Source organism: Achromobacter sp. Root170 (assembly GCF_001428165.1).
In the GTDB taxonomy this organism is placed as follows: domain Bacteria; phylum Pseudomonadota; class Gammaproteobacteria; order Burkholderiales; family Burkholderiaceae_B; genus Achromobacter; species Achromobacter mucicolens.
This window is the reverse complement of the sequence record NZ_LMHN01000001.1, coordinates 591,308-645,898: the sequence shown is the minus strand read 5'-3', so window position 1 is coordinate 645,898 and position 54,591 is coordinate 591,308. Positions and strand designations below refer to the sequence as shown.

The 54,591-nt window shown below is 66.4% G+C and carries 60 protein-coding genes (2 of these 60 only partly in view); 20 read left to right on the top strand and 40 right to left on the bottom strand.

The features are described 5' to 3' along the window. The 3 genes from ASD87_RS02935 to xsc form a co-directional block, all read right to left on the bottom strand. Nucleotides 1–1,517, bottom strand: partial view of an ABC transporter substrate-binding protein gene (locus tag ASD87_RS02935; protein ID WP_056316918.1) — the 5' portion only. It extends 61 nt beyond the left edge of the window; only the first 1,517 of its 1,578 coding nucleotides appear in the window; it begins with the start codon at nt 1,515–1,517; its stop codon lies off the left edge, out of view. A 124-nt stretch (nt 1,518–1,641) separates the two neighbouring features. Then, on the bottom strand, nt 1,642–2,562 hold the full coding sequence (locus tag ASD87_RS02930) for a bifunctional enoyl-CoA hydratase/phosphate acetyltransferase (RefSeq protein ID WP_056316916.1): 921 nt from the start codon (nt 2,560–2,562) through the stop codon (nt 1,642–1,644). A gap of 100 nt (nt 2,563–2,662) precedes the next feature. Continuing rightward, on the bottom strand, nt 2,663–4,474 hold the full coding sequence (gene xsc, locus ASD87_RS02925; RefSeq protein WP_056316914.1) for a sulfoacetaldehyde acetyltransferase: 1,812 nt from the start codon (nt 4,472–4,474) through the stop codon (nt 2,663–2,665). 161 nt (nt 4,475–4,635) lie between these two features. Between xsc and ASD87_RS02920 the strand changes: the two genes are divergently transcribed. After that, entirely contained in the window at nt 4,636–5,394 is a 759-nt protein-coding gene (locus ASD87_RS02920; RefSeq protein WP_056316911.1) for an IclR family transcriptional regulator, read from the top strand. Between the two features lie 10 nt (nt 5,395–5,404). Here the strand turns inward: ASD87_RS02920 and ASD87_RS02915 are convergent, their stop codons facing one another. Beyond that, nucleotides 5,405–5,923 carry a hypothetical protein gene (locus ASD87_RS02915; RefSeq protein ID WP_056316908.1) on the bottom strand — a complete coding sequence of 173 codons (519 nt, stop codon included), beginning with the start codon at nt 5,921–5,923 and terminating at the stop codon, nt 5,405–5,407. A 144-nt stretch (nt 5,924–6,067) separates the two neighbouring features. Between ASD87_RS02915 and dbpA the strand changes: the two genes are divergently transcribed. The 5 genes from dbpA to ASD87_RS02895 all read left to right on the top strand — a co-directional run bounded on the left by dbpA (nt 6,068) and on the right by ASD87_RS02895 (nt 10,585). Further along, nucleotides 6,068–7,456, top strand: coding sequence for an ATP-dependent RNA helicase DbpA (dbpA, locus tag ASD87_RS02910; protein WP_056316905.1), 1,389 nt, complete (start codon nt 6,068–6,070; stop codon nt 7,454–7,456). 189 nt (nt 7,457–7,645) lie between these two features. After that, a complete protein-coding gene (locus tag ASD87_RS02905; protein WP_056316902.1) occupies nt 7,646–8,053 on the top strand; it encodes a DoxX family protein in 408 nt (135 codons plus the stop codon). A 307-nt stretch (nt 8,054–8,360) separates the two neighbouring features. Further along, nucleotides 8,361–8,498: a hypothetical protein gene (locus ASD87_RS27075; protein WP_162256750.1), complete on the top strand. Its 138-nt coding sequence runs from the start codon at nt 8,361–8,363 to the stop codon at nt 8,496–8,498. A 31-nt stretch (nt 8,499–8,529) separates the two neighbouring features. Next, nucleotides 8,530–9,972, top strand: coding sequence for a YXWGXW repeat-containing protein (locus tag ASD87_RS02900; protein ID WP_056316900.1), 1,443 nt, complete (start codon nt 8,530–8,532; stop codon nt 9,970–9,972). Nucleotides 9,973–10,048: 76 nt separating this feature from the next. After that, nucleotides 10,049–10,585 (top strand): peroxiredoxin, encoded by a 537-nt coding sequence (locus tag ASD87_RS02895; protein ID WP_056316897.1) that lies wholly within the window; start codon nt 10,049–10,051, stop codon nt 10,583–10,585. Nucleotides 10,586–10,662: 77 nt separating this feature from the next. Here ASD87_RS02895 and ASD87_RS02890 read toward each other — a convergent pair whose 3' ends face one another. Beyond that, complete coding sequence (locus ASD87_RS02890) at nt 10,663–12,111, bottom strand: CoA transferase (RefSeq protein WP_056316894.1); 1,449 nt, start codon at nt 12,109–12,111, stop codon at nt 10,663–10,665. 308 nt (nt 12,112–12,419) lie between these two features. Here ASD87_RS02890 and phrB point away from each other — a divergent pair, with 308 nt between their 5' ends. Beyond that, on the top strand, nt 12,420–13,838 hold the full coding sequence (gene phrB, locus ASD87_RS02885) for a deoxyribodipyrimidine photo-lyase (RefSeq protein ID WP_056316892.1): 1,419 nt from the start codon (nt 12,420–12,422) through the stop codon (nt 13,836–13,838). Between the two features lie 92 nt (nt 13,839–13,930). Continuing rightward, on the top strand, nt 13,931–15,601 hold the full coding sequence (locus ASD87_RS02880) for a PAS domain-containing methyl-accepting chemotaxis protein (RefSeq protein ID WP_056316890.1): 1,671 nt from the start codon (nt 13,931–13,933) through the stop codon (nt 15,599–15,601). Here the strand turns inward: ASD87_RS02880 and ASD87_RS02875 are convergent. Then, nucleotides 15,564–15,896, bottom strand: a complete 333-nt coding sequence (locus ASD87_RS02875; protein WP_082586181.1) for a tetratricopeptide repeat protein — start codon at nt 15,894–15,896, stop codon at nt 15,564–15,566. The two genes, ASD87_RS02880 and ASD87_RS02875, sit on opposite strands and share 38 nt — an antisense overlap. A 158-nt stretch (nt 15,897–16,054) precedes the next feature. Here ASD87_RS02875 and ASD87_RS02870 point away from each other — a divergent pair, with 158 nt between their 5' ends. Further along, complete coding sequence (locus ASD87_RS02870; protein ID WP_056316888.1) at nt 16,055–16,546, top strand: glutathione peroxidase; 492 nt, start codon at nt 16,055–16,057, stop codon at nt 16,544–16,546. Here the strand turns inward: ASD87_RS02870 and ASD87_RS02865 are convergent. Continuing rightward, a complete protein-coding gene (locus ASD87_RS02865; RefSeq protein WP_056318685.1) occupies nt 16,543–17,010 on the bottom strand; it encodes an Lrp/AsnC family transcriptional regulator in 468 nt (155 codons plus the stop codon). The two genes, ASD87_RS02870 and ASD87_RS02865, sit on opposite strands and share 4 nt — an antisense overlap. Nucleotides 17,011–17,132: 122 nt before the next feature. On the opposite strand from ASD87_RS02865, the gene ASD87_RS02860 reads away from it, so the two are divergent. The 6 genes from ASD87_RS02860 (at nt 17,133) to ASD87_RS02835 (ending at nt 21,296) form a co-directional block, all read left to right on the top strand. After that, nucleotides 17,133–18,038, top strand: a complete 906-nt coding sequence (locus ASD87_RS02860) for a DMT family transporter (RefSeq protein ID WP_056316885.1) — start codon at nt 17,133–17,135, stop codon at nt 18,036–18,038. Between the two features lie 140 nt (nt 18,039–18,178). After that, nucleotides 18,179–18,880 carry a glutathione S-transferase N-terminal domain-containing protein gene (locus ASD87_RS02855; RefSeq protein WP_056316884.1) on the top strand — a complete coding sequence of 234 codons (702 nt, stop codon included), beginning with the start codon at nt 18,179–18,181 and terminating at the stop codon, nt 18,878–18,880. 17 nt (nt 18,881–18,897) lie between these two features. Next, a complete protein-coding gene (locus ASD87_RS02850; RefSeq protein ID WP_056316881.1) occupies nt 18,898–19,362 on the top strand; it encodes a GNAT family N-acetyltransferase in 465 nt (154 codons plus the stop codon). 36 nt (nt 19,363–19,398) lie between these two features. Beyond that, nucleotides 19,399–19,674 (top strand): lipoate protein ligase C-terminal domain-containing protein, encoded by a 276-nt coding sequence (locus ASD87_RS26830; RefSeq protein ID WP_056318682.1) that lies wholly within the window; start codon nt 19,399–19,401, stop codon nt 19,672–19,674. Next, the gene (locus ASD87_RS02840) at nt 19,671–20,447 is read left to right on the top strand and encodes a biotin/lipoate A/B protein ligase family protein (protein WP_056316878.1); all 777 of its coding nucleotides are present in this window, start codon (nt 19,671–19,673) and stop codon (nt 20,445–20,447) included. The genes ASD87_RS26830 and ASD87_RS02840 overlap by 4 nt, the downstream gene beginning before the upstream one ends. 30 nt (nt 20,448–20,477) lie before the next feature. Continuing rightward, complete coding sequence (locus ASD87_RS02835; RefSeq protein WP_056316876.1) at nt 20,478–21,296, top strand: RsiV family protein; 819 nt, start codon at nt 20,478–20,480, stop codon at nt 21,294–21,296. A 135-nt stretch (nt 21,297–21,431) separates the two neighbouring features. Here ASD87_RS02835 and ASD87_RS02830 read toward each other — a convergent pair whose 3' ends face one another. The 11 genes from ASD87_RS02830 to mltG all read right to left on the bottom strand — a co-directional run bounded on the left by ASD87_RS02830 (nt 21,432) and on the right by mltG (nt 31,695). Next, nucleotides 21,432–22,721 carry a Glu/Leu/Phe/Val dehydrogenase gene (locus ASD87_RS02830; RefSeq protein ID WP_056316875.1) on the bottom strand — a complete coding sequence of 430 codons (1,290 nt, stop codon included), beginning with the start codon at nt 22,719–22,721 and terminating at the stop codon, nt 21,432–21,434. A 314-nt stretch (nt 22,722–23,035) separates the two neighbouring features. After that, nucleotides 23,036–23,983, bottom strand: coding sequence for a formimidoylglutamase (hutG, locus tag ASD87_RS02825; protein ID WP_056316872.1), 948 nt, complete (start codon nt 23,981–23,983; stop codon nt 23,036–23,038). Continuing rightward, nucleotides 23,980–24,768: an amino acid ABC transporter ATP-binding protein gene (locus ASD87_RS02820; protein ID WP_056316871.1), complete on the bottom strand. Its 789-nt coding sequence runs from the start codon at nt 24,766–24,768 to the stop codon at nt 23,980–23,982. Before ASD87_RS02820 ends, hutG begins: the two co-directional genes overlap by 4 nt. Beyond that, nucleotides 24,765–25,433 carry an amino acid ABC transporter permease gene (locus tag ASD87_RS02815; protein ID WP_056316867.1) on the bottom strand — a complete coding sequence of 223 codons (669 nt, stop codon included), beginning with the start codon at nt 25,431–25,433 and terminating at the stop codon, nt 24,765–24,767. Before ASD87_RS02815 ends, ASD87_RS02820 begins: the two co-directional genes overlap by 4 nt. Continuing rightward, a complete protein-coding gene (locus ASD87_RS02810; RefSeq protein WP_056316864.1) occupies nt 25,430–26,173 on the bottom strand; it encodes a transporter substrate-binding domain-containing protein in 744 nt (247 codons plus the stop codon). Before ASD87_RS02810 ends, ASD87_RS02815 begins: the two co-directional genes overlap by 4 nt. A gap of 55 nt (nt 26,174–26,228) precedes the next feature. After that, entirely contained in the window at nt 26,229–26,969 is a 741-nt protein-coding gene (locus ASD87_RS02805; RefSeq protein WP_056316863.1) for an IclR family transcriptional regulator, read from the bottom strand. Nucleotides 26,970–27,173: 204 nt separating this feature from the next. Next, a complete protein-coding gene (locus tag ASD87_RS02800; RefSeq protein WP_056316860.1) occupies nt 27,174–28,055 on the bottom strand; it encodes an ankyrin repeat domain-containing protein in 882 nt (293 codons plus the stop codon). 39 nt (nt 28,056–28,094) lie between these two features. Next, entirely contained in the window at nt 28,095–28,865 is a 771-nt protein-coding gene (locus ASD87_RS02795) for a TatD family hydrolase (protein WP_056316856.1), read from the bottom strand. Between the two features lie 66 nt (nt 28,866–28,931). Continuing rightward, a complete protein-coding gene (gene holB, locus ASD87_RS02790) occupies nt 28,932–29,981 on the bottom strand; it encodes a DNA polymerase III subunit delta' (RefSeq protein WP_056316853.1) in 1,050 nt (349 codons plus the stop codon). Then, a complete protein-coding gene (gene tmk, locus ASD87_RS02785; protein WP_056316851.1) occupies nt 29,978–30,601 on the bottom strand; it encodes a dTMP kinase in 624 nt (207 codons plus the stop codon). Before tmk ends, holB begins: the two co-directional genes overlap by 4 nt. Beyond that, on the bottom strand, nt 30,598–31,695 hold the full coding sequence (gene mltG / locus ASD87_RS02780) for an endolytic transglycosylase MltG (RefSeq protein WP_369818493.1): 1,098 nt from the start codon (nt 31,693–31,695) through the stop codon (nt 30,598–30,600). Before mltG ends, tmk begins: the two co-directional genes overlap by 4 nt. Before the next feature lie 160 nt (nt 31,696–31,855). Here mltG and ASD87_RS02775 point away from each other — a divergent pair, with 160 nt between their 5' ends. Further along, on the top strand, nt 31,856–32,854 hold the full coding sequence (locus ASD87_RS02775) for a folate-binding protein YgfZ (protein ID WP_056316845.1): 999 nt from the start codon (nt 31,856–31,858) through the stop codon (nt 32,852–32,854). Nucleotides 32,855–32,908: 54 nt separating this feature from the next. On the opposite strand, the gene ASD87_RS02770 is transcribed toward ASD87_RS02775, so the two are convergent. From ASD87_RS02770 to ASD87_RS02740, 7 genes are all read right to left on the bottom strand, one after another. Continuing rightward, on the bottom strand, nt 32,909–33,598 hold the full coding sequence (locus ASD87_RS02770; protein WP_056316842.1) for a VIT family protein: 690 nt from the start codon (nt 33,596–33,598) through the stop codon (nt 32,909–32,911). Between the two features lie 74 nt (nt 33,599–33,672). Next, nucleotides 33,673–34,041, bottom strand: coding sequence for a PaaI family thioesterase (locus ASD87_RS02765; RefSeq protein ID WP_081101074.1), 369 nt, complete (start codon nt 34,039–34,041; stop codon nt 33,673–33,675). A 70-nt stretch (nt 34,042–34,111) separates the two neighbouring features. Then, nucleotides 34,112–35,002, bottom strand: coding sequence for a 3-hydroxyisobutyrate dehydrogenase (gene mmsB, locus ASD87_RS02760; RefSeq protein WP_056316836.1), 891 nt, complete (start codon nt 35,000–35,002; stop codon nt 34,112–34,114). Between the two features lie 89 nt (nt 35,003–35,091). Then, on the bottom strand, nt 35,092–36,267 hold the full coding sequence (locus tag ASD87_RS02755) for an enoyl-CoA hydratase/isomerase family protein (protein WP_056316833.1): 1,176 nt from the start codon (nt 36,265–36,267) through the stop codon (nt 35,092–35,094). Further along, nucleotides 36,264–37,418 (bottom strand): acyl-CoA dehydrogenase family protein, encoded by a 1,155-nt coding sequence (locus ASD87_RS02750; protein WP_056316831.1) that lies wholly within the window; start codon nt 37,416–37,418, stop codon nt 36,264–36,266. Before ASD87_RS02750 ends, ASD87_RS02755 begins: the two co-directional genes overlap by 4 nt. Before the next feature lie 248 nt (nt 37,419–37,666). Further along, nucleotides 37,667–38,014, bottom strand: a complete 348-nt coding sequence (locus ASD87_RS02745; RefSeq protein ID WP_056316828.1) for an RnfH family protein — start codon at nt 38,012–38,014, stop codon at nt 37,667–37,669. Then, nucleotides 38,004–38,438 carry a type II toxin-antitoxin system RatA family toxin gene (locus ASD87_RS02740; RefSeq protein WP_056316825.1) on the bottom strand — a complete coding sequence of 145 codons (435 nt, stop codon included), beginning with the start codon at nt 38,436–38,438 and terminating at the stop codon, nt 38,004–38,006. The genes ASD87_RS02745 and ASD87_RS02740 overlap by 11 nt, the downstream gene beginning before the upstream one ends. A 248-nt stretch (nt 38,439–38,686) precedes the next feature. On the opposite strand from ASD87_RS02740, the gene smpB reads away from it, so the two are divergent. Continuing rightward, complete coding sequence (gene smpB / locus ASD87_RS02735; RefSeq protein ID WP_056316820.1) at nt 38,687–39,160, top strand: SsrA-binding protein SmpB; 474 nt, start codon at nt 38,687–38,689, stop codon at nt 39,158–39,160. 1 nt (nt 39,161) lies between these two features. Here smpB and ASD87_RS02730 read toward each other — a convergent pair whose 3' ends face one another. From ASD87_RS02730 to ASD87_RS02720, 3 genes are all read right to left on the bottom strand, one after another. Beyond that, on the bottom strand, nt 39,162–40,349 hold the full coding sequence (locus ASD87_RS02730) for a GGDEF domain-containing protein (protein WP_056316817.1): 1,188 nt from the start codon (nt 40,347–40,349) through the stop codon (nt 39,162–39,164). 25 nt (nt 40,350–40,374) lie between these two features. Continuing rightward, nucleotides 40,375–41,301 (bottom strand): SPFH domain-containing protein, encoded by a 927-nt coding sequence (locus ASD87_RS02725; protein WP_056318680.1) that lies wholly within the window; start codon nt 41,299–41,301, stop codon nt 40,375–40,377. Between the two features lie 95 nt (nt 41,302–41,396). After that, a complete protein-coding gene (locus ASD87_RS02720; RefSeq protein WP_056316815.1) occupies nt 41,397–41,828 on the bottom strand; it encodes an NfeD family protein in 432 nt (143 codons plus the stop codon). Between the two features lie 169 nt (nt 41,829–41,997). Here ASD87_RS02720 and ASD87_RS02715 point away from each other — a divergent pair, with 169 nt between their 5' ends. Together ASD87_RS02715 and ASD87_RS02710 are read left to right on the top strand one after the other, a co-directional pair. Beyond that, nucleotides 41,998–42,738: a glutamine amidotransferase gene (locus tag ASD87_RS02715; protein ID WP_056316812.1), complete on the top strand. Its 741-nt coding sequence runs from the start codon at nt 41,998–42,000 to the stop codon at nt 42,736–42,738. Between the two features lie 152 nt (nt 42,739–42,890). Beyond that, nucleotides 42,891–43,736 (top strand): bifunctional transcriptional activator/DNA repair enzyme AdaA, encoded by an 846-nt coding sequence (locus ASD87_RS02710; RefSeq protein WP_056316807.1) that lies wholly within the window; start codon nt 42,891–42,893, stop codon nt 43,734–43,736. An 81-nt stretch (nt 43,737–43,817) separates the two neighbouring features. Here the strand turns inward: ASD87_RS02710 and ppsA are convergent, their stop codons facing one another. Further along, nucleotides 43,818–46,184, bottom strand: a complete 2,367-nt coding sequence (gene ppsA, locus ASD87_RS02705) for a phosphoenolpyruvate synthase (RefSeq protein ID WP_056316805.1) — start codon at nt 46,182–46,184, stop codon at nt 43,818–43,820. 214 nt (nt 46,185–46,398) lie between these two features. Here ppsA and ASD87_RS02700 point away from each other — a divergent pair, with 214 nt between their 5' ends. Further along, a complete protein-coding gene (locus ASD87_RS02700; protein ID WP_056316802.1) occupies nt 46,399–47,226 on the top strand; it encodes a pyruvate, water dikinase regulatory protein in 828 nt (275 codons plus the stop codon). A gap of 72 nt (nt 47,227–47,298) precedes the next feature. On the opposite strand, the gene ASD87_RS02695 is transcribed toward ASD87_RS02700, so the two are convergent. From ASD87_RS02695 to ASD87_RS02645, 11 genes are all read right to left on the bottom strand, one after another. After that, a complete protein-coding gene (locus tag ASD87_RS02695; RefSeq protein ID WP_056316799.1) occupies nt 47,299–47,778 on the bottom strand; it encodes a DUF2846 domain-containing protein in 480 nt (159 codons plus the stop codon). Nucleotides 47,779–47,800: 22 nt separating this feature from the next. Continuing rightward, nucleotides 47,801–48,280 carry a DUF2846 domain-containing protein gene (locus ASD87_RS02690; RefSeq protein WP_056316797.1) on the bottom strand — a complete coding sequence of 160 codons (480 nt, stop codon included), beginning with the start codon at nt 48,278–48,280 and terminating at the stop codon, nt 47,801–47,803. After that, entirely contained in the window at nt 48,277–48,609 is a 333-nt protein-coding gene (locus ASD87_RS02685; RefSeq protein ID WP_226849033.1) for a hypothetical protein, read from the bottom strand. The genes ASD87_RS02690 and ASD87_RS02685 overlap by 4 nt, the downstream gene beginning before the upstream one ends. Before the next feature lie 166 nt (nt 48,610–48,775). Beyond that, nucleotides 48,776–49,243, bottom strand: coding sequence for a DUF2846 domain-containing protein (locus ASD87_RS02680; protein WP_056316795.1), 468 nt, complete (start codon nt 49,241–49,243; stop codon nt 48,776–48,778). A gap of 125 nt (nt 49,244–49,368) precedes the next feature. Beyond that, nucleotides 49,369–50,157 carry an RNA methyltransferase gene (locus ASD87_RS02675; RefSeq protein WP_056316793.1) on the bottom strand — a complete coding sequence of 263 codons (789 nt, stop codon included), beginning with the start codon at nt 50,155–50,157 and terminating at the stop codon, nt 49,369–49,371. After that, entirely contained in the window at nt 50,154–50,762 is a 609-nt protein-coding gene (rnhB, locus tag ASD87_RS02670; protein ID WP_056316790.1) for a ribonuclease HII, read from the bottom strand. The genes ASD87_RS02675 and rnhB overlap by 4 nt, the downstream gene beginning before the upstream one ends. After that, entirely contained in the window at nt 50,749–51,945 is a 1,197-nt protein-coding gene (gene lpxB, locus ASD87_RS02665) for a lipid-A-disaccharide synthase (RefSeq protein WP_056316787.1), read from the bottom strand. Before lpxB ends, rnhB begins: the two co-directional genes overlap by 14 nt. Then, complete coding sequence (gene lpxA, locus ASD87_RS02660) at nt 51,942–52,736, bottom strand: acyl-ACP--UDP-N-acetylglucosamine O-acyltransferase (protein ID WP_056316784.1); 795 nt, start codon at nt 52,734–52,736, stop codon at nt 51,942–51,944. Before lpxA ends, lpxB begins: the two co-directional genes overlap by 4 nt. Beyond that, the gene (fabZ, locus tag ASD87_RS02655; RefSeq protein WP_006385190.1) at nt 52,737–53,192 is read right to left on the bottom strand and encodes a 3-hydroxyacyl-ACP dehydratase FabZ; all 456 of its coding nucleotides are present in this window, start codon (nt 53,190–53,192) and stop codon (nt 52,737–52,739) included. Between the two features lie 67 nt (nt 53,193–53,259). Next, a complete protein-coding gene (gene lpxD / locus ASD87_RS02650) occupies nt 53,260–54,357 on the bottom strand; it encodes a UDP-3-O-(3-hydroxymyristoyl)glucosamine N-acyltransferase (protein WP_056316781.1) in 1,098 nt (365 codons plus the stop codon). Nucleotides 54,358–54,375: 18 nt separating this feature from the next. Then, nucleotides 54,376–54,591: the 3' portion of an OmpH family outer membrane protein gene (locus ASD87_RS02645; protein WP_056316777.1), read on the bottom strand. It continues 345 nt past the right edge of the window; only the last 216 of its 561 coding nucleotides appear in the window; its start codon lies beyond the right edge, outside the window; it ends in the stop codon at nt 54,376–54,378.

Here is a 54,591-nt window from a genome sequence, read left to right as displayed (position 1 = left end):
TGCACCTTCTTGGACGAGAGCGTGTGGTACGGAATGACGGTCAGGAAGTCGATGGGCACGTCCTCGGTGACCAGGCGCTGGAAATCCGCGTAGAGCGCGCGACGCTTGTCCGCGTCGGTCTCGGTGCCCGCCTGCTCCAACAGCGCATCGACCTTCGGATTCTTGTAGGACTGCGTGTTGGTCCAGATGATGTCGCGGATGTTGGACGACATGTACGTGCGGTGCACGCCGATGACCGGATCGCCCCAGTTGAAGACGATGTCGGTGGTCATGTCGAAATCCTTGCCGGCGATGCGCTTGGCCCACGTCGGAAAGTCCGGCGACGCGCGCACCTGCACGTTGATGCCCACCTTCTTCAACTGGCTGCGCAGGTACTCGGCGACGTTCTTGCCCTGCACGTCGCTGCCCGGCATGTAGTCCACCGTGAGCGTCATGCGCTCGCCCTTGCCGTCCTTCTTGAACCCGGCCTCGTCCAGCAGCTGTTCGGCGCGCTTCAAGTCCAGCGGATACTTCTTCACGTCGTCGCTGGCAAAGGGGCTGGTGCCCACGATCGGGCCATGCGCCGGCGCGGCAAAGCCCGCATTCAGCGCCTTCGTGATGAAGCCCTTGTCTGTCGCGTAGGCGATGGCCTGGCGCACCCGCACGTCGTCCAGCGGCTTGCGCGCCGTGTTGAACGCCAGCCAGCTGAGCGCGCCGATGCCCTCATAGCCCTTGCTCGTCATGACGATGGACGGATTGTCCTTGGCGCGCCGCAGGATGGTCGGCTCGGTCATGAACGGCAGCGCGCCGATGTCGCCGCGCTCCAGCCCGATCAGCAGATTGGTGGCGTCGGGGTTGATCTTGACCACCACGCGGTCCAGCAGCGGCTTGCCCTTCAAGAAGAACTTATCGAACCGTTCCAGCACGATCTCCTGTCCCGGCTTGAACTCCTTGAAGACGAACGGGCCCGAGCCCACCACGTTCGCCGAGTTGCGCGGATGGTTCTTCAGGTCCTGGCCGTCGCCGTAGATGTGCTTGGGCAGCACCGGCATCAGCGCTGGCGACAGCGCCAGCAGGATTGCCGGATGCGGCTTGCTCATGCGCAGCACAGCGGTGCGCGCGTCCGGCGTGTCCACGCTTTCGACGGGCGCGAACATCGTCTGGAAGGGATGGTTCTGCTTGACCGCCATGATCGAGAACGCCACGTCCTCGGACGTCACGGGTTTGCCGTCATGAAAGACCGCGTCGCCGCGCAGGTGCAGGGTCAGCGACTTGCCGTCCGGCGCCAGTTCCCACGACTCAGCCAGGTAGGGTTGCGGCTTCCAGTCGGCGTCGTAGCGCAGCGGGCTGGCAAAGAGCTGTGCGCTGGGCAGGGCGGTGGCCGTTCCCGACTGGACCGCGCCGTTCAGGTGCCGCGGCACCTGCGTGGATCCGATGACCAGCGTGCCGCCGGCCTTGGGCGCGTCAGCCGCTCTAGCGCCCCCCGCCATTGCAAACACCGACAGAATCGTGGCCAGGCCTAGTCTTGCGCTGCGCATGTGCTACCCCTTTGATGTTGTGGCATGAACCATTCATGGATGGCTTGCGGTCTAGCGTAGTCATCCCCCGGATGCACGCTTAGTACCAAACCGCCAGACTTGGTGGTGCCAGGCTTGCCCGCGGTCACCGGCCGATGGCGTGCGCGTGCAGCGCCGCGACGGCGCAACTGTTCACCCGCGCTTCCATCGAATCGGACCGGCTCGTCAACAGCACCGGCACCCGCGTGCCCAGCACCAGGCCCGCCGCGCCGGCGCCCGCCAGCCACGTGAGCTCCTTGTAGAGCATGTTGCCGGCCTCGATGTCGGGCACCAGCAGAATGTCGGCGTCGCCCGCCACGCGCGACACGATGCCTTTCTGGTCGGCCGCTTCGCGCGAGATGGCGTTGTCGAAGGCCAGCGGCCCATCGATGTCGCCGCCCCGGATCTGCTGGCGGTCCGCCATCTTGGACAGCGCGGCCGCATCCAGCGTGGCCGGCATCGCCGGGTTGACCGATTCGGTGGCGCACAGCACCGCAACCTTGGGCCGTTCCACGCCGAGGGCGCGCGCCAGATCAATGGCGTTCTGCGCGATGTCCGCCTTTTCCTGCAAGGTGGGCGCGATGTTGACCGCCGCGTCGGTCAGGATCAGCAGCTTCGGGTAGGCCGCCACCGCCATCACGAACGCGTGGCTGATGCGCCGGCCCGTGCGCAGGCCCGATTCGCGCGTCACCACCGCCGACATGAAGTGATCGGTGTGCAGGCTGCCCTTCATCAGCATGCGGACCGCGCCGTCACGCGCCAGCGCCGCGGCCGCGCGTGCGGCCGCAAGCTCATCGTCTGGCGTGTCGACGATTTCCATGGAACCCGCGCGTATGCCTTCCTGCGCCATCAGCGTGGCCATGCGGTCCGCGGGCCCGACCAGCACGGGCTCGATGTAGCCTGCCTCGCTCGCCTCTACGGCGGCGCGCAGGCTGACGGGGCACAGCGGATACGCCACCGCGGTGCGCAGCCGCCCCGCCGCCAGCGCGGCAACGCGCAGCGGCTCGAACAAACGGTCGAATGCCATGTCTTCGCTCCTGCCGCGGCCGCGCGTGCGGCGGCCGGGTGATTGACCGGCGCGGGGCCAGGCCGTGACGGCCAGCCCCTGCCCGCGCCGGGCGCGCCGGTCAGCGTCCCACCGGCTCGATCGACAGCGGCACCTCGCCGGCCTGGAACGGCTGGTTCACGTACTTGCGGTACTTGTCCAGGAACCGCACCGGCTGCTTGAGCGCATCCCGGCGGAACGGATCGCCCAGCTCCTGGCTGACCATCATTTCCAGCACGGTGGTCTTGCCTTCAAGCTGCGCCTGGCACGCGGCCTGCAGCGCGGCGCCGACCTGGTCGGCGTGTTCCACGCGGATGCCTTCGGCCCCCATGGCGCGCGCCAATTCCGAGAAGTTGGGATTGCGCAGGTTGCTGCCCACGAAGCGGCGCCCATAGAAGTCGACCTGGTTCTTTTTCTCGGCGCCCCACTGGCCGTTGTGGAACACGACCGCGGTCACCGGGATCTGCTCGCGCACGCAGGTCAGCAATTCCTGGAAGCTCATGCACCAGGCGCCGTCGCCCACATACGCCACCGCCGGGCGGTCGGGCCGGCCAAGCTTGGCGCCGATCAAGGCCGGCAGCGCGTAGCCGCAGTTGCCGAAGCTCATGGCTGCCAGCATGGAGTTGGGCTCGTCGAAACGCAGGTAGCTGTTGGACACCGAGCAGATGTTGCCGATATCGGTGGAGACCATCACGTGCTTGGGCATCGCGCGTTCAAGCTCGCGCAGCATGCGGCGCGGGTGCATGCGCCCGCCGCCCTGTTCGATGATGTCCAGGCTCCAGTCGTCGCGCTCGTGCGACCAGCTGTCCAGTTCCTGTTCCCACTCGGCCTTCTGGGCAGAGATCTCGCTGGCGCGCTGATCCTTGGTGCGCACGCAGGCCACGTCGCGACCCTGCAGCTTGGCCGTCAGCGCGGCGGCGGCCGGCTTGGCGTCGCCGCAGATGCCCACGGACACCGGACGCACCAGGCCCAGCATGCGATGGTCGGCGTCGACCTGGATGATGCGGGCATTCTGCGGCCAGTATTCCAGCCCGTGTTGCGGCAGCGTGCCGAAGGGCCCGAGCCGGGTGCCCAGCGCCAGCACCACGTCCGCCTGCGACAGAAGCTTCATGCCGGCCTTGGCGCCCTGGTAGCCCAGCGGGCCGCACCACAGCGGATGGCTGGCCGGGAACGCGTCGTTGTGCAGATAGCTGGTCACCACCGGCGCGCCCAAGAGCTCGGCCAGCGCCACGCATTCCGCCTGTCCGTCCGAGAACAACACGCCGCCGCCCGCCACGATGACCGGGAACTTGGCCTCGGCCAGCAGGCGCGCCGCGGCCTCCAGGTCCTCTTCGGAGCCCGGCCCGCGCCGGATGCGGCGCGGCTCGGGGATGGCAACGTCGATCTCGCCGTAGAAATAGTCGCGCGGAATGTTCAGCTGCGCGGGGCCGCGTTCGGCCATCGCATTGTCGAACGCCTTGGCCGTGAACTCGGCCATGCGATCCGGGCGGTTCACGTGCGCCTGGTACTTCGTGATGCGCGAGAAGATCGGCAACTGCTCGGTCTCCTGGAAGCCGCCCAGTCCCATGCCCGACGTGCCGGTCTCGGGCGTGATCGCCACCACCGGGCTGTGCGCCCAATAGGCCGCCGCCACGCCCGTCACGAAGTTGGTGATGCCGGGGCCGTTTTGTGCAATGCACACGCCGTGCCGGCCGGTCACGCGGGAATAGCCGTCGGCCATGTGCGCCGCGCCCTGTTCGTGCACCGTCGGCACGAAGCGGATGCCGGCCGCGGGAAACAGGTCCAGCGCGTCCATGAAGGCCGAACCGACGATGCCGAAAACATCCTTGACGCCCTGCGCGACCAGCGTTTCGACAAACGCTTCGCTGGGGGTCATGTGTTGCTTGCTGCTCATGGTCTCTCTCCTGGCATGCCGGCGCTCGTCCGATTGCTAGTTGGCCGGTGTGATCCGATACTGCGCCAGAAATCCCTCCCTTCCCACCCCCGTGCGTTCCATTTTCTGCATTTTCTGTGCGACGATGGGCAGCCGACCGCCAATTCTTCAATTATTGAAAGATGAAAGACGAATCCTCCGCCGCCCTGCGCGCGCTGACGCTGCTGGAACAGGTTGCCCGTTCGTCCCAGCCCGTCTCGCTGGCCGAACTGACCGAGGCCACCGGCCTGCCCAAACCGTCCGTCCTGCGCATCCTGTCGCGCCTGGTCGACGCCGGCATGCTGCTGCGCGAACCGGCCGGCAAAAGCTACGTCAGCGGCCCGCGTCTTGGGGCGCTGGCGCGCGACACCTTGCTCAATTCACCGCTACGCGGCGAGCGCCACCGCATCCTGGATAGCCTGGTCGACGAAATCGGCGAGACCTGCAACTGCACCATGCTCGACGGCGACGAGGTCATTTACCTGGATCGGGTGGAAACCGCCTGGCCGCTGCGCGTCAACCTGCAATCGGGCTCGCGCGTGCCGCTGCATTGTTCGGCAAGCGGCAAGCTGTTCCTGGCATACATGCGCCGCGAAACCCGCCAGCGCATGCTGGCGGCGGCCCAGTTGCCGCGCTATACGCCGAACACGCTCTGCGACGCGGCGGCGCTGGAAGAAGAACTGCGGACCATCAAGAAAGAAGGCGCCAGTTTCGACCGCGAGGAATTCCTGCTGGGCATCGTCTGCATGGCGGTGCCCATCCTGCATGGATCGCGCGCCATTGCGGCGGTGGCGCTGCATGCGCCGGTGGCAAGGTTGTCGATCGACGGCGCGCGGGCGTGGCTGCCGCGCATGCAGGAAGCGGCCCGGGCGTTGGCGGGAACGTACGAAGCGTCCGCCTAGTCCGGACGATTCATGCGTCCGGGTCGTTCCTGGCCGCGCCGGCCTGCGTCCGCTCCTGGCGGCGGTTTCTCGCGCCTTCGATCTTAGCCAGCAGCGGCTGCTTTTTCTGAATGACGATTTCCAGATACCGGTCGCGCGGCAGGACGAGCCGCACCACGGTCGGCAGCGCCTCGTAGGCGCGCTCCAGCACGTCCTTGACCATGGCGTCGTCCTTGAGCTTTTCGGCCGAGACGCTGAGCAAGCCGTCGACCGTCACGCGCTCGATGGTCTGCCAATGCTGGTCCACCAGCGCGCTGCCCTTTTCGGCGGTCGCGCCCGCCAGTTCGCGGCCCTTTTCCGCGGTGGCCCCGGCCAGCTCGCGGCCTTTCACCGCCGTGGCGCCCGCCAGCGCCAGGCCCTTGGCCCGCGCATTCGCGGCGGCATCGCCCAGCTGGGCTTTTGAATTTTCCAGCGCCCCGGCCGTGCGGCTGGTCAGCGCGCGCGCCTTGACAGCCGCGCCTTCGGACAGCGCCTTGAACTTGTCGAACATGATCCACCCTGACGTCAGTTGGCGTTGATGATCGGGACAGGCCCGCCCCGCAGCCGGCCAACCCGTCGGTAGATCATACCGACTCAGGCTTTACACTACGCCCAACTCAGCTTTTCTCCGATCCCTGACCGGATCCGCCCCCCCGTGACCGACACCGCCTTCTCCACCCTTCCCCTCCTTCCCCCGCTGCTCGAGAACCTGAAAACCCTGGGTTTCGAACAGATGACGCCGATCCAGGCGCAGGCGCTGCCGCTCATCCTGGACCGGCGCGACGTGATCGCCCAGGCCAAGACCGGCAGCGGCAAGACGGCGGCGTTCGGGCTGGGCGTGCTTCAGAACCTGGACGTGAATCGCCTGGTTCCGCAAGGTCTGGTGGTCTGCCCCACCCGCGAACTGGCCGACCAGGTCGCGCAAGAACTGCGGCGTCTGGCGCGCCTGATTCCCAACGTGAAGATCCTGACGCTGTGCGGCGGCGCCGCGGCGCGGCCGCAGGCCGAGTCGCTGGCCCGCGGCACGCACCTTGTGGTCGGCACGCCCGGCCGCATCCAGGACCACCTGGAACGCGGCAGCCTGGATCTGTCGGGCCTGAACACGCTGGTCCTGGACGAAGCGGACCGGATGGTGGACATGGGCTTTTATGACGACATCGTCGCCATTGCCTCGCACTGCCCCGCCAAGCGCCAGACGCTGCTGTTTTCGGCCACCTATCCCGACAACATCCGCAAGCTCAGCGCGCGTTTCCTGCGCAATCCCGCCGAGGTCAAGGTCGAGGCGCAACACGACGCCAGCCGCATCGAGCAGATCTTCTACGAGATCGACGAAGGCGAACGCCTGGACGCAGTGGCCAAGCTGCTGGCGCATTTCCGTCCCGCCTCCACGCTGGCCTTCTGCAACACCAAGATCCGCAGCCATGATCTGGTGGAACGCCTGCAAGCCGAAGGCATCAGCGCCCAGGCGCTCAATGGCGACCTGGAACAGCGCGAGCGCGACGAAATCCTGATCCAGTTTGCCAACCAGAGCTGCGCCGTGCTGGTGGCCACCGATGTGGCCGCGCGCGGGCTGGACATCCAGAACCTGGGCGCCGTCATCAACGTGGACGTCACCAAGGACACCGAGGTCCACGTTCACCGCATCGGCCGTAGCGGCCGGGGCGACCAGAAGGGCCTGGCGCTCAGCCTGTGTTCGCCCGAGGAAATGCGCTGGGCCACCCTGATCGAGCAATACCAGGGCTCGCCGCTGAAATGGGGCGACCTCAAATCGCTGCGCCCCAAGGCCGACCGCCCGTTGCGCGCGCCCATGATCACGCTGAGCATCCAGGGCGGCAAGAAGGACAAGCTGCGTCCTGGCGACCTGCTGGGCGCGCTGACCGGCGACGGCGGCCTGACGTTCGAGCAGGTCGGCAAGATCAACATCACCGAATTCACGTCGTATGTGGCGCTGGACCGCCAGATCGCCAAGCAGGCGTTCTCCCGGATTTCCAACAGCAACATCAAGGGCCGCCGGTTCCGGATGCGCTTCCTGGAAGAATTCTGATCCGGCATGGCGGGCGGCAGTCACGCGCGGCAAAAGCTTGTGGGTTTCACACGGGCTTTGCCATAATGGCGCCGCCCGCACGCCGGTATGCTGGTTTTTTCGAAAGGCGCGGCGGGCGCGGAACCAAAGGCAAGCAGTGAGCTCCAACCTGCCCACTGTCCCCCTTAACCATCACAAGAGAAACTCACCATGATCAAGTCCGATGACACCGGCAAGCTGATCCTGCGCCTGACCCTCGGTATCCTGATTCTGCTCCACGGCCTGTTCAAGCTGACCGGCGGCGGCGTCGGCGGCATCAGCGGCATGCTGTCCTCGCATGGCCTGCCCGGCTTCCTGGCCTACGGCGTGTACATTGGCGAAATCGTCGCTCCCGTCCTGCTGATCATCGGCGTCTACACCCGTCTGGCCGGTCTGATCATCGCCATCAACATGGTCGTCGCCATCCTGCTCGCCCACAGCGGCAGTATTGCCAGCATGACCAACAACGGCGGCTGGGCACTGGAACTGCAAGGCATGTACCTGTTCACTGGCCTGGCGATCGCGTTCATGGGCGCTGGCCGTTTCAGCCTGGCTGGCACCGGCGGCCGCTGGAACTGACCGGCTGCCCCAGTCCGCCGCGCCACGCGGCGGACATGCAAGGCAACATCACAAGGGACCGCGCATTCGCGGTCCCTTTCTTTTTGCGACGACTATGACGCGTTTACGGGGACATTGATACGAACGTCATCGACCGTCACGCAGGCGCAAACATCCGTCACGCGAAAGCTGTTTCGGAACCATTACAGTCCCCGAACTTGGTCCCGCCGGCATGGCCTAATTTGCATGCGCGCAGTGAAGGCGTATTTCGCGCCTTGCGCCAGGCGGGAGCCGGATGATGAAAAAGACTTTGTTGTTGATGGTAGCGATGACAAGCGCCTTGAGCGGCTGTGTGGTCGTCCCGGCGCGGCCGGCTTACTACCGGCCCGCGCCGGTCTACGCCACGCCGCACTATTACTACTACCCGGCGTACCCCGCCCCGCATTATTACTATCGCGGCTATTGAACATCGGATCTGCTGCGCCAAGGACATTCTCATGAGCCCTTCCTTCCAGATTGCCCGGTTGCGGCCGCTGGCCACCGCGGCACTGCTGGCAGTTACCGCCGCCCCCGCGCTGGCCGCCGCGCAGAACGTCTACTCCACGCAGCAGGTGGCGGTTCCGTCTGCGTATCAACAACCCGCATACGACGAGGGCGATCCCGCCAACGCCAATCTTGCGCTGGTTGACCGCAGTCCCGAGCCGCCGCCACCCCTGCCGGTCTACGTGCAGCCGCCTGCCCCCGCGGACGGCTATCTGTGGGTGCCCGGCTACTGGAGCCTCAACCGTTACGGCTTTTTCTGGGTGCCCGGCGCCTGGGTGCTGGCGCCGTATCAGGGCGCCCTCTGGACGCCCGGTTACTGGGGCTTTTCCAATGGCGTTTACCTCTGGAACCCGGGCTACTGGGGGCCGCACGTGGGTTTCTACGGCGGCATCAACTACGGCTTCGGCTATACGGGCCTGGGTTATGTGGGCGGTTACTGGAAGCGCGACCGCTTCTACTACAACCGGTCAGTCACGAACGTGAACATCACCCGCGTGACCAACGTCTACAACCGCAACATCGTCGTCAACAACGTGGACAACCGCCGGGTCAGCTACCACGGCGGGCCGCAAGGCGTGCGCCGCAATGCCGACCCGCGCGAGCTGGCCGCGCGCAATGACCGCCACGCGGGCCCCACCGACGCGCAGCGTGCCTACGTGCGCGATGCGGGCGGCAACCGCGCCCAGTTCTATGAGCACAACAAAGGCAAGCCGCCCCAGGCGTATGTGGATCACCCGAACAACGGCAGGCCTGGCCGGGACGCCCGCCCGCAGGGCAACAACCCGTCCGCGCCGCAGGATCGCCAGCAGCAGGTCCGCGACCAGCAGGCGCGCGATCAGTTGAGAAACGATCAGCAGCGCCAACAGCAGGCTCGCGAACAGCAACGCCGTGACCAGCAGTTGCGCGACCGGCAGCAGAACGACGCGCAAGCCCAGCAGCAATTGCGCCAGCAGCAGATGCGTGACCAGCAGGCGCGCCAGCAGCAGCAACGCGATCAGCAGAACCAGCAGGACTTGCGCGAACGCCGTCAACAAGATCAACAGGCCCGCCAGCAGCGGGAGCGCGACGACCAGGCGCGCCAAATGGCGCGTGACCGTCAGGAGCACGAACAACAGGCGCGCCAGAACCGGCAACAACAGCAACGCGACCAGCAGGCGCAACAGGTCCGTCAGCAGCAGCAGCAGCAGCAGCAGCAGCAGCAGCAGCAACGGCAACAGCGCGATCAGCAACAGCAACGCGACCAGCAGGCGCAGCAGGCCCGCCAACAGCAGCAACAGCAACAACAGCAACAGCAACAGCAACAACAGCAGCAGCGGGAACAGCAGCAGTCACGCCAGCAACAGCAACGCGACCAGCCGCGCGGCAACAATGGCCGCGGCGGGCCTGACGGCGGTTGAACTGGACCCGTGCGCGCCCCGCCGCTACAGTAGACAGCTTGCCGCGGCGTTTCCGCGGCTCCAACGGGAGACACACATGAAGCGCCTTGCCCCCTGGTTCCTCGTATGCGGCCTGATGGCCGGCACGCCGGCCCTCGCCGCGCTGCCGGTGGGCGCCGCCGCGCCGGACTTCAGCGTGCCGGCCTCGCTGGGCGGCAACGAATACACCTTCAAGCTGAAGGAAGCGCTAAAGCAAGGTCCGGTGGTGCTGTATTTCTTCCCGGCGGCATTCACGCAGGGATGCACCATCGAAGCCCACAACTTCGCCGAGGCCACGGACGAATACAAATCGCTGGGCGCCACGGTCATCGGCGTCTCGACCGACAACATCGACACGCTCAAGAAGTTTTCCGTCAGCGAGTGCCGCAACAAATTCGCCGTCGCGGCCGATGGCGACGGCAAAGTCATGAAGGCGTACGACGCCGTCCACGACAAGCGGCCGGAATATGCGCAGCGCGTGTCCTACGTGATCTCACCCGAAGGCAAGATCCTGTACGAATACACGAACATGAGCCCCGAGTCGCACGTGGCAAACACGATGCGTGCGCTGCGGGAATGGAAGGCCAGGCAGTAACGCCCTGGTGAAATACCAGCGTTCACAATAAGGCGCGGTCGTAAACGTACTGCTTTACGAACCGCGCCTGCCGAAGATCAGTTGAACGGCCAGACCGTCGGGTGCGTGCCGGGCGGACTGGACGGCCGGATCCAGCGCGCCGGGGTCTCCGAGAAGCGCGCCGCATGGCGCACCGCGACCAGCTCGCCAAAACCTGATGGCGACGTCTCCATCAGGCCGTCAAAGCCCGGCATGGGACAGTCCAGCCCGCCGTCCACCCGCCCCAATCCGCGCAGCCAGTGCGCGGTTTGAGCGAGCGACACGCGCACGTGCCAGCTGCCGCCTTCGGTTGCCTGGCGCGCCAGCGCCACCTGCGCGCCAAACGCCATCAGGTAACCCGACGCGTGATCCAGGATCTGCATCGGCAACGCCTTGGGCGCCTCTTGACCGGCAGCCAGTGCTTCCGCGTGGTTAAAGCCCGTGGCCGTCTGCACCAGGGAATCGAACCCGCGCCGGTTCGCCCACGGACCCGTCGTGCCGTACGCGGACAAAGACACATACACAATGCCCGGACGGATGCGTGCCGCGTCCTGCGGACCGAATCCCAGTGCGGACATGCCGCCAGGCCGATAGCCCTGCACAAAGATATGCGCGCTGCGCAGCAGGTTGCCGAGCGCGATGCGGCCATCTGCCGTGTCCAGGTCCGCCAGCACGGACAGCTTGCCGCGGCTGGTGTCGATGATGTTGTCGATATTGGGCAGTTGCGGGCTGTTGACCAGCATGACGTCGGCGCCATAGGCGGCCAGCGCACGGCCGCACACCGGCCCGGCGATGATGCGCGTCAGGTCCAGCACGCGGATGTCCTGCAGCGGACGCGCATTCTGCGCGTACTTCGGCAGCGGACGCGGATCGGCTTCACCGATGCGTTCGATGGTCAGCAGCGGTTGCGCGGCGACAGCCTGCCCCTGCGGATGGCGGTCCCATTCCTCGAACGAGCGCATTGCAGACACGACCATGCCGGCATCGGCCGCCACCTGCTCGAATTCCAGCGCCTTCCAGCGGCTCAGTGCGCGTTCCACGGCTTCGCGCGTGGCGCCGTCGCCGGTCGGGCAGCCCAGCAAGGCCAGCGCCCCGTCACGGTGATGCGCGAAGTTGGCATGAATCCGCACCCAGCCGCCATCGCCGCAGCGATAGACGCCGGTGATGGGATCCCAAGGATTGGGCGTGACGCCATTGATGGTGTAGTGGCTGCGGCACTCCTGCGCCGCATGCAGCATGTCCACGCTGACCTGCTGCCGGGCGCCGCCCCGCAGGTGCCAGACCTCCGCGGCAGCCAGGGCCGCGGCAGCCATGCTGGTCTGCGCCGCCGTGCCGACGGCAAATGAGGAAGGGACGACAGGGTCTGCGCCGGTCAGCACGACGTGCTCAAGCGACGCGTCCGGTAAATCGACCGAACGCCAGAGCTTCTGCAAGACATCGCGGGACGTTTTGCCGGCGGGTGTACGTCCCTTCAGAAAGGACGGGCGGAGGTCCATCAGATTTCCCATAGCGTTTGCCTGCTTTAGTCGTTTTATTTGCATTACATGGCGGCGTCCTGCCGGGCGTCAATACGCGCCACGCGCCAGCGTGTTTCATGGTTTGACGGCCAATGCCGGGCGTTTTGGCGTTCGGGGGCCGTCTGGCCCCTGCCCCTGCCAACCAGCCGCCGCGACGGGTTGCAGTGCAACACCGGTCACATCTCCTCGTAGTTTTTACATCGTCTTCCAGGCGCTTTCGCCCCGGGCCGCGCGCGTGCTCGGGATAGAATCGCAGCCTCGCCGGCGCGCCGCCCGGCCCCTGTCCCTGGAGCTTCCCCATGAACACGCTGCTCTGGCTGCGCACCGACCTGCGCATGCACGACAACGCCGCGCTGGCCGCGGCGGCCGAGGCCGGCACGGTCACCGCGCTTTTCCTGGCCGCGCCCGGACAATGGCGCCAGCATGGCGACGCCCCGGCCAAGGTGGATTTCTGGCTGCGCAACCTGCGCGAGCTGTCCCAAGACCTGGGACAGGCCGGCATTCCGCTCAAGCTGCTGACCGTTGACGACTGGCGCGACGCACCGCGGGCCGTGGCCGCGTTCTGCCAGGAACACGCCATCGAAGCGGTCCACGTCAACGCCGAGTGGGGCGTCAACGAACGCCGCCGGGACGATGCCGTCGCGGCCGCGCTGGCCGGCATCGGCATCGAGTGGACGGTGCACCACGGCGCGACGCTGCTGCGCCCCGGCACCGTGCTGACCGGCAAGGGCGATTGCTATCGCGTCTACACGCCCTATGCACGCACCTGCCGCGAGCGCCTGCGCAGCGCGCCGGTGCGGCCCATTCCCGCGCCTCGCGCCCAGACGCCGCCGCGCTGGAAGTCCGATCCGCTGCCGGAATCGTTCGACGGGTTCGACGCGCCCAGCGACGCCGTCCGGGCGCTCTGGCCCGCCGGTGAAGCTGCCGCCAGCGACCGGCTGGCCGCCTTTGCCGACGAGGCGATCTTCGCCTACAAGGACGAGCGCGATTTCCCCTCGCTGCCCGCCACCAGTTGCCTGTCGCCTTACTTTGCCGCGGGCGTCCTGTCTCCCGGCCAGGCCCTGCGCGCCGCGCTGGCGGCCAACCAGGGCGAGATCGACAGCGGCAAGGCCGGCGCCGCCACGTGGATCAACGAACTGCTGTGGCGCGAGTTCTACCTGCACCTGCTGGCGGCCTACCCCGCCCTGTCCATGCACCAGCCCATGAAGCCGGAGACGGCGGCCGTGCCCTGGCGCGACGCGCCCGACGACCTGGCAGCCTGGCAGCAGGGCAAGACCGGCATCCCCATCGTGGACGCCGCCATGCGCCAGTTGCAGGCGCTGGGCTGGATGCACAACCGGCTGCGCATGGTGACGGCGATGTTCCTGTCCAAGAACCTGCTCATCGACTGGCGCCTGGGCGAGGCCTGGTTCATGTCGCAGCTTGTGGACGGCGACCTGGCCGCCAACAACGGCGGCTGGCAATGGAGCGCCTCCACGGGCGCCGACGCGGTGCCCTACTTCCGCGTCTTCAATCCGCTGTCGCAGTCCCGCAAATTCGACCCGCGCGGCGTGTTTTTGCGCGAATGGCTGCCTGAATTGGCGCATCTGGACGACAAGGCCATCCACGATCCGAATCCCATGGAACGAGCCGCCGCGGGCTATCCGGAACCGATCGTGGATCTGGCGCAAAGCCGGCTGCGGGCGCTTGAAGCCTTTGGCAACCTGCCCGCCGCGTAAGCGCGTCGACCTGTGGCGGCGTTGACGTACATCAACGCCGCCGCCGCGCCAGTCCCCGATGATGCCCTCGCCCATCACAGGACGAGCGACGCATGCGCAACAACCAGCCGGTCAACGACACGGAATACGTACTCCGCGACGAGCAATACCTGATCTCCCGCACGGACTCGCGCGGCCGGATCATCTACGCCAATCCGGCGTTTGTTCACGCAAGCGGCTTTTCTCGCGAGGAACTGGTCGGCGCGCCGCACAACATCGTGCGCCATCCCGACATGCCGTCGGCCGCCTTCGAAGACCTCTGGGGCACCATCCAGCGCGGCGAATCGTGGACAGGCATGGTCAAGAACCGCCGCAAGGACGGCGGCTTCTATTGGGTGCTGGCCAACGTCACGCCCATCGTGGAACGCGGCACCACCGTCTGTTATGCCTCGGTACGGGTCAAGCCGACCCGCCAGCAGATCGAAACGGCCGAAGCCGTTTATGCCACCCTGCGTCTGGGCACGGCGCGCGGCATCCGGCTGTGCGGCGGCCAGGTCAAACCGGCCGGGGTGCGCGGCGTCCTGGCGCGGCTCAAACTCTGGCGCCTGACCGGCGTGCGTTCGCGCCTCTTGGCGTGGGCGGTGCTGTCCGCCTCGCTGTTCATCGGCGCGGCCGGCGCGGCCATCTACGGCATGCACGACCGCCTGAGCAGCAGCGCCCTGGCCGCGGCCGTGGCGCTGACCGCGGGCGGCGTCGCACTGATCTTCGCGTCGGGCTGGGGCTTTGCGCGCGCAATCGCCGGGCTGCTGGGCGCGGCCACCGACTTCACGCGCCAGATCGCCGCGGGCAACCTGAGCACACCGCTGCCCGGCGCCCTGACCGGGGACGAGATCGGCGAGCTGAAGTTTTCCCTGGAAGTCATGCGCAAAAGCCTGGTCAGCATCACGCGCGACGTGCACGGCGGCATCGAGAACGCCCTGCAGTCGGCCGCCGACATCGCGCAAGGCAACGCGGACCTCTCGGCCCACACCGGGCGCCAGGCGGCGTCGCTGGAACAGGCGGCGGCCAGCATGGCGCAATTGGCTGTCACCGTGAAGCAAAATGCCGCCAACGCGCAGGATGCCGACGCCATGGCAAACCAGGCCAGCGACCTCGCCCGGCGTGGCGGCAATGTGGTCGACGAGGCCGCGCACGCTATGCAAGGCATCGTCCAAAGCTCATCGCGCATTGCCGAGGTCGTGGGCATCATCGACGGCATTGCCTTCCAGACCAACATCCTTGCGCTCAATGCCGCCGTCGAAGCCGCGCGCGCCGGCGAGGCCGGCAAGGGATTCGCGGTGGTGGCCAGCGAAGTGCGCGGCCTTGCCCAGAAAAGCGCCACCGCCGCCCGCGAGATCAAGGCGTTGATCGAAAGCTCGGACGCGCGGGTCGGCGAAGGCGTGCGGAATGTCGAGCGGGCTGGCGCCAGCATGCGCGATATCGTGGAATCGGTGCAAAAGGTCACGCGCATCATCAACGAGATCGCCGCCACCTCGACCGACCAGCACGCGGGCATCGACACGGTCAGCCGCACGATCTCTGAAACCGACAGCGCCGCACAGGGCAACGCCGCGCGCGTCGAACAGGCCGCCAAGGCGGTTGCCAACCTGCGCACGGATGGCGCCCGCCTGCGTCACGCCATCGAGGTCTTCCGCGTGGCCAGCGCACCGGCTCCGGCCGCAGCACTGCCAGGGAACCCCGAAAGACTCAGGCGCCCGCGGACGCTTCCTTGTCCAGGCGCTTGATGAACACCTGCAATTCCTTGACGACCTGCTGATCTCCCCGCGCCTGGGCCGCCGCCAGCCCGGACTCCCAGGCGGCGCGGGCGCTGGGCTTGTCATTCAGCCCGAGGCAGGCCTTGCCCAGCCATTTCCAGGCAACCGAATAAGTGGGATCGAAAGCCAGCGCCGCGCGCAGATGGGTGCAGGCCTCGGCAAAGCGTTCCTGTTCCGCGTAGGCCTTGCCAAGCGAAAACCGCAGCAGCAGATTGTCGGTGCCCTTGGCCAGCATCGCCTCCAGTCGCTCGATCATTCCTTCCATGCGGCCCCTCCTTTCCAGCGTCTTCGGTAAACCCGCATCATAGGCCGGGCCCTGCCGCGGCGCCGCAAAGCCCCCACGCGCGTCTGCGGCGCTACACTCCAAAGTCTGCCTCAACGCCCGCGCCGACGCGCGGACGACGCCCGATTCCAGGAGCCCGCATGAGCACAATCCATGATTTCTCCGCCCGTGCCATCGACGGCACGGAACAGTCCCTAGAGACATACCGCGGCCGCGTGCTGCTGGTGGTGAACGTTGCCTCCAAATGCGGGTTCACGCCGCAGTATGCCGGTCTGGAAGAGCTTTACCGCGCGTTCCACGACGACGGCCTGACCGTGCTCGGTTTTCCGTGCGACCAGTTCGGCCACCAGGAGCCCGGCGACGAGGCCGAGATCCGCAATTTCTGCAGCACCCAGTACGACATCACCTTTCCGCTCTTTGCCAAGATCGATGTCAACGGCCCGAACGCCCACCCGCTGTACCAATGGCTCAAGGGCGAAAAGCCGGGCGTCTTCGGCACCGAAGGCATCAAGTGGAACTTCACCAAGTTCCTGGTCGGGCGCGACGGCCGCGTGATCAAGCGCTACGCGCCCACCGACACGCCGGCCAGCCTGCGCGACGACATCACCGCGGCCCTGTCCGCCCCCGTCTAACGCAGCGGCGGCAGCCGCCGGCGCACCGTGTGCGACTTGACGATGGCGGTGTTGGTCTCGGCAAATTCGGTCACCCGCTCCAGGATGCCGTCCAGGTGCGTGATGGACCGGAGCACCATGCGGGCGATGAAGCAATCATCGCCCGTTACCTTGTCGCACTCCACGAATTCCGGGATCTGCTGGATCAGGCCCTCGACATGGCGCAACTGCCCGGGCAATGGACGGATGCGCACAACGGCCTCCAGCGAATAACCCAGCGCCACCGGATCCACGTCCAGCGTGTATGCGCGAATTACGCCGGATTCCTCGAGCCGCCGCATGCGATCGGCGACGCTGGGCGCCGACATGCCCACCTGCCGCGCCAGGTCGGCCGTGGTGGTGCGCGCATTGGCAGACAGCATCTCCACGAGACGGCGGTCGATCCCATCCAAAACCGGACTTTCATTTTTTAGGTCGTTCTGCATAAATTCCACCCAAAGCAAGGTTGAATCGCGAAAGTGCCACGGCAACATCATATAAGCGGATGAAACCGCCTGGGATAATTTCTCCATCGAATTCCTGGCCAGATGGCCTTTGGAGAACCACCATGATCCCCTCGACCGAACGCACGGGCCTCGCGCAGATGGCGGCCGCAATGACCCTGTCGGGCACGCTCGGCGTCTTCGTTCTGGAGTCCGGGCAAAGCGCCTGGAACGTCGTATTCTTTCGCTGCGTGTTCGGCGCCCTGTCGCTCTTTCTGTACTGCTGGGCGCGCGGCTTGCTCAAGCCGGGACTTTTTACCCCGAAAACGCTGGCCCTGGCGCTGGCCGCCGGCGCCGCGCTGGTGCTGAACTGGGTGCTGCTGTTCTCGGCCTATCGGCTGGCGTCCATTTCGCTGGCCACCGCGGTCTACAACGTGCAGCCGTTCTTCCTGATCGGGCTGGGCGTGCTGTTCCTGGGCGAGCGCCCCTCGCGCGGCAAGGTGGCGTGGTCCCTCGTGGCGTTCGCCGGGCTGCTGCTGGTGCTGCGTCTGAGCGATGGCGGCGCGGCGGGCGGCGGCGCCTATCTGACGGGTCTGATGCTGGGCCTGGGCGCGGCCGCGTTGTACGGCATCACCGCCATCATCGTAAAGCGCCTGAAGGGCATCCCCCCGCAGGTGCTGGCGCTGGTGCAGGTGACGCTGGGCGCGGTGATGCTGCTGCCGATGGCCGACTTCAATGCCCTGCCCGCCCAGCCTGTGCAATGGGGATACCTGGTGGCGCTGGGTCTCATCCACACGTGCCTCATGTACATCCTGATGTACTCGGCCATCCAGAAGCTGCCCACCACGTCCACCGCGGCGCTCAGCTTCATCTATCCCGCCGTCGCCATCCTGCTCGACTTCGTAGTCTACGGCCACCGCATGGACGCCTCGCAGATCGCGGGCGTGGCGCTGATCTTCCTGGCCGCCGCCGCAGTCAGCCTGAACTGGACGTGGCGGTTGCCGCGCAGCCCGCGTCCGGGCGCGGTCTGAGCCCAGGACGCCCCGGGGCCCTGCGCGGAAACCCGCATCCGGCCCCCGGTTATTCAGGCATCCGTCCGGTGTGCGCCGCTATCATGGCCCTTCCATCCGCGGGCGCTTGCCCGCGGCGCCATGACTCACAGGACACCCCCATGATCGATCTCTATTACTGGACGACCCCCAACGGCCACAAGATCACACTGTTCCTCGAAGAAACTGGCCTGCCCTACAAGATCCACCCGGTCAACATCGGCCGCGGCGACCAATTCAAGCCCGAATTCCTGGCCATCGCGCCCAACAACCGCATCCCCGCCATCGTGGACCACGCGCCCGCCGACGGCGGTGCGCCGATCTCGTTGTTTGAATCCGGCGCCATCCTGCAATACCTGGCCGAGAAGACCGGCAAGTTCCTGCCCGCCGACGTGCGCGGGCGCACCGAAGTGTCGCAGTGGCTCTTCTGGCAGATGGGCGGCCTGGGCCCCATGGCCGGCCAGAACCACCACTTTTCCGGCTACGCGCAGGAACGCATCACCTACGCGATCGAGCGCTACGTCAAGGAAACCAATCGCCTGTATGGCGTGCTGAACAAGCGCCTGGCCGACCGCGAGTTCGTCGCGGGCGACTATTCCATCGCGGACATGGCGGCCTATCCGTGGATCGTGCCGCACGCCAAGCAAAGCCAGGACCTGAACGAATTTCCGCACCTCAAGCGCTGGTTCGAAGCCATCCGCGCGCGCCCGGCGACGCAACGCGCCTACGCGCTGGCCGACACCATCAACACCGCCCCGTCGGTCAGCGACGAAGCCTCACGCCGCATCCTGTTCGGCCAGACCGCCCAGAACGTCGCCCGCTGACCGCGAAGGAGCACGCCATGACTGCCCCGCAACGCGTTTTTCGCCGCGCACGCGCGGCCGATCTGCCCGCCATCGTGGCCATGCTGGCCGATGACGACCTGGGCGCAGGCCGCGAGGACGCCTCGGTCCCGCTGAACCCGCGCTACCTTGCCGCCTTCGAGGCCATCGAGCAGGATTCCAACCAATTCCTCGCCGTGGTTGAGCAGGATTCACAACTGGCGGGCTGTTTGCAGTTATCGTTCATACCCGGCCTGTCGCGGCGGGGTATGTGGCGGGGCCAGATCGAAAGCGTGCGCATCGCCTCGGCGTTTCGCGGCGCGGGACTGGGCCACGCCATGTTCGAATGGGCCATCGAACAATGCCGGATCCAGGGCTGCGAACTGGTCCAGCTCACCACCGACCGCGCGCGTCCCGATGCGCGCCGGTTCTATGAAAGCCTGGGTTTCAAGGCCAGCCATGACGGCATGAAGCTCAGCCTGTAACGTCTGATTCTGATTTGAAAGGAGCGCCCAATGCCTTTGCATGGCGAATACAAAGTCCCCGGCGGCAAGCTGGTCGTCGCGGATCTGGAAGTGCGCGATGGCCGCCTGGCCGACGTACGCATCAGCGGCGACTTTTTCCTTGAACCGCCCGAGGCGCTGGAAGCCATCAACCGCGGCCTGAACGGCATGCCCGCGGACGCCGGCGAACTGGAGCTGGCGGTTGCCGTGCAATCGGCCCTGCCGGCCGACGCCGAAATGTTCGGATTCTCGGCCGAAGCCATTGCCGTGGTGCTGCGGAGGGCGCTGGCATGAGCCGCACCGACTGGAACGATTACGACTGGCAGCTGATCCACGAAGGCCCGCAGCCGCCCGCGCTGCACATGGCGCTGGACGCCGTCATCACCGACGAAGTCGGCGCCGGCCAGCGCCCGCCCACCCTGCGCATCTGGGAATGGTCCGCGCCGGCCGTCGTGATCGGCCGCTTTCAATCCCTGAAGAACGAAGTCGATCCGGACGGCGCCAAGCGCCACGGCATCGAAGTGGTGCGCCGCGTGAGCGGCGGCGGCGCGATGTTCATCGAGCCGGGCAACTCCATTACGTATTCGCTGAGCGCGCCGCAGGCGCTGGTCCACGGCATGAGCTTCCAGGAGTCGTATTCCTTCCTGGACGCCTGGGTGCTGACCGCGCTGCAGGGCCTGGGCATCAAGGCCTGGTATCAGCCGCTCAATGACATCGCCTCCGACATCGGCAAGATCGGCGGCGCCGCGCAGGCTCGCCGCGCCGGCGCCGTGCTGCATCACGTCACCATGTCCTACGATATCGACGCCGACAAGATGGTCGAGGTCCTGCGCATCGGGCGCGAGAAGCTTTCCGACAAGGGCACCACCAGCGCCAAGAAGCGCGTCGATCCGCTGCGCACGCAGACCGGGCTGGCACGCGAGGTCATCATCGACCGCATGGTGGAAACTTTTGCCGGGCTGCATCGTCTGACCCCGGGTAGCGTGGGCACGGAAACGTTGGCGCGCGCGCAGGCGCAGGCGGACGAAAAATTCTCCCGCGCCGACTGGACAGGCGTCGTGCCCTGACGGCGCCTTGCGTTTTCTGGAGGTAATTGCATGAATCGCAGCTTCACGCCGGCTGGCGCGATACGCGGTCTGATCCTGGGCGCCGCCCTGCTGGCCTTGGCCGGCTGCGGCAGCACGCCCCCCTCGAACATCACCCTGGCAACGCCCGATGCCTCGTCTTCGGCCACGCCGGAAAAGCTGGGCGACCTGTCCACCGAACGCATCAAATGGGCGGCCAGCAAGCCGGGCTGCGAAGGCGACTGCCCGCGCATCGAAATCGACAGTGTGGCGTTTCCGGGCATCCCGAAACTGACCGCGCTGGTGGACCACGTGCTTGCCTACATGACCGGCACCGACGCCAATCGCCGCGGCCCCTACGAGACGCTGTCGGAATACACGCAGTATTTCTGGTCCACGGCGCGCCCGCGTGATGCGACCTACTTCAAGGCCAGCGTGAAGGACACGGTGGGCGACATCGTCGCCGTCGAACTGCACACGGAACAGTACCTGACCGGCGCCGCGCACGGCATTCCGGCCACCCAGTACCTGAACTGGGAACGCAGCCGCGGCCGCGTCATGAGCCTGGACGAAGCACTGATCCCGGGACGCCGCGCCGAATACGTCGCCGCGTTGCAGCGCGCGCATGCGAAATGGCTGACGGGCAACCCCGACGCCAAGCGCGACCCGGCGGCCTACAACAAGATGTGGCCCTTCCAGGAAAGCGACAACTTCGCGATCACGCGCGATGGCATCGTGGTCAAGTACGACGCCTACTCGATCTCGCCGTATTCGCACGGCGAGCCGGAGCTGACGATTTCGTACCAGGATCTGCGCGGCATCCTGAAGCCGGAATTGCTGCCGGCATCGTGAAGCCTCGGCCAGCCCGGGTCTTGACGTAAAAATGCCGGGCATCTGCCCGGCATTTTTCATCACCACAAATAGGAATCGCCCCTTGCGGAGCGATTCCGGCATGGCGCCCGCGAAGGCGCCATGCCGGTTCAGTCTTTACGGGTACAGGCCACGCACCTGGCGGGCCTGCAGGATGCGCGTGCAAGCAACGATGAACGCGGCGGTACGCAGCGTCACCTTGTGCTCGCGCGACACCTGCGCCACCGACGCGTAGGCTTCGCGCATCAGGCGCTCGAGGCGCTGGTTGATCTCTTCTTCGCTCCAGAAGAAGCTGGAGAAGTCCTGCACCCACTCGAAGTAGCTGACCGTCACGCCGCCGGCGTTGGCCAGCACGTCGGGCACCACGTACACGCCGTTCTCGGCAAGGATGTCGTCCGCTTCCGGCGTGGTCGGGCCGTTGGCGCCTTCCACGACGATCTTGGCGCGCACCTTGGCGGCGTTGTCGACCGTGATCTGGCTTTCCAGGGCTGCCGGGATCAGGAACTCGGTTTCCAGCGTCCAGAACTCGTTCTTGTCCAGCGCCTGGCCACCCGAGAAGCCGCCCACGCCGCCGGTTTGCGACACGTGCGACAGCAGCTTGTGCACGTCCAGGCCGGCCGGGTTGTGAACGGTGCCGGTGTGGTCCTGCGCGGCGATGACCTTGGCGCCGGCCTCGTGGAACAGGCGGGCGGCGGTGCCGCCCACGTTGCCAAAGCCTTGCACGACAACGCGTGCGCCGGCCACATCGATGTTCCTGTCACGCGCGGCTTCGCACGCCACGACGAACACGCCGCGGCCCGTGGCTTCGACGCGGCCCAGGCTGCCGCCCAGCGCGATCGGCTTGCCCGTGACCACGCCCGTGGCGGTGGCGCCTTCGTTCATGGAGTACGTGTCCATCATCCAGGCCATCGTCTGGGCGTTGGTATTCACGTCAGGCGCGGGAATGTCCTTGGACGGTCCGATGATGACGCCGATCTCGCTGGTGTAGCGGCGGGTCATGCGTTCGAGTTCCGACGCGGAGAGCTTGCGCGGATCGACACGGATGCCGCCCTTGGCGCCGCCGTACGGCAGGTTGACCGCGGCGTTCTTGACCGACATCCAGGCCGCCAGCGCCATCACTTCGGACAGCGTGACGTCCTGGTGGAAACGCACCCCACCCTTGCCCGGACCGCGCGACACGTTGTGCTGCACGCGGTAGCCCTCGAAGTGGGCGATGGTGCCGTTATCCAGTTCGATCGGCACATCAACGATCAGCGAGCGCTTCGGACGCTTCAGCGTCTCGACCCACCGGCTCAGGGAACCGAGGTACGGCGTGACCCGGTCGACTTGTTGCAGGTAATTACCCCAGGGGCCGAGGTCCTCGGCATTCAGATAAGACGGCAAGGCATGGGTGGGAGTTTGAGACATGAGCATGCTCTCCTGACAAAGTTGCGCCATTTTATCCACGAAACTAATACCGTCCCTATTTAAAGTCTAAATTTTTTAAATAGGGACGTATAGATGTTGCGGATACCGAACGGGTCGCAGGCGGGGCCGGAAGCTGCACCTATCCTAAGCCGCGAAACCGGGCGCGTCCAGCCTGCGCGGGACGCCACGGCCGATAAAAAAGGGCGGCCCTCGCAAAGAGGATCCGCCCTGCATCTGCCCCGGTGTCTGACACCCTGGTGAGACGGTCTACAGCCTGCACCATCGCAACAAGGGTGTCAGACACCGCTTCCGAATCACGCCGACAACAACTGCCAGGCCAAACGCGCCGCCGCGCGCGCGCCGTGACCGTCGACGTCGAACTTGGGGTTGAATTCCGCCAGGTCGGCCAGCCGCAGCTTGCCGCTGGCTTTGACACGCAAAACGATCTCCTCGACCACCGCCATCGGCACCCCGTAAGGCGCAGGCGCGGACACCCCCGGCATCACACCTGCGGGCAGCACGTCCAGGTCGATCGTCAGATACACGTGCTGCGCCTTGGCCAGCAACCCATCCACGTCGGCCAGCCGCGCCTCCAGATGACGCTCCTGCATGTCCCGGTCCTCGACCCACCCGGCGCCGATTTCCGCGGCGCGGGCGTAGAGCGCAGGCGTATTGGCCAACCGCGAGACGCCCAGGCAGGCGTATTGCAGTTCGCGCCCGCGCGCCTCGCTGTCTGCCGCAATCTGGTCGAACGGCGTCCCAGAACTGCCGGGACGGCCCGTACGCAGATCGAAGTGCGCGTCCAGATTCAGCACCAGCACGGCGCCGGCGTCGCCGCGCGCGTCCAGCCAGCGGGCCAACCCCTGGAAACTGCCCCAGGCAATTTCATGCCCGCCGCCCAGCACGACAGGCCGGGCGCCCCGGCCCATCAGTTCGGCCAGACGCAAGCCCAGGCGCTCCTGTGCGTCCTCCAGCTTGTCGCCGTGGCATTCGACGTCGCCGGCATCCAGCAGGCGCGTCAGACCGTGCGCCGGCAGGCCCGCCAGGTACTTGCGGATACCGGCCGGCCCCGCAGCGGCGCCCACGCGCCCCTGGTTGCGCGCCACGCCCGCATCGCAGGCAAAGCCCAGCAGCACGGCTTCGCCCATTTCGCCCTGCCCCGCTTCGGGCTCGACGATATGCGCCAGCCGGCGGGTGTCGCCCTGCTCGGCGCTGTCGTCGCGCGCCTTCCACACGCTCTTGTCCAGTTGCGATGCGTTCATGCTGCCGCCCCCGGACTCGCGCTCAGCACCGCCTGCAGGAACTCGCGGGTGCGGGCCTCGCGTGGCTGGGTGAAGATCACGTCCGGCGGACCGGACTCCAGGATCACGCCGCCGTCCATTACGGCCACCACATCGGCCACGTCGCGGGCAAAGCCCATTTCGTGGGTCACGACCATCATGGTCATGCCTTCGCGGGCCAAGAGCTTCATGACCTGCAGCACTTCGCCCACCAATTCCGGGTCCAGCGCCGAGGTCGGCTCGTCAAACAGCATGACCTGCGGCTGCATGGCAAGCGCCCGCGCGATGGCCACGCGTTGCTTCTGGCCGCCCGACAGGCTGGCGGGCATGGCCGCCATTTTCTGCGACAGGCCCACCTTGTTGAGAAGGTCCGCGGCCAGCCCATTGGCCTCTTCGCGGCCCATGCCGAGCAGCGTGCGCGGGCCGACCGTCACGTTGTCCAGCACCGACAGGTGCGGGAACAGATTGAAGCCCTGGAACACCATGCCCACCTGCGTGCGCAACGCGTTCAGCTCGGCCTCCGGCAACAGCGCGCCGTTGTCCTGCAGTGTCTGGCCGCAGATGTCCACGGTGCCGCGCTGCGCCACTTCAAGGCCGTTGCAGCAACGCAGCAAGGTGCTCTTGCCCGACCCGCTGGGTCCGATGACCACGACCACTTGCGACTTCAGCACATCGAAATCGATGCCGCGCAGGACGGCGTGATCGCCGTAGGATTTATGCAGGCCGCGGATGCGGATCATTTCCTGCCCTTCGATGACGAGGCTCATTGCACCATTCCTCCAGCGCGCAGGTGATGTTCGATCTTGCGCAAAATCACCATGGCGATCGTGGTCAGGGCCAGATAGATCAATGCCACCACCAGGTAGGTTTCCAGCGAGCGGTAAGACACGCTGATGATCTTCTGCCCTTCGTGCATCAGATCGTGAATGGTCAACAGCGACACCAGCGCGGAGTTCTTGATCAGCGCGATGAACTCGTTGCCCAGCGGCGGGATCATGCGCACCACTGCCTGCGGCAGGATGATGATGCGCATGGCCTGGCCGGACGACATGCCCAGCGAACGCGCCGCCTCCGTCTGGCCGCGATCCACCGACTGGATCGCGCCCCGCACGATTTCCGACACGTAGGCCCCGGAGTACATGCCCAGGCCCAGCACGCCGCAGGCGAACGCCGGCAGCGTCACGCCGAACTGAGGCAGCCCGAAGAACCAGATGAAAAGCTGCACCAGCAGCGGCGTGCCCCGAAAGAACAGCAGATAGGTGCTGCACAGGTGATAAATGACGCGGCGCTGCGGGTTGAGCCTGCCGATACCGACCAGCAGTCCCATCACGCAGCCCAGCAGCAAGGCGCCGGCGGTCACCTCGATGGTGACCACCGCGCCCCGCAAGAGCGCGTCGAAGTCGGCGAAGACGGGAGAAAAATCCAGGTTCATTTCGCGGGCGCCTCGAACCACTTGTTGACGATGGCCTGGTAGCTGCCATCAGCCTTCAACTTCTGCAGCGCGGCGTTCAGGTCGCGCGTGAGCTCAGGCTTGTTCTTGGGCACGGCGATGCCGTAGTCCTCGGTCGTGATCTGCTCGTTTAGCACGGTCAGGCCATTGGTGCTTTGCGCGAACAGCTTGGCGGCGGGCTTGCCCGTCACCGCGGCATCGGCGCGGCCGATCTGCACCAGGTTGAACATCTCCTGGTTCTTTTCGACTTCCACGCGCTGGACCTTGGGGAAATGCTCCTTCAGGTAGTTCACCGATTTCGTGCCGACCTGCACCGACACCTTGCGGCCTTCCAGATCCTTGAGCGTCTTGATGGGACCGTCGGCCTTGGTCAGGACCACCAGACCGCCCGCGTAGTACGGGTCGGTGAAGTCGACGACCTTGCTGCGCTCGGGCGTGATGTAGATGGCGGACACCGCGATGTCGGCGCGGCCGGCTTGCAGCGCGGGAATCAGGCCCTTGAAGTCGATGTCGATCCACTCGACCTTCTTGCCCATCGCACCGGCCAGCGCCTCGACCAGTTCGATGTCAAAGCCGGTGCGCTTGCCGTCCTTGACGAATTCCATCGGCGGGAAGGTGGCGTCGGTGACGGCGCGGATCGTTTCCTGGGCGTGCGCGGCGCCGGCGGCGCAGGCGAGGCTCAGGGACAGAGCGGCGGACAGCAGAGTGCGGCGATTCATCATGGTGGGTCCTATGGAAGTGGGTACGACGGGAGGTAAGAGGGTGTGCAATGCAGCGTCAGGCTGCCTTCAGGCGTTCGGAGATGCGGCGGGCGGCTGCCAAGGTCATGTCGATCAGCGCGTCGGGATGCTGCGCGGCGCGGGTGGACGGCGCCATCAGAGTGATCGAGGCCACGGCCTGGTTCGGCCGCTGGAAGATCGGCACGCTGACGCCCCAGACGCCGGCGTCGACTTCGCTGTCGGTCACGGCATAGCCCTGGTCGCGAATGGCCTCTAGCTCGCCCGCCAGCCGGTCGGCATCCACGGCGGCCTCGTTGGCCAGGTAGGCAAGCGCTGCCTGCAGCCGGGCCTGCGGCATGAACGCCAGCAGCGACTTGGCCGACGCGCCCCGCGCCAGCGGCAGTCCGCGGCCCTTGGTGAACGAGCAGCGCAGCGGATGCTGGCTTTCCACCATGTCCAGGCACACAGCCTGGTCCTTCACGGCGACGAGCAGTCCGATGGTTTCGCCAGACGATGCGGCAAGCGCAGCCATGTCGGGCTGCGCCTCATGAATCAGGAAAGACGACTGGTCAAAGCCCCACGCAAGCTGCACGCACAGCGGCCCGGGTCCGTACTCGCCGTCGTGTTCGGCGACAAAACCCCAGCGCTTGAGGAGCGCAATCTGCCGGTACAGCGTGCTTTGCGCCAGGCCCGTCTTGTCGGCCAGCGCGGCAATGCTGAGCGGGCCGTCGTGCCGGGCCAAGGTGGCCAGCACATACAGGACGCGATCCGCGCCCGCCCCGACAGATGTTTCCGACATAACGACTCAACTCCCAGCAATATGGACGCGAGATTATCAATTTGTGGCGGTTTAGCTTCTATTTTTTCCCACCCAATGAGAATCACAAGGGAAAACCCCGAATGCCGGGCGCAAAAAAACCCGCCGGGAGGCGGGTTTGGTGCATTGGCGGCGTCTGTGGCGGTTGGGTCAGACCGCGGGGCAGATCACGGACAAGACCGAGGATCAGGGCGCGGGCGGCTTCTCGTAATCCGACAGTCCGACGCCGGAGACACCCTTCACACCGCCGCCAGATGCCGGCGCGGCGGCGGCCGGCGCGGGTGCCGGGACCGGCGCAGGCGCCTCGGCGGGTTGCCCCGTGCCCGTGACAGCGGCGCCCGCCTCCTGCGGCGCCCCTTGCGCCGACGCGCGGCGTTTGCGCTTGGCGTCCGCTTCCTTCTGAGCCATGGCCGTCAGCTCGGCGGCCAGCGACTCCGACTTGCCCGTGGCCGCCCACGCGGCAGCATCCTGCCCCTTCGTGTCCTGCGTGGTGACGTCGGCCCCGGCCCGGATCAGCAATTCGACCATGGGTTTGCGGCCAGACAGCGCCGCCATCATGAGTGGCGTCTCGCCATTGGGCGCCGGCGCGTTGACCATCGCCTTGTTCGCGAGCAGCAGTCGCGCCATTTCCATCTGCCCCTTGGAGGCGGCGTAATGCAGCGGCGTCCATCCCAGGCGGTTGACCTGCGCGCCACGCGCGATCAGCTTCTTGGCGCGCTCGGTCTGGCCGGCGATGGCCAAGTACATCAGCGGCGTTTCGCCCGCCGGGTTCTCGGCGTTGACGTCGGTGCGCTTGTCCGCGGCGAGCACGTCAAACACCTTCCAGGCGTTGTCCACGACCGCGCGCATGATGGCCGGCTGGCCGTTCTTGTAGCGCACGTTGGGATCCGACCCCTGCGCCAGCAGGTCGCGGATGTCGTCGGGGTAATCGTTGGCGACGTAGACCCACCAGTCGCCCGGATTGGCCGCCTGCACGGTCGGCGCGGCCAGACCGATGGCCAGCGCAAGCAGGCCGGCGCGGCTGCACGTCAGAAGGGCTTTGTGGGCGGAGGCAATGCGGATGGCCATGGCAGTCCTAGGATGCAGATTCAAGAAAATCGGGTCGACCTATTTCTTCACCTTGCTGAAAAGCTTGAAGAAATTGTCGGTGGAAGCGCGGGCGACCTCGGCTGCCGTGATGCCGCGCAGGTCCGCGATCTTTTCGGCCACATGGATCACCTTGGACGGATCGTTGAGCTTGCCGCGAAACGGCACCGGGGCCAGGTAGGGCGAATCGGTTTCGATCAGCAGCCGGTCCAGCGGGACCTTGGCGGCCACTTCATGCACGATCTGCGCATTCTTGAACGTCACGATGCCCGACAGCGAAATGTAGAAGTTCTGGTCCAGCGCGGCCTGCGCCACTTCCCACGTCTCGGTGAAGCAGTGCATCACGCCGCCCGCCTCGGCCGCCTTTTCCTCGCGCAGCATGCGCACGGTGTCCTCGGCGGATGAACGCGTATGCACGATGAGCGGCAGGCCGGCGTCGCGCGCGGCGCGGATATGGCGGCGGAAACGTTCGCGCTGCCAGTCCAGCGGTTCGGACAGCCGGTAGTAGTCCAGCCCGGTTTCGCCGATGGCCACGACCTTGGGATGCTCGGCCAGCCGCACCAATTCCTCGGGCGTCGGGTCCGGCGTGTCCTCGTAGTCGGGATGCACCCCTACCGAGGCCCACAGGCGGGGCTGCGGCTCGACCAGCGACATCAGCCCGGGCCATTCCGGCATGTTGACGCTGACGACGAGCGCGTGCGTGACCTGATTGGCCGTCATGCGGTCAAGAATGGCCGGCAGATCGTTGGCAAGCTCGGGGAAATTCAGATGACAGTGGGAATCGACGTACATGGTGAGTCTGGTGTTGCGAACCGCGGCGCGTCGCGAAGCGAAGCAAAGCGCCGCCGGATCAAGGACTTACGCCTGGCAGGATAGCACCACGCGCTGCAAGGTGGCGTGGGCGAACAGCTTGGCGTTCAAGGGGTGGGTGGCCAGCGCGCGCTGGCGCGTCAGCCAGCGGGCGGCCTCGGCCACGCGGGCAGGATGCATGCGGGCGGCCACCTGCGCCACACCGGCCGCCAGCGACGGAAAATAGCGCACCGGCGCGCCGGCGCTGGCAAGCATCAGATCCGTGTACAGCCGTTGCAGGGCATCGATCCATTCCGGCGCGGCCACTTTCTCCAGCGCTTCGGCCAGCGTGCCCACGTCGGGCGTCTGCCCCTTGGCCAGCGGGTTGACCAGCTGGCCAAGCCACGCCGGACAGGCGGATTCGCCGGATTGCGCCAGGCGCAGCGCCGCCAGCGGCGCGCCCCCCGCCGCGGCCAGCCATTCGCGCGCGGGCTCGACGTTCTGGTCCCGCAGCCACTGCAACGCCGTGTCCGCATCGGGCGCGGGCAGCGGCAAGCGGCGGCAGCGCGACACCAGCGTGGGCAGCAACCGGTCCGGCGCGTCCGCGACCAGCAGGAATACCGTATGGGGAGGCGGTTCCTCCAGCACCTTGAGCAAGGCGTTGGACGACACGACATTGAGCGCATGGGCCGGGTACAGCAACGCCACGCGCCAGCCGCCGCGGTGCGTGGCGGTGTTGAACCAGGACTCCAGCGAACGGATCTGGTCGATGCGGATTTCCTTGGACGGCGCGCGCTTGGCGGCGCCTGTCGCCGGCTCGGCGTCTTCGGCCTGTTCGGCGGCGTCCGCGCCCTCTTCCACGGCCACTGCCTCGGGGCGGATGCGGCGCAGGTCGGGATGGTTGCCGCTGGCGAACCACGCGCAGGCGGCGCAGTGGCCGCAGGCCAGCCCGTTTTCAGGCGTTTCGCACAACAGGCTGGCCGCCGCTGCGATGGCGAAATCAAGCTTGCCGATGCCAGCCAGCCCATGCACCAGCCAGGCATGCGCAAAGCGGTCGCGATTGCCCAGCCAGGCGCGGGCCGTGTCCATCTGCCAGGGGTGAAACTGGGGCGCGCTCATGCGGGAACGGCCAACAGCTCGCGCAGGCCGGCTTCCAGGTCGGCGCGGATCTCAGGGATGGCGCGCGTCGAATCGACGACGCGGATACGGTCCGGATCGGCCTTTGCGCGGGCATGGTAGGCCTCGCGGGTGCGCTCGAAGAACGCCGCGCCCTCGCGCTCGAAGCGATCGGGTTCGCGCGCGTCTGCCAGGCGCGCCCGGGCGACTTCCAGCGGCACGTCAAAGAGCCAGGTGCGGTCCGGCCGGCCGGCATGCATCCAGGCTTCCAGAACCGCCACGCGCTCGGCGCCCAGGCCCCGGCCGCCGCCCTGGTAGGCGTAGCTGGCGTCGGTATAGCGGTCGCAGACGACCCATGCGCCGCGCGCCAGCGCAGGCTCGATCACCTGGCGCGAATGTTCGCAACGCGCCGCGAACATCAGCAGGGTTTCCGTATCCAGCCCCATCGGATCGTTCAGGACCAACGCGCGCAGCTTCTCGCCCAGCGGCGTGCCGCCGGGCTCGCGGGTGGACACGACCTCAAGACCCTGCGCGCGCAGGAAATCCGCGATCCAGACGGTGTGCGTGCTCTTGCCCGCGCCGTCCACGCCCTCCAGCGTAATGAAACGTCCGCGTGAGGTCATTGATCTTGTCCTTGTGCTGATTCGGGTTCGGGCGCTGCCGGGGCCGCCGGCGCGGGGGTGGGCGCGGGCGTGGGGGTGGGCGTGGGGTTGGACCGCTGACCAAGAATGTAGCGGGCCACGTTGCGGTTGTGTTCGGACAGGTTGGCCGAGAACTCGCTGGTGCCGTTGCCCCGGGACACGAAATAAAGAAACTTGTGCTGCTCGGGCTGCACGGCGGCCATCAAGGCCGCCCGGCCGGGTGCGGCAATCGGCGTGGGCGGCAGGCCCGGCCGCGTGTAGGTGTTCCAGGGCGTGTCGGTCTGCAGGTCGCGCTTGCGGATGCGGCCCTGGTAGGCCTCGCCCATGCCGTAGATCACGGTCGGATCGGTCTGCAGCAGCATCCCGATCTTCAGCCGGTTGGTGAACACGCCCGACACGCGCCGGCGCTCCGGGCCGTGGCCGGTTTCCTTTTCGATGATGGAGGCGAGCACCAGTGCTTCATAGGGCGTGGACACCGCCACGTCCGATTGGCGCTTGTCCCAGGTGTCGTTCAGGATGCGCTGCCCTTCCTGGTAGGCGCGGCGCAGCAGGTCGAAATCCGTGCTGCCGGGCGTGAAGACGTAGGTATCCGGAAAGAACAGGCCTTCCGGGTGTTTGATGGTCGATCCCAGCCGCTCCATCAGTTCTTCGTCGCTGACATCGCCCAGCGTCTGCTTGACGTCGGGGTTCTCGCGCAGTGCCTGGCGGATCTGGCGATAGGTCCAGCCTTCAAGAAAGGTGATCTGGCGCTGCGTCATGTCGCCGCGGGCCAGGCGTTCGAGCAGCAGCCAGGGCGTGTCGCCATTGAGCGCCTGGTAGCCGCCCGCCTTCATCAGCTTGTCGCGCTCGGACAGGCGCGCCATCCACACGAAACCCGGCTCCCACATCGGCACGCCGGCGGCCTTGAGCGCGCGCGCGACGGTGCGCGGGCTGCTGCCCGGATCCACCACAAAGTCGATCTTGTCGGACGACAGCGTCATCGGGCGGTGCATCCAGGTATAGGCGGCGCCCACCGCGCCGCCCACGGCCAGGACGATGAGCAACAGGAACCACAGGACGAAATTTCGGAGTCGCATCTTCATAAGTGTCGGAAGTTTAATGGATCGCGGGCCGCAGCCGTGACACAACCGGGGCCGGATCGCGCGGCGCGCCCCTTTGCGCATCGGGGACATGCCCGGGCCGGCCAGGGAACACGGCTATCATCAGCACTTTGATGACGCGATAACTCCCGCCGCCATGCACGCCTATTACGCTTCGATTCCTGTCCGCGCCGAAGGTTGCGCGCAATGCGCTCCGCTGGAAGATCTGGCGGTCTTCACCGCTTCGGGCGCCGACGCCCTGTCCTTCCTGCACGGCCAGCTCACGCAGGACGTCACGGGCCTGCCCCAAGACGCCGCGCGATTGGCCGGCTATTGCACCGCCAAGGGCCGCCTGCTGGCCACGATGGTCATGTGGCGCGGCGCCGGCGATACCGACGACGCCCCCCAGTTCTACGGCATGGTTCGCCAGGACCTGTCCCAAGCACTGATCAAGCGCCTGTCCATGTTCGTCCTGCGGGCCAAGGCCAAGCTGGCCGCCGCGCCCCTGCACGTGGCCGGCGTGCAGGCCACCCCGGAACAGGCTGCCGCGCTGGAAGCCGTGACGGGCGCCTTGCCGCGCGCCACGTGGCAGCGCGCCGACCTGCCGTCCGGCACCTGGATCGTCGCGCCGTCGGCCGACGACCGCCTGCGCTGGTGGTGGATTGCCTCTGACGAGCAGCTGGCACAGTCCGCCGCGCTGACTCAGACCCTGGGACTGGCCTCGGCGCAGCAATGGCAGGCGGCTGACCTGGCGGCTGGCATCCCCTGGATTGCCGCGGCCACGCAGGACGTCTTCATTCCGCAGACAGTCAACCTGGACCTGATCCAGGGGGTCAGCTTCACCAAGGGCTGTTATCCCGGGCAGGAAGTGGTGGCGCGCAGCCACTACCGGGGCACCGTCAAGCGGCGCATGGCCTTCGGCACTGTTGCCGACGCCAGCCTGCAGGGCCCGACGCTGACGGGGGTGGACGTGTTCGATGCCACGCAACCGGGCGAGGCCATTGGCCGCGTGGTGCAAGCCGCCAGCGATGCCGGCGTGGTGTCGGTGCTTTTCGAAACCACCCTGGCCGCATTGCCCGAGGGCGATCTGCGTCTGGCCAGCGCCGACGGTCCGCGCATCGCGCCCGCCCCGCTGCCCTACGCCATCAATCCCTGACCCTGCCGCGCCCGTGCGCGCCAATTCCGGCGCGCACGAATCTGGCGTTCGTCTTCAGACCGCCACGCCGAACAGCGCACCCACGCCCGCCGTCACCGCCATGGCCGCCGCGCCAAGCACCGTGACGCGCAGCGCGGCGGGCAGCTTGGGCGCGCCCCCCGCCTTTGCTGCCATGGTGCCCAGCGCCGCCAGGCAACAGACCGATGCGCCGATCACCCACCCGATCAGGGGCGGTCCGGGCGACACCGCCGCCACGGCGAGCGGCACGGCGGCCCCGCCGGCAAACGACGCCGCCGACGCCAACGCCGCCTGGACCGGGCGCGCGCGGTTGTGCAGCGAAATGCCCAGCTCGTCGCGGGCGTGCGCATCCAGCGCATCATGGCTGGTGAGCTGGCGCGCCACCTGCTCGGCCAAGTCGCGGGTCAGCCCGCGATCGACGTAGATGTCGACCAGTTCCGCCAGTTCCTCGCCGGAGTTGCGCTTGAGCGAGCGCTGTTCAAGCCGCAGGTCGGCGGCTTCGGTGTCGGCTTGGGTGCGCACGGACACGTACTCGCCCGCTGCCATCGACAGCGCGCCGGCCACCAGGCCGGCCAGTCCGGAAGTGAGAATGGCGCCGTGCGAGGCTTGGGCAGCCGCGACGCCGGTGATGAGGCTGGCCGTGGAGACGATACCGTCGTTGGCGCCCAGCACTGCGGCGCGCAGCCAGTTGCTGCGGAAAATTCTGTGGTGTTCTTTTGCTGGCATTGCCGGAAAACCCATGCAACGCGTGACGGGCGCCGGGCATGCGAGGCGATGGCCCCGGCATGCCCCGGCAGCGTTCATCGCGGCGTCACGCGCACCGCGGTGAGCAAGCCTATCACGCACAGCGTGGCTTGTTCTCCGTCGTGCGCAAACATCTCCACCTGGCAGACCGAAAGACGCTTGCCCGGCTTGACCACGCGGCCGGTCGCGACGAACCGGTCACCTTTGGCGGGCGCCAGGAAGTTCATCTTGAATTCGGACGTCAGTACATCCTCGCCCGGTCCGAAGAGCGTGTAGGCTGCATAGCCGCCCGCGCTGTCCGCAATGGTGGTGGAAATGCCGGCGTGCAGAAAGCCGTTCTGCTGGCAGAGGTCCTGCCGGTACGGCAGGACGATGTCCACCCTGCCCGGCTCGACGCTATGCAGCCGCGCGCCCAGCAGCGCCATGATGCTCTGCTGATCGAAGCTGGCCTGGACCCGCGCGGCCGGGTCTTCCGAGGCGTTGACGTGCGCCACGTCAGTCCTGCTCGCGCTTGACCAGATTGACGATGCTGGAAAAGTCCAGCTTGCCCGAACCGCCCGCGCTGTGCAGCGAATACAGGTTGCGCGCCAGTTCGCCCAACGGAATGGACGCGCGCGCCGACAGGGCGGCCTCGGCGGCCAGTCCCAGGTCCTTGAGCATCAGGTCCACGCCGAACCCGCCGGCATAGCCCTTGGAGGCCGGCGCATGCTCCATCACGCCCGGCCACGGGTTGTAGAGTTCGGTCGCCCAGTTGCGGCCCGAGCTCTTGGCGATGATGTCCGACAGCACCTTCGGATCCAGGCCGTTCGCCACGCCCAGCGCCAGCGCTTCGGACGTGCCGGCCATCAGGATGCCCAGCAGCATGTTGTTGCAGATCTTCGCGACCTGTCCCGCCCCGGCCGGGCCCGCGTGAAAGATGTTCTTGCCCATCTTTTCCAGCACAGGCCGCGCGCGCTCCAGCGAAGCGGCCGCGCCGCCCACGATGAAGGTCAGCGTGCCCGCGGCCGCGCCACCCGTACCGCCCGACACCGGCGCATCGATCATGGCGATGCCGCGCGCCTCGGCCGCCTGGGCCACCTTGCGCGCCGAATCCGGCGCAATGGTGCTGCATTCGATGACCAGCGCGCTCGAGGAAATCTTGCCCAGCAGGTCTTGGTCAAGATACAGGCCCTCGACGTGCTTGCTGGCCGGCAGCATCGAGATCACGACCTCCGCGCCCTGGACCGCCTCCGACGCGGACGCAGCCGCCGTCGCGCCGGCATCGGTCAGCAGCTTGATGGCCGCCGGCACCAGATCGAACACCTTCAGGCTGTGGCCAGCCTTGACCAGATTCAATGCCATGGGCGCGCCCATGTTGCCCAAACCGATAAACGCGATGCTGCTCATGATGTCTTGTCTCCTGTTGCTATTGCTGTAGGTATGGATTCATCGTGACCTGCGTGGCGGATCGGCCGGCTGGCGGGCCGGCCGGCGGATCAGCGCCCTTCCTGGCCCAGGTCGGCAAGCGGATGCGGCTCGCCCTCTGGCCAGGGTTCTTCAAAGAATTTCTGCACCCAGGCGTCGGTCGCCATGTCGATGACCGCGGGGTTCCAGCGCGGGTTCTTGTCCTTGTCGACCAGCAGCGCGCGGATGCCTTCGGCAAAGTCGCCATGCGCCGTGCACGCCAGCGCGGCGATGTACTCGACGCGAAACACGTCGTCCAGCGACCGCAGGCGCGTGCGCTGCTGCAAGGCAAACGCCAGGCGCACCGATCCCGGCGAGCCCGCCAGCATGGTCTTGGCCGCGCGCGAGAGCCAGGGGTCTTCGTGGTCCTTCAGGAAGAACAGCTCTTCGTAGATGTCGTCCAGCCGGTTGCCGTTGCACAGGTTGTTGACGACGAACGAGTGCTGGCGCAGCGGCCCGGGTTCGAGCGGCGTGGGCGGTTCCAGCGCGGTCAGCGCGCGGCGCAGCAGGCCGTCGTTGATCGAGCGCGGGGGAATCGCGTCCTCGGCCGCATCCGCGGCCTGGCCGGCCCACGGCTGCTGCTCCAGCGACGCCAGCAACGCCGGCCAATCCGCGCTATTCAGGCGGAAATCCGCCAACCCCGCAAAGAAGGCGTCGGACGTGTTCAGTTGCGCGCCCGTCAGCGCCAGGAAGACGCCGCTGCGGCCCGGCATGCGGTTCAGCAGCCAGCTGCCGCCCACGTCCGGGAACAGGCCGATCGACACTTCCGGCATGGCCAGGCGCGAGGTCTCGCTGACGACGCGGTGGCTTGCGCCCATCATCAGGCCGATGCCGCCGCCCATGACGATGCCATGGCCCCAGCACAGAACGGGCTTCGGATACGTGTGGATGCGATAGTCCAGCCGGTACTCGCGTTCGAAGAAGGTGCGCGCGTAGGTGTTGCGCCAGCTGGGCTTGCCCGCGTTCTCGGTCATGCTTCGATACAGGCCATGCAGGTCGCCGCCGGCGCAGAACGCTTTGTCGCCCGCGCCCTGCAGCACCACCAGCGCAACACCGGGATCACGCGCCCAGGCGTCCAGGCGGTCGGCCAGCAGGTCAACCATCTCGAGCGACAGGCCGTTCAGCGTTTGCGGCGCATTCAGCGTCGCAATGCCGAAACGCATTCCATTGGCGGCGGATCTTTCTTCGAACAACACCGGTGCATTCATCTTATGTCGGCTCCTTTTTCCAACAATTGGCGGGCAATGATCACGCGCATGATCTCGTTGGTGCCCTCCAGAATCTGATGAACGCGAGTATCGCGCACCAAACGCTCCAAGGGATAGTCTTTCAGGTAACCATAACCACCATGGATCTGTTGCGCGTCCAGGCATATCTGGAAGCCCATGTCGGTGGCGAAACGCTTGGCCATCGCGCAGTAGGTGGACGCATCGGGCGCGCCGGCGTCCAGCTTGCAGGCGGCCAGCCGAACCATCTGGCGCGCCGCCACCAGGTGCGTGGCCATGTCGGCCAGCTTGAACTGCAGGGCCTGGAATTCCGCCAGCCTGCGGTTGAACTGGCGGCGCTCGTCCATGTAGCGGCGGGCGGCGTCCAGCGCGCCCTGCGCTGCGCCCACCGAGCACGTGCCGATGTTGATCCGGCCGCCATCCAGGCCCTTCATGGCGATCTTGAAGCCCTCGCCCTCCACGCCCAGCATGTTGGCGGCCGGCACGCGGACGTTCTCAAAGGTGATGGGACGCGTGGACTGGCTGTTCCAGCCCATCTTCTCTTCCTTGCGGCCATAGCCGATGCCTTCGCTGTCTGCGGGGATCGCAAAGGCGCTGATGCCCGCGGCCCCCTCGCCGCCGGTGCGGGCCATCACGACCAGCAGGTCGGTGTCGCCCCCGCCGGAGATGAAGGCTTTGGCGCCGTTGACGATGTAGCTGTCGCCATCGCGCTGCGCGCGCGTGGACAGCGACGCCGCGTCGGAGCCCGCGCCGGGCTCGGTCAGGCAATAAGAGGCCAGCTTTTCACCGCTGGCGAGCAAGGGTCCCCAGGCTTGCCGCAAGGCCGGCTGGCCCCACTTGCCGACCATCCAGGTCGCCATGTTGTGTATGGTCAGGAACGCCGTGGTGGACGGATCCACCGCCGCCATTTCCTCGAATACCAGCGTGGCGTCCAGGCGCGGCAGGCCCAGGCCGCCGATGTCCTCGCTGGCGTAGATCGCGCAGAAACCCATCTCGCCCGCCCGGGCAAAGGCTTCACGCGGGAAAATGCCCTCGGCGTCCCAGCGCGCGGCGTCGGGAGCCAGTTCGCCCTCAGCGTAGTCGCGCGCGGCCTGCGCGAACGCGCGCTGCTCGTCGGTCAGTTCCAAGTCCACAGCCTGTCTCCTGTTGTAGTCGGTATTGTCTCGTGGCGTTGCTGCCGTCTCGTGAACGCCAGCCCGTCGATTTTGACATGACGTTGACGTAAACGTAAGCGGGAATCCGGCTCAATGTTACGCCCGAAGCGGCCGGGCGCTTTGTCTTATTGATGACAATGTGCGGGGACGGGCCGAAAGCAAAACGCCACCGGCGGATGTCGACGGTGGCGTGCGGGGCGCCGGGCCAGGGTGCCGTCAGTTCGCCGTTACAGCAGCCCTGCCGGCCGGATGCGCCCGTTGCGGGCCGTCTTGGCCCGGCGATGCTCGGCGCGGCGGCGGCGCGACTCCTTCGGGTCGAAGGTCAGGCCGCGATAGATTTCCACACGGTCTCCGTCAGCCAGGCGCGCCTTGGGTTCGGTGGCGCGGCCGAAGATGCCCACGCCCGCTTCCCACGGCTTGACGACAGGAAATGCCTGCGCAAAACCGCTGGCCGCCAACGCGTCCTCGACGGTCGCGCCGTCCGGCAAGCGCACATCGCGCTGCCAGGCGTGGCCGGGCAAGGCGTAGCAGACGATGACGCCGATCTGCCCGCCCGCGGACCCTTCACTCGCCATACTTGGCCTGCGCGCGCTTGGTGAAGGAATCGATGAAGCTGGTCGCAATGCGGTTGAAGACCGGGCCCACGACCATTTCGAGCGGCCGGTTCGAGAACGCGTACTCCATGGTGAACAGGACCTTGCACGCGTCTTCGGCCAGCGGCTGGAACACCCAATGACCAACCAGGCTGGAGAACGGACCATCCACCAGCTCCAGGTCGATCCGCTCGGGGTAGACGTGGGTATTGCGGGTGGTGAAGCGCTGCTTCATCCCCGCGAAGGAAATCAGGATGGAGGCCTGCATGCCGTGTTCGTCGCGGGTCTGCACCTCGGCGCCGCCACACCACGGCATGAACTCGGGGTACTTCTCCACGTCGGCAACCAGGTCGAACATCTGGGCGGCGCTGTAAGGCACCAGGACGGATCGTTGTACTTTGTGCATCGACTATCGCAAATGGCTAGAATGGCAAGATTTTACCGGCACAGCGCTTTGTGGGCTTGAATGGGCCGAAACTGCGGCCAAAGCAGTGAACATAACTGCGCAGTGAACAAAACTGCGGCCAAAGTAGTGCAGCGGCCAGCGCAGTAAACAAACAGCGGCAAAAGACAGCCGCCAGGATACCGAGCAATCGCCGCCCGCAACAACCCGCAATCCGCCGGATTCGCAGAATCCCCCAGCAAGAAGGCTTTATGAGCATTATCGACAATCGCAAGGCCACGCACGACTATTTCATCGAAGACCGCTTTGAAGCCGGCCTTGTCCTGCAAGGCTGGGAAGTCAAGGCGATCCGCGACGGCCGCGTGCAGCTCAAGGAAAGCTACGTCATCGTGCGCGATGGCGAACTGTTCCTGCTTGGCATGCACGTCAGCCCCCTGCCCACGGCCTCCACGCACATCCACCCCGACGCCATGCGCACGCGCAAGCTGCTGCTCAAGGCCGAGGAAATCAGCAAGCTCATCGGCAAGGTCGAGCAGCGCGGCTATACGCTCGTGCCGCTGAACCTGCATTACAAGAACGGCCGCATCAAGCTGGATTTCGCGCTGGGCCGCGGCAAGAAGCTGTTCGACAAGCGCGACACCGCGCGCGAGAAGGACTGGGCGCGCGAAAAGGAACGCATCATGAAGCACGACACCCGCGCCCCCCGCCGTAGCAAGGACGATTGATTCAGGCGGCCACTGGCAGCGCCGGGCGTTCGGCCTCGTGGCCGGGGCCCACCACGCGGTTGCGCCCCGCCGATTTGGCCGCATAGAGTTTGCGGTCGGCCCGTTCAAACAGCACCTGCAGGTTTTCGCCCGGGATCCAGTCCTCGACGCCCGCGCTGAACGTATACGAAATCGTGCTGCCCCCGTGCGCGCAAGGCGTGCGCCGCACCGAATCCAGCAGGCGCTCGGCCACCTCCAGCACCGCGTCGCTGCGCATGTCCGCAAACAGCACGCAGAATTCCTCGCCCCCCACCCGTCCCACGTGATCGCCGGTTCGTAGTGTTGCAGTCGCCAGCAAGCCGAAATGGCGCAGCACCGCATCGCCGGCCGCATGGCCATGCGTGTCGTTGATGCGCTTGAAGTGGTCGATGTCCAACAGCAGCAAGGTCAGCGGACGGCGCATGCGCAGGGCCTGGGCGCAATACCGTTCGGCCTGCAGCCACCACGCCTTGCGAGACATCAGACCCGTCAGGAAGTCGGTATTGGCCTCTTGTTCGCGGTCGGCCAGCATGCGGTCGTGGATGATCATGATGGTTCCCAGCGTCAGGCATGGCATGATCAACACGCCCAACGTCAGGAACGCTACGCCCCATACCGTGGGTTCAAGAAAGGCGGCCACCGTGTCCAGCCCCGCCAGGTAGACCCCGGCGCGAAGCGCGCAGACCACGGCGGAGATCAGCGTCACCGCCCACACGAAACGGTAGGCGTAGCGCGAGCGATGCTTGGGCATGTTGCGCTGGACGACGATGGCCACGGCCAGCATGAAGCCCATTTGCAGCAGCGACATCGCGACGATGCGCGGACTTACTTGCCAGTCCACGTAGGTGTAGGTGGCCACCACCGACAGCGCCGCCAGGCAGCCCAGGGTCATGAGATGCCGGGGCACCGCAAGACCGAGCAACCGTCGCACGCCCGCGTAATACGCACAAAGGGCCAGCGCGATCGCCGCGTTCGGCACCAGGATGGACGCCCAGAGCGGCGCCTCGGTGTTCTGCAGCGCAAATGTGGAAAACGCCAACAGCGTGAGCAGGTTGGCGCGTATGGTCTCGCGGATGCCGGCCATGCCGCTGCGCGCCAGGGATCCCAGCACGCACAGCGAAAGCACTCCCGCCAGCGCTGCTATCAGAAGCAAATTAACGGGAGCGATCATGGGCGGCGCGCCGCGAGGCGCGGTATCAGGTGTTGCGCGTGGACTTCACGATAGTCATGGCGGAGGCGATCATCCCGCCCACGTCGGACAGATTGGCCGGCAGGATCAGCGTGTTGCCTTCCTTGGCCACGTTACCGAACGCCTCGACGTAGCGCTCGGCAACCTTCAGGTTGACCGCTTCCATTCCGCCCGGCTGACGAACCGCATCGGCAACCTGCGTGATGGCCTTGGCGGTGGCTTCGGCAATCGCCAGCACCGCGGCCGCCTCGCCTTGCGCCTGGTTGATCTGCGCCTGCTTCTCGCCTTCGGATCGCGCGATTGCCGCTTCGCGTTCGCCGGTGGCGATATTGATCTGCTCCTGGCGGCGGCCCTCGGAGGCGGCGATCAGCGCGCGCTTCTCGCGTTCCGCCGTGATCTGGGCCTGCATCGAACGCAGGATCTCGTTGGGCGGCGTCAGATCCTTGATTTCATAGCGCAGCACCTTCACGCCCCAGTTCAGCGCCGCCTCGTCCAGCGACGAGACGATGTTGCTGTTGATGGAGTCGCGCTCTTCAAAGGTGCGGTCCAGTTCCATCTTGCCGATGACCGAACGCAAGGTGGTCTGGGCAAGCTGCGTGATCGCCGAAATGTAGTTGGACGAACCGTACGAGGCGCGCATCGGATCCGTGACCTGGAAATACAGCACGCCGTCGACCTGCAGCTGGGTGTTGTCGCGCGTGATGCAGACCTGGCTGGGCACATCCAGGGGGATTTCCTTCAAGGAATGCTTGTAGGCCACCCGTTCGATGAACGGAATCACGAACCCGGCGCCCGGCGACAGGACGCGGTCGAACTTGCCCAGCCGCTCGACCACCCAGGCATGCTGCTGCGGCACGATGGCGATCGCCTTGACGACGATAAGGATCGCCAGCGCAACGATGACAAGCAGCACGACGGTTGAAGTATCGATCATGGTGTGAAGCCTCTTTTTGATGGATGCGCCGGCCTGCCCCGCCATGCTGGCCGGGGTTCCGGCGATTGCCCGCGGCGCTGCGCGGGTGCGTTCTGCTATGCCGATCGGCCGCGCTTGGGTGTCAGCACGAGGATCGAGCCGCGCAATTCGGTAATGATGTGTTCGCCGGGATGGGCGGCGTGTCCCTTGGCCAGCTCGGCCTGCCAATGCGCGCCCCGGTACCAGACGCGCGCCGCCCCGCTGTCGGACCACGCCTCTACGACGACGGTCTGGCCGATGTCCAGGTTGACGTCGGCGTTGCGGGCGGAATTGACCTCACGTTTTTTCAGCACCCGGGTCTTGCGCAGCACCAATAGCCCCAGCAGCAGCACGACGCCGCACGCCACCAGCTCCCATTGCAGGCCGGCGCTCAGCCAGGCCGCAATGCCGCCGGCGGCCAGCCCTAAAGCGACCAGCAGCAAATAGAAGGTTCCTGTCGCCAGCTCTCCGATGAGCGCCAGCGCGGCCAATCCCAGCCAAATCCACATAGTATTGAGAATCGTCTGTAAGGATGAGTATCTGAGCGGATTGTACGTATTTCCGGGACGGAGCGGGAGCCGCAGTGCGCCGACGGGAACATTTTCGCTGGATTACTATGTGCGCTGGCGCGTCAGGTCGCGGGACCAACGCGCCGCCCTCATCCACCTATATGCTTTTATGACCGCCGCAACTCCTTCTGCTCTTCCCGTCCTGATCCTGCACACCGGCGATCCGGACGATACGCTCAAAAGCCAGTTCGGCGGCTATGCCGAACAAATCATGACGGCGGCCGGCCTGGCCGCCAGCAACGTCGAGATCGTCGCGGTATACGAGGGCCAGCGCCCGCAGGCGCCCTCCAGCTACCGCGCTGCCCTGATCACCGGTTCGCCCGCCATGGTGTCCGACAAGGAACCCTGGAGCGAAGACACCGCCGCCTGGCTGCGCGAGGCCGTCGACGCGGGCCTGCCGATGTTCGGCGTCTGCTACGGGCACCAATTGCTGGCGCACGCGCTGGGCGGCAAGGTCGGCTACAACCCGTCGGGCCGGGAAGTGGGCACCCAGACCGTGGAATTGCTGCCGACCGCCTCCGGCGACCAGCTCATGGCCGGCGTGCCGTCCACCTTCCCTGCGCAGATGCTGCATGCGCAGACCGTGCTGCAGCTGCCCCCGGGCGCGGCGGTGCTGGCGCGCTCGGATCTGGACGACCACCAGATGATCCGCATCGGCCGCAACGTCTTTTCGACCCAGTTTCACCCCGAGTTCGGGCCGGATTTCATCCTGGCTCATCTCGAGCGTTATGGCCGCCGCTACGCCGCCGAAAACCTCGACATGCCCGATCTGTCGGCCAACGTGCGCGCGACGCCCGTGGCGGCAGGCCTGCTGCGGCGCTTCCTGGAGACCTACGCGCCCGGCGCCTGAGTTCCGCGGGCGTCCCGCCGGCCTTGCCGGGACGCCACGGGGGGTGCGCCAAAGGCCAAGGCTGCGCCGCAACAAGCGGAGTGCCCGTGCCGGCCAGTCTTGAGACGATAGCGTCAACCGTTACGCCAACACGCGCCAGTCAGGAGTCCCTTATGAGCCCCGCCGCCGTCCCCCTGAGCAAACAGCACGCCGCCGCCGTCGAGCGCGCCTGCCGCGCCCTGGAAGCCGAGCAGCCGCCCGATCTGTCGACGCTGGCCGAACAGGCCGGCATGAGCCGCTTCCATTTCCACCGCGTTTTCAAGGCCGCCACGGGCATCACGCCCAAGGCCTACGCCAACGCCCTGCGGGCCAGCCGCGCGCGCCAGCGCCTGGAAGAAAGCGCCAGCGTCACCGACGCCATGTACGACGCCGGCTTCAATTCCAGCGGACGCTTCTACGAGGCCGCCCCCGCCATCCTGGGCATGACGCCCACCGCGTTCCGCAAGAACGGCGAAGGCGTGGACATCCGGTTCGCGGTCGCGCAATGCGCATTGGGCGCGCTGCTGGTGGCGGCAAGCAGCACCGGAATCTGCGAAATCGCGCTGGACGAGGACCCTGACCGGCTGGTCAAGAACCTGCAGGACCGTTTCCGCGCCGCCAGGCTGATCGGCGCCGATCCCCAGTTCGAAAGCTGGGTTGCGGACGTGGTCGGCTTTGTCGAAGATCCGGCGCGTGGCCTGGACCTGCCGCTGGACGTGCGCGGCACGGCGTTCCAGCGCAAGGTCTGGGAGGCGCTTTGCGAGATCCCGCTTGGCGAAACCGCCACCTACGCGCAAGTGGCCGAGCGCATCGGTGCGCCCACCGCCGTGCGCGCCGTCGCCCGCGCCTGCGCCACCAACAACATCGCGCTGGCCATTCCCTGCCATCGCGTGGTGCGCACCGACGGCTCGCTGGCCGGCTACCGTTGGGGCATCGACCGCAAGCGCGAACTCATCGCCCGGGAAGCCAAGGCTGCCTGAGCGGCAGGGGTCAAAAGAAACGAGCGAATAAAAAAACCCCGCGTCCCAAAAGACGCGGGGTTTTTCGTTTCAACCGGTCAATCAGTTCTTGGCCAGGCGCTGCCACGTATCGACAACCGTGTCCGGATTCAGCGACATCGACAGGATGCCTTCGTCCTTCAGCCATTGCGCGAAGTCCGGGTGATCGCTGGGGCCTTGGCCGCAGATGCCGACGTACTTGTTGGCAGCCAGGCAAGCCTTGATCGCACGGCGCAGCATGAACTTGACGGCCTCGTCGCGCTCGTCGAAGTCGGCGGCCAAAAGCTCCATGCCCGAATCGCGGTCCAGGCCCAGCGTAAGCTGGGTCATGTCGTTCGAGCCGATGGAGAAGCCGTCGAAGTACTGCAGGAACTCGTCGGCCAGGATGGCGTTGGACGGCACTTCGCACATCATGATCAGCTTCAGGCCGTTTTCGCCGCGCGCCAGGCCGTGCTTGGCGAGCAGGTTCACGACCTTCTCGGCCTGACCCAGCGTGCGCACGAACGGCACCATGATCTCGACGTTCGTCAGGCCCATTTCATCGCGCACCTTCTTGAGGGCTTCGCATTCCATGCGGAAGCACTCGGCGAAGTCTTCGGCGATGTAGCGCGACGCGCCGCGGAAGCCCAGCATGGGGTTCTCTTCCTCGGGCTCGTAGCGCGAGCCGCCCACCAGCTTGCGGTACTCGTTGGACTTGAAGTCCGACATGCGCACGATGACCGGCTTGGGGTAGAAGGCGGCGGCAATCGTCGCCACGCCTTCGGCCATCTTCTCGACGAAGAAGGCGCGCGGGCTGGCATGGCCGCGAGCGGCCGATTCCACGGCCTTCTTCAGCTCGCCGTCCACGTTCGGGTAGTCCAGGACTGCCTTCGGGTGGATGCCGATGTTGTTGTTGATGATGAATTCCAGGCGAGCCAGGCCGACGCCGCCGTTCGGGATCTGGGCGAAGTCGAACGCCAGTTGCGGGTTGCCCACGTTCATCATGATCTTCAGATCGATGGCGGGCATGTCGCCACGGCGCACTTCCTCGACTTCGGTCTCGATCAGGCCGTCATAGATGCGGCCTTCGTCGCCTTCGGCGCAGGACACGGTCACGGCTTGGCCTTCCTTGAGCACGTCGGTCGCGTTGCCGCAGCCCACCACCGCCGGAATGCCCAGTTCACGCGCGATGATCGCGGCGTGGCACGTACGGCCGCCGCGGTTCGTCACGATGGCCGAGGCACGCTTCATCACGGGTTCCCAGTTGGGATCCGTCATGTCGGTGACCAGCACGTCGCCCGGCTGGACCTTGTCCATGTCGGAGATGTCACCCACCACGCGCACCGGACCCGAACCGATCTTCTGGCCAATGGCACGGCCGGTGATCAGCACCTGGCCGGTCGCCTTCAGGCGGTAGCGCTGCTGCACGTCGTTGGCGCCCTGCTGCGACTTCACCGTTTCGGGGCGCGCCTGCAGGATGTAGATCTTGCCGTCCACGCCGTCGCGGCCCCACTCGATGTCCATCGGACGCTGGTAGTGCTTTTCGATGATGACGGCGTAGCGGGCCAGTTCGTTGACCTCGTCGTCGGTCAGCGAGTAGCGGTTGCGTTCGGACACGGGCACGTCCACCGTACGCACGGCACGGCCTTCGGGGCGCTCGGGATCGAATTCCATCTTGATGAGCTTGGAGCCGATGCGGCGGCCGACGATGGGATAGTGGCCTTGCTCCAGCGTGGGCTTGAAGACGTAGAACTCGTCAGGGTTGACGGCGCCCTGCACGACAGTTTCGCCCAGGCCGTAGGACGAGGTGATGAACACCACATCCTGGAAGCCCGATTCGGTGTCGATGGTGAACATGACGCCGGCGCTGCCCTTGTCGGAACGCACCATGCGCTGGATGCCGGCCGACAAGGCGACGTCGGCATGGGCGTAGCCCTTGTGCACGCGATAGGAAATGGCGCGGTCGTTGTACAGCGACGCGAACACGTGGCGGATCTTGTCCAGCACGTCGTCGATGCCCACCACGTTCAGGAAGGTTTCCTGCTGGCCGGCGAACGAGGCGTCGGGAAGGTCTTCGGCCGTGGCGGACGAGCGCACGGCGAACGAGCCCTTGCCATCGGCGTCGAGCTTGGCGAAGGCTTCGCGGATCTGCGATTCGAATTCCGGCGAGAACGGCGCCTCGACGATCCATTGGCGGATCTGCGCGCCGGCGGTGGCCAGTTCGCGCACGTCTTCGGGATTCAGCGTGGTCAGGCGTTCAGCGATCCGCTTGTCCAGGCCCGAAGCCTTCAGGAAATCGCGGAAGGCATCCGCGGTCGTGGCAAAGCCGCCCGGCACGCGGACACCCGCGCCAGACAGCTGGCTGATCATTTCGCCAAGAGATGCGTTCTTGCCTCCTACCGAGTCCACGTCCGTCATGCGGAGCTGCTCGAACAAAACAACATACGACATTGAAGTCACCTTTTACAATGGAATGAAAGCGAGTTTGGTCAATGGATGAAATGCGCTGTTCTGGGTGCCGGAGAAACGCTTTTTCCGGCTTGTGCAGACACGCTTTCAGACGCTGACCAAACTGGCCTTGGACCGCCCTTGGGGTGACTTATAGGGGCCTGATTGTACTCGGTGGAGTACGTCCGGCCATCTGCCTGGTTGGAATTTTTTACACATGACATCTACCCCTATCGTACGCACGGTATACATCGTTTCCGACAGTACCGGCATCACCGCGGAAACCTTCAGCCAGTCAGTACTTTCGCAGTTCGAGGAGGTCAATTTCAAGCCCATCCGCCTGCCCTTCGTGGACACGCTTGAAAAGGCCGCGGAAGTGGCCATGCGGATCGATCGCAGCGCCCAGGACGCGGGCGTGCCGCCCATCGTTTTCAGCACCCTGGTCAACCCTGAAATCCTGGCACGTGTTCGCCAGGCGAACGGCATCTTCCTGGATCTGTTCGGCACGTTCGTCAGCCACATCGAACAGGCGTTGGGCCTGAAATCCAGCCACTCCATCGGCCGCTCGCACATGCAGGCCAACTCGGAAAAGTACCGGAACCGGATCGACGCCATCAACTTCAGCCTGGCGCATGACGACGGCCAGTTCGTGAATCAGCTCGATCAGGCCGACGTGATCCTCGTCGGGGTCTCGCGCTGCGGCAAGACGCCCACCAGTCTGTACCTAGCCATGCAGTACGCCATCAAAGCCGCGAATTTCCCGCTCACGCCCGACGATTTCGAACGCGGCACCCTGCCCTCGACCATTGCGCCTCACCGGGGCAAGCTGTTCGGCCTGTCGATCCAGCCCGAGCGCCTGGCCGAAGTGCGCAACGAGCGCCGCCCCAACAGCCGCTACGCGCAACTTGAGCAATGCCGCTACGAAGTGGCGGAAGCCGAACGCATGATGCGCCGCGAAGGCATTTCGTGGCTGTCCAGCACAACGAAATCGATCGAAGAGATCGCGACCACCGTCTTGCAGGAAGTCGGCCTGGATCGCGGATAAAGAAAAAGGGCGCGTTCAGGCGCGCCCTTGATTGGCCGGCGATTTCAGCCGGCGAATGTTCACTGCGAATATTCAGGGACGCAGCTTGACGCGCTCTCGCGATCCCGCGCCCCAGTACTTCAGCGGCGACATCTCCTGTTGGGCAATCTTTTCGGATTCCTCCAGGCGCATGTCCTGCCGTCCCACGCTGGCGGCATTTCCGGTTGCGCCCTCGATGCTCAGGCGCACGTACCGCGTCTGGCCGGGCGCCAGGTCGAACGTCAGGGTCTCGCCATCGCGAAGCGTATCGATCTCGTACTTGCCCGCCGGACGGTTCACGTAGAAGAAGCTGCCCGGCTTGGACCGGCCGACTTTCACGCCATTGACGCGCAGATACGGTTGATTCGACACCACGCCAATCGGCGCCGGCGGCTGGTAGAAATAGATGCGGCCCGTATCCGGGACCATGACGGGAATGGTGCCCGCCACGTCCTTGTAGCGGGGACCGCCGCAACCGGCCAACAAGGCGGCGCCCAGCGCGGCGGCGGCCATCATCTTCAAACTGCTCTGCATGGATTTCTCTTCAGATTTGGGTCTAACGCAAGCCCGGAGCCTGCTCGGGCGTAGCCGCGCCCCAATAGCGCATCTTCAGGAGCTCGGTTTCAGCGAGTTCGGGCGGATCGACCATTTCCATGGACAGCTTGCCCACCGTGCCCGTGCTGCCCAGCGATTCGGCCTTGATGCGCACATAGCGCGTCTGACCGGGATCAAGCTTGAAACTCACGCCGTCGCCCGTCCAATACAGGTTGGTCACGACATAACTGCCTGCCGGGCGGTCCACGAAAAAGAAGCTGCCCGGCTTGTTGCGCCCTACGACGTCGCCGTTCACGCGCAGCTTTTGCTGCGCCACCGCGGCCGCCGACGCCTGCGCCTGCGGCTGGTAGAAGTAGATGCGCCCATCGCCTTGCGCGATTGGCGGCATGCGCCCCTGAAGGGATTGGTATTGCGGACCAGCGCACCCGGCCAGCGCAACCACCGTCGCGGCCGTCGCCGCCAATTTCAGCCAGATCTTCATTGACGCATTTCCACAGGCAGGGTGACAGGACGGTTCAACGGCAGATAGGCCATTTCACCAGGCAGGTAAAAGCCAACGAGCTTTCCGGAGGACGCCACGAGATAGGCCTCTCCCTGGCGCCGCGTCTGGACCGTGAACAGGCCGCCAAGCGACCGGTAGACGTCGCCTTGCGGCAAGGCGCCCACGCGCTGCCATTGCGACGCCGCCGGCAGATTCGCGATGCTGTCATTGGGAAGCTGGGCGGTGACCAAGCGCGACAGCTGGATCACGTTGACCGGGTCCGCCGGCGCCACGGGCACCAGGTTCGCCCGCTGTGTCGACACGGACATGCACGCGCTCAAGGAGAGCATGCCTGCGACGGCCAACAGGGCAAACTTGCTCAGGCGGGACGCGCCCGCGATTTTTGGAACTTCCGACGACACCATGGATACCCCGGCAACGAATGAAGTGCGTAAGTATAGGGGTGCGTCAGAAATCTACAAAACGTATCCTCGCTCAATAGCGCAGCGCCTCGCGCTCGCGCCGGCCCGCGCCCCAATATCGCAAGTCGGCCAGCGCTTGCTGCGCGGCGTCGGGCGACTGCTCCAGGCGCAGCACTTGCTTGCCCCCCGCGACGTCCACCCGGACGTATTGGGTCTGCCCTGCCGCTAGCGGCACGACCAGCGGGTCCTTGCGTTCCTTGCGGTCCGTTGCCGTGATCACTTCGAGCGTCCCGGCCGACCGGTCCACGAAAAAGAAGTGGCCTGCCTTGGATTTGCCGACGCGGGCGTTGTCGACCAGGATGGCCGGATGCGGCACCTTGTCGCCATTTGACGTCTTGGGCTGGTAGAAATAGATCCGCCCTTCGCCCGGCTCCAGTGCGGAGATCTTGGCCGCCACGTCGCCATACCGGGGCCCTGCGCAGCCCGCCAGCACGGTTGCGGCACCCAGCGCGGCCAGGCTCGGTTTGATCCAGTGTTTCACGTGTCCCCTCCCCGGGTTCGAAATGCGGGCCGCGTCAGTGCGCCGCCCACGTTGCACAAGCGCGGCAGTATAGGGGGCAGATTCGCCGATCAATCGGTGGAAAAACGGGGGGATCCCGCGCCGGCTCAGGCGGGATGGCGCTGGGTCGCCTGGCGGCGTTGCTCGAACAGGCAGATCGCTGCGGCGGCGCCGACATTCAGCGACTCGACGGCGGCGGCGTCGTGGTCTATGCGCACTTTCAGGCTGGCAGCGGCCAGCAGCGCGGGCGCCACACCCTGGCCCTCATGCCCGAACACCCACGCGCACCGCTCAGGCAGGCGGTCCGCGTAAAGGTCGCGCGAGCCGTCCAGCGCCGTCGCCACGAGTGGCACACGCAAGCGCGGCAGCAAGGCCTGGAGATCGACATGCTCGTGGATATCCAGGGCAAAATGCGCGCCCTGACCGCTGCGAAGCACTTTGGGAGACCAGGCTGCCGCCGAGCCCGTGGCAAGAAACACCCGCTTGATGCCGGCCGCGGCGCACGTGCGCAGCAAAGTGCCCACATTGCCAGGGTCCTGGATGCGGTCGAACAGCACGCAGGTTTCATCCACCTGTTCAGGCAGCGCGGGCACCGGCGGCGTGACCAGGAAGGCGACGCCCTGCCCGCTTTCGACGGCGGCCACGGCGTGCATCAGGCGCGCGTCCAGCGCGAGGCTGACGTTGTCCGGCACGGCCGCGGCAAGCGCCGCGATGTCCGGCTGGGAAAGGCGGTCCACGTCGAAAATCGCCCGATCCGGCGCGCCGTGGTGCTGCAACCATGCCTGGCAAAGGTGCACGCCATCGAGCAGCACCGGGGCGCCACGCTTGCCCGCGGTGCCGGCCAACTTGACCAGCGCCTTGACCGCCGGGTTGTCCCGGGAACTGATGTGCTTCATGAAACCAGGCCGAAGGCCTTGATGGGCGCGAAGCTGCGCCGGTGTTCGGCGCACGGACCGTGCTCGCGCAGCCGTTGCAGATGCAGCGCCGTGCCGTAGCCCTTGTGCTGGTCGAACGCGTATTGCGGATACAGGGCGTGCAGGCGAAGCAGGTCGGCGTCGCGCGCGGTCTTGGCAAGGATGGAGGCGGCCGAGATCGCCGGCACCCGCGCATCGCCCTTGATGACGGTCTGCACGGTGCAACGCAGTTTGGGCGCCTGATTGCCGTCGACCAGCGCCAGTTGCGGCACGGTGGCCAGGCCCTGCACCGCGCGCTGCATCGCCAGCATGGTGGCGCGCAGGATGTTCAGGCTGTCGATTTCCGCGACCGTGGCGCTGGCGATGCACCAGGCAAGCGCCTGTTCCTTGATCTGCAGCGCCAGTTCCTCGCGGCGCACGGCGGTGAGGACCTTGGAGTCGGCCAGGCCGTCAATGAAGCGTGACGGATCCAGAATGACCGCCGCCGCGTAGACCTCGCCAGCTAGCGGGCCGCGGCCCGCCTCGTCGACGCCGGCGGTCAGCAGCGCGGGCTGCTCCGGCGCCACGAAAAGCTCAGGCTGCTCCATCGGCCACCTCCAGGATCGCCTGCGCGGCCAGCGCCGGCGTATCGCGTAACAGGTCTTGGTGCATGGCAGTGAAACGGGCCTCCACGCGGGCGATCAGGGCGTCGTCGGTCAACGCCTGCCAGGTCGCTTCGGCCAGTTTATCGGGCGTCGCGTCGTCCTGCAAAAGTTCGGGAACGACGAAGTCGCGAAGCAGCACGTTGGGCAGGCCCACCCAGGGCAGGTACGGGCGCTGCTGACCGGATTTCCACGCCATGATCCGCCGCATCCAGGGCGACAGGACGTAGGAGATGACCATGGGCCGTTTGAACAGCGCCGTCTCCAGCGTGGCGGTGCCGCTTGCGACCAGGACGGCCGTGGCGGCTTCCATGACGGACCAGGCCACCGGCGCCTTGCGGTCCCCGCCCTCGCCGTGCAGATCGTGCGCGGTGACGCAGCGCAGACCGGGCACCGGGTTCTGGGCCAGGATTTCCAGGAACTCGGCCCGCCGCTGGTCATTGACCATGGGCACGATGCACTGCAGGGCCGGATCCTTCTTCAGCAGTTGCTGGGCCGCCTGCAGAAACCGCGGCGCGAGCAGACGGATCTCGGAGGACCGGCTGCCGGGCAGGATCGCCAGCACACGGGCGTCTTGATCGATGCCCAGGCGCTCGCGGGCCGCCGCGCGGTCCGGCTGCATCGGCACGGCGCCGGCCAGCGGATGGCCCACGTACGTCACCGGTATGCGTTCCTTGCGGTAGATCTCTTCCTCGAACGGAAACAGCACCAGCATGTGCGAGACCGATTCGCGGATCTTGTGAATGCGCTCGTAGCGCCAGGCCCAGATCGAGGGGCCGACGAAATGCACCGTCGGCGTGCCCGCCTGGCGAAGCTGGTGCTCCAGCCGCAGATTGAAGTCGGGTGCGTCGATGCCCACGAAGACGGACGGCGGCTCGGCAAGCCAGCGGCGCTTGACGTCGCGGTAGGTGGCCAGCAGGCTGGGCAGGCGCTTGAGCGCGTCCACGTAGCCAAACACGGTCAGCGCGTGCATCGGATGCCAGGCGTCGAAGTCTCGCGCCTGCATCTGCGGTCCGCCGATGCCCTCGCAGCGCACGCCGCTGTCGCGCGCTTGCAGACCGGCAATGATGCGTCCGGCCAGCAGGTCGCCCGAAGGCTCGCCGGCCACCATGCCGATCCGAGCGCTCATGGGCGGATGATGCCGCGGGAGGCGACGTCCAGGAAGTCCAGCAGCGTCTGCAGATGCTCCGCGGCTTCAGGGGTGGAGTGCTGGCGCTCGCGCAGTTCGGCGCGCGCCGCGTCCAGGGGCAGGCCCCGGCGGTAGATGATCTTGTAGGCTTCGCGCAGGGCCGAAATCGAGGCCGCGGAAAAACCGCGGCGTTTCAGGCCTTCGACGTTGATGCCCACCGGACGGCACGGGTTGCCGGCCGCCAGCACAAAAGGCGGGGTGTCCTGCATGAGGGAGCTGTTGCCGCCCGTCATGGTGTGCGCGCCCACGCGCGAGAACTGGTGCACGCCGGTCAGGCCGCCGATGATGGCCCAGTCGCCCACGTGCACGTGGCCTCCAAGCTGCACCGAATTGGCCAGGATCGTGTTGCTGCCGATGTGGCAGTCATGGGCCACGTGAACGTAGGCCATGATCCAGTTGTCGTTGCCCAGCGTTGTTTCACCGCCATCCTGCGTCGTGCCGGTATTGAGCGTGACGAATTCGCGCACCGTGTTGCGGTCGCCGATCGTCAGGCGCGTCGGCTCGCCCGCGTACTTCTTGTCCTGCGGCATGCCGCCGATGGAGCAATAACGATAGAAGCGGTTGTCGCGACCGATGGTGGTCACACCGTCGATCATGCAGTACGGGCCGATTTCGGTCCCCGCACCGATGGTCACATCAGGCCCCACCACTGCGAACGGGCCGATGACCACGGTCGGGTCGATTTTTGCCGCCGGATCGACAACAGCGGTGGGATGGATGTTTCCTGCCATTTACTCTTCCAGGCTGCGAATCGCGCACATCAGCTTGGCGGAGGCCACTTCCTGGCCGTCGACCGTCGCGCGTGCTTGATACTTACAGATGCTGCGGCTCAGGCGTTCCGCTTCGACCTCGATGCGCAGCTGGTCGCCCGGGACGACGGGGCGGCGAAAGCGCGCGCCGTCGATGCCGACCAGGTAATAGGCGGTCTTGGCGCCTTCGCACTTGAGGCCACCGTTCTCGTCCGTGAACGAGAACAGCGCCGAGGCCTGGGCCATGGCTTCGACGATGAGCACGCCCGGCATCACCGGATGGTGAGGAAAGTGACCGTTGAAAAACGGCTCGTTGATCGAGACGTTCTTGATGGCGACGATGGACTTGCCAGGCACCATTTCCACGACACGGTCAATCAGCAGCATCGGGTAGCGATGCGGCAGCCTCTCCATGATCCCCTTGATGTCGAGTTCCATTTTTCTATGCGTTCCTGCGAAATTAAATAATGTGGCGGCGCGGGCGCGCCAGGGCGGCGAACGCGCCCTAGTCCTTTTCCAGCGTGCGCACGCGGCGGCGCAATTGCGCCAACTGTTGTATCACGGCGGCGTTGCGCTGCCATTCGCCATGCTCCGCGTACGGGAAGACCCCGGTGTAGCGGCCAGGCTTGGAAATATTGGACGTCACTGCCGTGCCGCCCGAGATATGCACGTCGTCGCCCAGCACCAGATGCCCCGAGAGCATCGCGGCGCCGCCGATGGTGCAGCGCTCGCCGATGGTGGTCGAGCCCGCCACACCCACGCAGGCCGCCATCGCGGTATGCGCGCCGATGCGGCAGTTGTGGCCGATCATGATCTGGTTGTCGAGCTTCACGCCGTCCGCCAGGACGGTGTCTTCAAGGGCGCCGCGGTCGACGGTGGTGTTGGCGCCGATTTCGACGTCATCGCCCAGCGAAACGCCGCCGAACTGCGGGATCTTGCCCCAGGCGCCCTTGCCCAGCGAAGGATCCGGCGCGAAGCCGAAACCATCGGCTCCCAGCACAGAACCGCTGTGCAGGATGACTCGGGCGCCGATCTTGACGCCTTCGTACAGCGTGACGTTGGCATGCAGCCGTCCATCGGGCCCGATGGACGATCCGGCGCCGATGACGCATCCCGGACCCAGCACCGTGCCCCGTCCGATGCGCACGCCGGCTTCGACGACGCAGTTCGGGCCGATACGCACGCCTTCTTCGATGATCGCGTCGGGCGCAACCACGGCGGAAGGATGGGTTTCAGCGGGCAAGGCGGGTCTGCGGGCAGTGTCGAACCACTGCGCGACGCGCGCGTAGAGCAGATAGGGATGCTTGCAGACGACCAGCGCGAATGGCGGGCGGTCGCTGCCCTGGGCTTCGAGCGCCTCGGCGACGTCGGTGGAGACGATGACCGCCCCCGCTCCGGTTGCGCCAAGCTGGCTTTGGTAACGCGGATTGGACAGGAAAGTGATTTCCTGGGGGCCGGCCGAAGACAGGGTCCCGATGCCGCAGACCCGCATGGGGTCTGCGCCGGGAACCGCACTGATACGCCAGTCCATACCCTGGGTATTGGCGGCGCTCAACAATGCTTCGAGTGTCGGCGCGCGGGCAAGATCCAGTAAAACCGGCATGACTAGACGGGTATCGCTTTACTTGCCCAGGCTCTGGATCACCTTGTCGGTGATGTCGATGCGCGGGTTGACCGTCACCGCGTCCTGGATGATCAGGTCGTAGTTTTCCTGTTCGGCAATGCGCTTGATGGCGTCATTGGCCTTGGACACGATGCCCGAGAATTCTTCGTTGCGGCGGCGGTTGAAGTCTTCCTGGAACTCGCGGCGCTTGCGCTGCAGGTCGGTGTCCAGGTT

Coding starts and splice junctions, on each gene's coding strand:
- fabZ (WP_006385190.1), bottom strand. CDS start 53,192: ATGGAACTCGACATCAAGGGGATCATGGAGAGGCTGCCGCATCGCTAC.
- ASD87_RS02710 (WP_056316807.1), top strand. CDS start 42,891: ATGAGCCCCGCCGCCGTCCCCCTGAGCAAACAGCACGCCGCCGCCGTC.
- ASD87_RS02755 (WP_056316833.1), bottom strand. CDS start 36,267: ATGAATGCACCGGTGTTGTTCGAAGAAAGATCCGCCGCCAATGGAATG.
- ASD87_RS02830 (WP_056316875.1), bottom strand. CDS start 22,721: ATGTCTCAAACTCCCACCCATGCCTTGCCGTCTTATCTGAATGCCGAG.
- phrB (WP_056316892.1), top strand. CDS start 12,420: ATGAACACGCTGCTCTGGCTGCGCACCGACCTGCGCATGCACGACAAC.
- hutG (WP_056316872.1), bottom strand. CDS start 23,983: ATGAACGCATCGCAACTGGACAAGAGCGTGTGGAAGGCGCGCGACGAC.
- ASD87_RS02690 (WP_056316797.1), bottom strand. CDS start 48,280: ATGAAGATCTGGCTGAAATTGGCGGCGACGGCCGCGACGGTGGTTGCG.
- ASD87_RS02930 (WP_056316916.1), bottom strand. CDS start 2,562: ATGGCATTCGACCGTTTGTTCGAGCCGCTGCGCGTTGCCGCGCTGGCG.
- xsc (WP_056316914.1), bottom strand. CDS start 4,474: ATGAGCAGCAAGCAACACATGACCCCCAGCGAAGCGTTTGTCGAAACG.
- ASD87_RS02860 (WP_056316885.1), top strand. CDS start 17,133: ATGATCCCCTCGACCGAACGCACGGGCCTCGCGCAGATGGCGGCCGCA.
- ASD87_RS02870 (WP_056316888.1), top strand. CDS start 16,055: ATGAGCACAATCCATGATTTCTCCGCCCGTGCCATCGACGGCACGGAA.
- ASD87_RS02685 (WP_226849033.1), bottom strand. CDS start 48,609: ATGTCCGTGTCGACACAGCGGGCGAACCTGGTGCCCGTGGCGCCGGCG.
- ASD87_RS02865 (WP_056318685.1), bottom strand. CDS start 17,010: ATGCAGAACGACCTAAAAAATGAAAGTCCGGTTTTGGATGGGATCGAC.
- ASD87_RS02805 (WP_056316863.1), bottom strand. CDS start 26,969: ATGTCGGAAACATCTGTCGGGGCGGGCGCGGATCGCGTCCTGTATGTG.
- ASD87_RS02770 (WP_056316842.1), bottom strand. CDS start 33,598: ATGCCAGCAAAAGAACACCACAGAATTTTCCGCAGCAACTGGCTGCGC.
- ASD87_RS02840 (WP_056316878.1), top strand. CDS start 19,671: ATGAGCCGCACCGACTGGAACGATTACGACTGGCAGCTGATCCACGAA.
- ASD87_RS02875 (WP_082586181.1), bottom strand. CDS start 15,896: ATGGAAGGAATGATCGAGCGACTGGAGGCGATGCTGGCCAAGGGCACC.
- lpxA (WP_056316784.1), bottom strand. CDS start 52,736: ATGGCAGGAAACATCCATCCCACCGCTGTTGTCGATCCGGCGGCAAAA.
- mltG (WP_369818493.1), bottom strand. CDS start 31,695: ATGCGACTCCGAAATTTCGTCCTGTGGTTCCTGTTGCTCATCGTCCTG.
- ASD87_RS02895 (WP_056316897.1), top strand. CDS start 10,049: ATGAAGCGCCTTGCCCCCTGGTTCCTCGTATGCGGCCTGATGGCCGGC.
- ASD87_RS02835 (WP_056316876.1), top strand. CDS start 20,478: ATGAATCGCAGCTTCACGCCGGCTGGCGCGATACGCGGTCTGATCCTG.
- ASD87_RS02855 (WP_056316884.1), top strand. CDS start 18,179: ATGATCGATCTCTATTACTGGACGACCCCCAACGGCCACAAGATCACA.
- ASD87_RS02695 (WP_056316799.1), bottom strand. CDS start 47,778: ATGCAGAGCAGTTTGAAGATGATGGCCGCCGCCGCGCTGGGCGCCGCC.
- lpxD (WP_056316781.1), bottom strand. CDS start 54,357: ATGCCGGTTTTACTGGATCTTGCCCGCGCGCCGACACTCGAAGCATTG.
- ASD87_RS02880 (WP_056316890.1), top strand. CDS start 13,931: ATGCGCAACAACCAGCCGGTCAACGACACGGAATACGTACTCCGCGAC.
- ASD87_RS02740 (WP_056316825.1), bottom strand. CDS start 38,438: ATGCACAAAGTACAACGATCCGTCCTGGTGCCTTACAGCGCCGCCCAG.
- ASD87_RS02720 (WP_056316815.1), bottom strand. CDS start 41,828: ATGTGGATTTGGCTGGGATTGGCCGCGCTGGCGCTCATCGGAGAGCTG.
- ASD87_RS02730 (WP_056316817.1), bottom strand. CDS start 40,349: ATGATCGCTCCCGTTAATTTGCTTCTGATAGCAGCGCTGGCGGGAGTG.
- ASD87_RS02725 (WP_056318680.1), bottom strand. CDS start 41,301: ATGATCGATACTTCAACCGTCGTGCTGCTTGTCATCGTTGCGCTGGCG.
- mmsB (WP_056316836.1), bottom strand. CDS start 35,002: ATGAGCAGCATCGCGTTTATCGGTTTGGGCAACATGGGCGCGCCCATG.
- ASD87_RS02900 (WP_056316900.1), top strand. CDS start 8,530: ATGAGCCCTTCCTTCCAGATTGCCCGGTTGCGGCCGCTGGCCACCGCG.
- ASD87_RS02905 (WP_056316902.1), top strand. CDS start 7,646: ATGATCAAGTCCGATGACACCGGCAAGCTGATCCTGCGCCTGACCCTC.
- ASD87_RS02920 (WP_056316911.1), top strand. CDS start 4,636: ATGAAAGACGAATCCTCCGCCGCCCTGCGCGCGCTGACGCTGCTGGAA.
- ASD87_RS02810 (WP_056316864.1), bottom strand. CDS start 26,173: ATGATGAATCGCCGCACTCTGCTGTCCGCCGCTCTGTCCCTGAGCCTC.
- ASD87_RS02800 (WP_056316860.1), bottom strand. CDS start 28,055: ATGGCCATCCGCATTGCCTCCGCCCACAAAGCCCTTCTGACGTGCAGC.
- ASD87_RS02820 (WP_056316871.1), bottom strand. CDS start 24,768: ATGAGCCTCGTCATCGAAGGGCAGGAAATGATCCGCATCCGCGGCCTG.
- ASD87_RS02745 (WP_056316828.1), bottom strand. CDS start 38,014: ATGGCGAGTGAAGGGTCCGCGGGCGGGCAGATCGGCGTCATCGTCTGC.
- smpB (WP_056316820.1), top strand. CDS start 38,687: ATGAGCATTATCGACAATCGCAAGGCCACGCACGACTATTTCATCGAA.
- ASD87_RS27075 (WP_162256750.1), top strand. CDS start 8,361: ATGACAAGCGCCTTGAGCGGCTGTGTGGTCGTCCCGGCGCGGCCGGCT.
- ASD87_RS02915 (WP_056316908.1), bottom strand. CDS start 5,923: ATGTTCGACAAGTTCAAGGCGCTGTCCGAAGGCGCGGCTGTCAAGGCG.
- ASD87_RS02815 (WP_056316867.1), bottom strand. CDS start 25,433: ATGAACCTGGATTTTTCTCCCGTCTTCGCCGACTTCGACGCGCTCTTG.
- tmk (WP_056316851.1), bottom strand. CDS start 30,601: ATGACCTCACGCGGACGTTTCATTACGCTGGAGGGCGTGGACGGCGCG.
- ASD87_RS02700 (WP_056316802.1), top strand. CDS start 46,399: ATGACATCTACCCCTATCGTACGCACGGTATACATCGTTTCCGACAGT.
- ASD87_RS02715 (WP_056316812.1), top strand. CDS start 41,998: ATGACCGCCGCAACTCCTTCTGCTCTTCCCGTCCTGATCCTGCACACC.
- ASD87_RS02795 (WP_056316856.1), bottom strand. CDS start 28,865: ATGTACGTCGATTCCCACTGTCATCTGAATTTCCCCGAGCTTGCCAAC.
- ASD87_RS02890 (WP_056316894.1), bottom strand. CDS start 12,111: ATGGGAAATCTGATGGACCTCCGCCCGTCCTTTCTGAAGGGACGTACA.
- rnhB (WP_056316790.1), bottom strand. CDS start 50,762: ATGGAGCAGCCTGAGCTTTTCGTGGCGCCGGAGCAGCCCGCGCTGCTG.
- ppsA (WP_056316805.1), bottom strand. CDS start 46,184: ATGTCGTATGTTGTTTTGTTCGAGCAGCTCCGCATGACGGACGTGGAC.
- ASD87_RS02675 (WP_056316793.1), bottom strand. CDS start 50,157: ATGAAGCACATCAGTTCCCGGGACAACCCGGCGGTCAAGGCGCTGGTC.
- lpxB (WP_056316787.1), bottom strand. CDS start 51,945: ATGAGCGCTCGGATCGGCATGGTGGCCGGCGAGCCTTCGGGCGACCTG.
- ASD87_RS02765 (WP_081101074.1), bottom strand. CDS start 34,041: ATGGCGCTGCTGGGCGCGCGGCTGCATAGCGTCGAGCCGGGCAGGGTG.
- holB (WP_056316853.1), bottom strand. CDS start 29,981: ATGAGCGCGCCCCAGTTTCACCCCTGGCAGATGGACACGGCCCGCGCC.
- ASD87_RS02775 (WP_056316845.1), top strand. CDS start 31,856: ATGCACGCCTATTACGCTTCGATTCCTGTCCGCGCCGAAGGTTGCGCG.
- ASD87_RS02850 (WP_056316881.1), top strand. CDS start 18,898: ATGACTGCCCCGCAACGCGTTTTTCGCCGCGCACGCGCGGCCGATCTG.